We start from the raw sequence: 57,514 nt of genomic DNA, 5'->3' as shown, positions 1-57,514 counted from the left end.
GGTGGCTATTGTGAACTTCGGTATTGATAAACTGGTCGAATTGCTGAAAGCGGTCGGGGAACCGACGCGATTTCGTCTGCTCATGCTGCTTTCTGCGGGTGATCTGACGGTCACGGATCTTACAGAAATTCTGGGGCAATCCCAGCCGCGTATTTCACGACACTTGAAACTGTTGGGTGAGGCGGGTCTGATCGAGCGATATCAGGAAGGTGCCTGGGCCTATTTCCGACTGACGCAGGACGGAGATGCGGCAGCACTCATCCAGACCTTGCTGGCGAGCACCAAGTCCGATGATGCCGTTCTCAACCGTGACGGCGAACGGCTGGCGGCGGTCAAACGGAACCGCGCCGAAAGGGCACAATCCTATTTCAGCCGCAACGCATCCGAGTGGGATGAATTGCGCAGGCTTCACGTCGATGACGACCTTGTCGAATCGGCTCTGTTGAAGCTGGTTGGTGGCGAAGGTGCCGACAGCATGCTGGATCTTGGCACCGGTACCGGTCGTATTCTGCAGCTCTTATCTGACACATATCGGCGTGGCGTCGGCATCGATGCCAGCCGCGACATGCTGTCTGTGGCGCGCGCCAATCTCGACAAGGCGGGGGTCTTGAAAGCCTCCGTTCGTCAGGGCGATATTCTGAATCTGCCACTCGATGGCAACGAGTTCGATCTGGTCGTTATCCATCAGGTGCTTCACTTTCTCGTTCATCCAGAGCTCGCTCTGAACGAGGCTGCACGTATGCTCAAGCCCGGCGGAAGACTGGTCGTTATCGATCTGGCGCCTCACAGCCTCGACTATCTGCGGGAAGAACATGCCCACGAACGCCTCGGCTTTTCGCATTCGATGATGAGCGAATGGCTGTCGCGTGCGAACTTCTCTGTTGAAAAGATTGTCGATGTGGAGCCACGCGAGCCCAGCGCCAAGGCGCTGACTGTGACGATGTGGCTTGCCCGGCATGAAGCCGCCGTCGTGGACCTGAATGCGAAATTACCCAGACTTGTAGGGAGCAACTGATCAATGGCACTTATCGAGCACGGACCGCTGCGCGGACGCGATATCAAGCTCTCCTTTGAATTCTTTCCGCCGAAATCCCCGGATATGGAGGGCCAGCTCTGGTCCTGCATCGAAGAACTTGCCAGCTGGAATCCAGAGTTTGTGTCTGTGACCTATGGTGCAGGCGGGACGACGCGCGAACCGACCTTGGCGACGGTGAAGCGATTGATTTCGGATACACGTCTTCCAACGGCGGCGCATCTTACATGCGTGGGCGCAAGCCGGGACGAGGTGCGTCGGGTCGTAGACGAGTTCAAGGCCGTCGGTGTGCGCCATTTCGTGGCCTTGCGGGGCGACCCTCAAGATGGTGTTGGCGCTGCCTACACGCCGCATCCCGAGGGATTTACCAATGCCGCCGATCTTGCGCTCGGTTTGCGCGAGATGGGAGATTTTGAGGTGTCGGTCTCGGCCTATCCGGAAAAGCATCCGGAAAGTGCCGATATCCAGGCGGATATCGAGATGCTCAAGCGCAAGGTCGACAATGGTGCGACGCGCGCGCTAACCCAGTTCTTCTTCGATAACATGGCCTTCGTGCGTTATCTTGAAAAGGTGAGGGCCGCCGGTATCACGATCCCCATCGTTCCGGGTATCATGCCGATCCTGAACCTTGCGCAGCTGAAGCGCTTTGCCGGTGCCTGTGGCGCGACTGTGCCTTCCGTGCTCGACGCGCGATTTGCCGGACTGGAGGATGATCCTCGCAAAAGGGCGGAAGTGGCCGCTGAAATTGCGTCCGAGCAGATCATCGATCTGGCCCAAAAAGGGGTGGACGAGTTCCACATCTATACGATGAATCGGTCGCCACTGGTTAACGCGACGCTCGAAAAAATCGGTCTTCGCCGAGATGCAGAACGGATGGCTGGAGCAGCCTGAGCCTCTTTTGTTTTTGAAGCCCGTCTATCTGCAAAGCGCCACGATCACGCGGCGCTTTGCCGTTTCTGGATTAGGGGCGCATTGGAATCAATGCGCTATAGGTGGGGTTTTGCGGCCCTGATCTCCCAGGCCTAAAGGACGATTTTTGCGTCCGTTTCTGCTATTTTTTTGTTTTTCTTAGATAAACAGCATCACTGTTACGAACACAAACGCTGCACTGACGATCAGGACATTTAGAGAACGAGTTAGTCCCATGTCTGCCTCCTTAGCGTTGACGTGGTGATACTATGTCCGTTTTGTGTCGATTGAAAAGTAAATTTTATGCTGCATTGCGGCAACACTCGGTGGATAACTTTCTGCGTTAGATAGCAAGCAATTGAAATTCCATGGATATGCTGAGATCCGGCCGCGCTGATTTAAATTAACAATTCTTACCGTCGGGTAACCAATGCGGCAGCGCATGTTCCAATGTGCAACAAATGCGTGCCGGAACTCGATTTGCCAGCAGGCAACAGAAGTGCGAAAAATTGGACATGACTCACACGCAAGGGAGATCCTGCGCTGGAAACCGTCACTGAAACCATTTCCCATTCAACCGGTCATACGGCCGATCTCGTTGCCATTGCCGGCGTTATTGCCGTCGCGACTGTGCTGGGATTGATGTTCCTGTGGCTACGTCAGCCACCGCTGGTCGGTTTTATCGTGGCTGGGGTGGCCCTGGGGCCGACCGGTGCCGGTTTTATCGCCAATTCCGACAATGTGGCGCTTCTGGCCGAGATGGGCGTCGTCATGCTGCTATTCTTCATCGGCATGGAATTGTCGGTGCGCGCCTTCATCCTGACGCTGAGGCAGGCCTTGATCGTCATGGGTGGGCAGTTGCTGGCAGCCCTTCTGCTGGGCTTCGGAATCGCACAGATTACCGGAGCGTCGCATTCCGAAGCGATCATTCTGGGCTTCATCATCGGCATTTCCTCGACGGTGGTGGCAATGAAAATGCTGGAGGAGATGGGGGTCTTGCGCGGAGAGGCGGGGCGGGTGGCCGTCGCCGTGCTGATTGCCCAGGACATTGCCGTTGTGCCGATGCTTATTTTTGCCTCCAGCCTTGGCGGCGAAACTGTGGATTACGCCCTGATTGCCAAGAAGATGGTGGTGGCGCTCGGCTTGCTGGGCGGGTTGCTGTGGTGGTTCGGCGGCCACCGGAAACTGAAAATCCCGTTTGCAGAACGCGTCGAAGACAAGATCGAGATCCTCGCTCTGGGGTCTCTTGCTGTATGCTTCACGGCCGCGTCCGTTTCCGGTGTCGCCGGACTTTCTCCCGCCTACGGTGCCTTTCTGGCCGGATTGCTCGTCGGAAACTCGACCTTGCGCAGCCGCGTCATTCCGGTGATCGAGCCGATCCAGAGCGTATTGCTTGTGGTGTTCTTCTTGTCGATCGGTCTGTTGATCGATCTCAACTTTATCTGGGAGCATTTGTGGACAGTGCTGTTCGTCTCGCTGTTCGTGATCGCGGCCAAGACTTCGCTCAACATTTTCCTATTGCGCAAAACGGGGGCCAGTCCACAGACGGCACTGATTGCCGGTCTTTCGATGGCACAGATCGGCGAGTTCTCGTTCGTGCTGTCGGCCGCCGGTTTTTCGAGCGGTGCGCTGGGCTATGATCTGTTCCGCCTGTCCATTGCGGTTACCGCCGTATCGCTGTTGCTGTCGCCCCTTTGGGGAAGCGTTTTGCACCGGCTCGAAGGCTATGCCAGCGAGGGCCTGCAGAATTATCGACAAGCGCTGGCCAAGGCCTATGCCCATGAGCTGTATGAGGTGCATCGCGGTCGCGAAGCCCTGGTGCTTGCGCGTTACTGGGCGAAGGTGCGCTATCGCGCGATCCGGTTGACGATCTATCACCGCCGCCATGAGCGGGATCGTCGCAAGAGCTGACATGAAAAGGCGGCTTTGAGAGCCGCCTTTTTTGCAGAAATGCCGATGGTCTGTTTCAGAGCGCGTTCAGCAATGCGGGGGTCGGCCAGCCGTCAGCGGCCATGCCGCGCTTGGCCTGTTCCTTTTGTACCGCAAAGCGCGTGCCGGAACCCCAGATGCCGTCGATCTTGCCGACATCGTAGCCCATGGACTGTAGCTTGGTCTGGAGCGCCTTCATCTGATCGTTGCTGAGGCCCGGATCAGGATTGCCCTTCAGATAGGGTTCTGCGCCGGACAGGCGCGTGGCGAAATAGGCTGCCGACGTGGTGTAGATGAAGGACTGGTTCCATTCGAGATAGATGTTGAAGTTCGGATAGGCCATGAAGGCAGGACCGTGGCGACCCTGTGGCAACAGCAGTTCACCTTCAAGATTGCCGAACTGGGTGTTTCCGTCGCGCGGCTTGACGCCCAGGGCAAACCAGTCGGCGGCCTTCATGCCGCTGTCGAAGCCTGTCTTCTCCCACGGCAGGTTCTCGGGCACCGTTACTTCCTGGAACCAGGGCTGGCCCGCCTGATAGCCGAGATGCTGAATGAACTTGGCGGCGGTCATGATGGCGTCGGGAGAGCTGGATTTCAGGCTCACATGGCCATCGCCATCGCCATCCACGCCAAATGCCACGATGTCCTTCGGCAGCATCTGTACCTGACCGATTTCGCCGGCCCATGCGCCGGTATTGGTGGCTGGATCGACATCCCCATGCTCGACCATGGTGATCAGGGCCATCAATTGCGGACGGAACAGTTCGGGGCGGCGGCAGTCATGGGCAAGCGTTACAAGCGCGTTGCGGGTGTTGAAATCGCCCTGGACCGCCCCAAAATCGGTCTCCATGGCCCAGAAGGCGGTGATGACACCGGGCGCGACACCGTATTCGCGCTCTGCACGGTCAAAGACGCTCGCATATTCCTTCATCTTCTGGCGGCCGATATTCAGCCGTGCCTGGCTGACGGTGCGCTGGGAAAATTCGAGGAAGGTCTGCTTGAAGACACCCTGAGCGCGGTCGCGCGACAGGACCTTCTGGTCGATCTTCGCACCGGCAAGCGCCTTGTCGGCTGCGGCCGGAGAGGCACCGTTGGCGACAGCCTCGGCCTTTACGCCGGCCAGGAACGAGCCGAGATCACCGCCACATTGTTGGGCGGCAGCGGGGCCGGCCACGCAGGTGGTGACTGCAAGAGCGAGGGCGAGGCGAGAACGTGCGCGCATCGTTTGATCCTTCCGTGGGTCATATTGTCTATCGTTTTCGGTAGTCTACCGGAGGCTGCGCATATTCCAAAGGAACAAGGCGGAAGCATGGTGAGGCCAAGGCATCAGCCTTTGGTGACGGCTTCAACCCAGTTTTTCCAGTTTCGCTCGTTGCCGGCGAAGACGTTGATATCGGTATCGCCGCGGATGCCGGGGATGACGCCGGTGGAGGTGTATTGCCAGAAGGCCCATCGACGATCGGGATAGATTTCTTCCGGGTGCTGGGCGACGGCGCGAACCCAGAAGTGATAGTTCTTGAAATAACCGTCAAGGTTGTCGCGGTGGAAATCGACAGAGGTGTAGATGATCGGTCGCAGACCGTAATAGGCCTCGATACGGTCCATGAAGCGCTTCATCTCTGCGCGCACGGTAAAGGCGCTCGGGCGGTATTTGCAGGTCTTCGACGTGTGGTTCCACTCCACGTCAAGCACCGGCGGCAACTGCATGGCGTCCTTCGGCACATTCTGGATGAACCAATCTGCCTGTTCGTCTGCCGTCGAGCAGAAATAGTAGAAGTGATAGGGGGCATGGGCAACGCGCGCGGCACGGGCCTGCCGCCAATACTGGTCGAAGCGCGGATCGACCATGTCTTTGCCTTCGGTCGCCTTGATGAAGGCGAAGGCGACGCCCGAGCGACGCACGGTGGTCCAGTCGATATCGCCGTTCCACTTCGAAACGTCGATGCCGTGAACCTGATGACGATAAGGGGTCTTCTTGCCGAAATCCTGCGGATCCTTGTCGCCGAAGCGGGTCTTGATCGACGCGGTTTCCATGAGGTCGTAGCTTGCCGAGGTGCAGCCGCCAAGAAGCAGTGCAAAAGAGAGTACCGCCGGTAAGAGCCAACGCATGGGAGATCCGTTATCCGTGTTTGATCAAGACCCCTGATGCGGCGCACTTACGCAATACTCAGGAGCGCGTATCGCCATCTGAGGCCATCATGGTAAAAATTCAGTTAGGATCAACTCAAATATGTAATCAGGTTCGAATAATCGCATGCCAGGCATAGCCGCGGCCGATGCTTTCGAACTCCAGGGTGGCATTGCGTGCATGCGCCTGGGCTGCCAATTCGTCCCGTAGATCCGGCCGTGGCGTGACATGAAAGCGGTTGAGCCATGCCTTGAGCACAGTGTGGAAACCGCGGGGAAGGCCTTCCTGCTGGCCGAAGTCGACAATGTGGAGCGAGCCGCCGGGAGACAGGGCCGACAGGGCGGCACCGATGGCCTTTTTCCAGTCGGGTATCATCGACAGGGCGTAGGAGATCAAAATTCGCTCGAAGTCGTCTTCGCCAAATTCTGACGGTGCGAAGCCTGTGGCATCTGCGACCTTGAAGATTGGCGACTGCCGCTTGTTGCGAAAGCTTGCCTTTGCCGAGGTGAGCATTTCCGCGGAAATGTCCAGGCCATAGAGCCTTGCTTCGGGATAGGCCTTGTGGGCCATCAGCAGATTGCGCCCCGTGCCGCAGGCGACTTCCAGCAATCGGCCGTCGTCTGGAACATCGAGACGCCTGATCGCGCGGTCGCGCCCGAACAGGTAATATTTGCGGGTCAGATCGTAGATGTGGCGCTGATAGCGGTACATTTGGTCCATGCGCTCGGCATGGCCGGATGTCTCAATTGCCGCGCCGTTGTCCGCCGGCATCAGGATGCTTTCTCGTAGATATGAAAGCCACCATAGATCGCGGATCGATCCTTGGCATTCAGCGCCCTGGACATGCCTTCGAGATAGGTCCACTGCGCGGCTATGGAATTTGGCAGGCGGCCTTCGATGATGCTTTTTTCGGCAGCCGTGCGGAAGATCACGCGGGCAGCGGGTGCCGACGTTCTGCTGATCTCGCTCCAAAGTTGACCGATCTGTCCATCATTCATCCAGTCCTGCGCATCCAGCAGCACGTAGCGATCAACCGAGGCGGATGGTTTTTCGGCCAGCAGTTCGGTGAAGCTTGCATGATGCACGCTGACACGCTCGGCATTGCGGCGGATCGACTGATAGTGTTCGCGCTGCAGATAAGTCGGCAACAGGCCCTCATCGGCATAGGGATAGCGGCGCACGAAGGCTTGCCAGGCAAAATAATTGTCCTTCAACGGAAAATGACAGGCGAGCTTTTCCAGGCGGTGCTTGAGCACCGGCGCAATGGTCCCGTTATCGGCAAGGCTCGCGAGTTCGTCATATTGGCGCGGCGGAATGCCAAGGCCAAACAGCGAACTCTTGCGCTCCGTCATCCAGCGGATCATCGGCTTGTCGAACAGCGGTGCGACACGGTCCTCGAAGAACTGACGCTGTTCGCGCAAGGTGCGGGTCCTGGCGAATTCTTCCAGCCGAACACCATGCAGCCGGGCGATCAGGTGGCCGACCGCGATGAAGCGGCCAAGCAGCCCCGTGCGATAGAAATTGCCGTTGAAGACGCTGATGCGGCGACGTCCGGTCAGGCTTCTTTTGTTCCAATAGGCACGCGTATCCGCATCGAGATTGGGGGCGATATAGCGGTCGAAACTGCGGCTGTTGGAGCGGATACGTTCACGGCCGAAATGAGCGACCAGCGTCTTATAGTCCGGAAGGTGCTGGAAGGCGGCAAGCTTCAACCTGTTGAGCGCGATATGGTTGGGATTGAGGTCGACGACATCGATCTTGGCGGGGCTGCGCGAGAGGTAGGCCAGCATGTTGCAGCCGCCGGAGCCGATGGTGACGACGCGATGGCCGGCTGCCAGTTCCATGGCCTCCATGTCGACATCGGGATCCTCCCAGATCTGTGGATAGACGAGACCGGAAAACAGCAGCCCGAAAAGGCGTTCAGACAGCCCATCCCTGCTAAGCGCCTTATGCTGGAGAAGTGCGGTCTTGAGTTTGCGGTTCCCGCGGAAACCGGCCTCCGGTGCAAGCTCGGTCATCTGATGCAGCCATCCGTTTCGGTTCCAAGCCGTTTAAACGCGACGTGCTACAGTTTCATGACGCGGGTTGTGGGAAACGCCTTGAAAACCGGTCGAATGCTTCAGTTTGAACGCGATGCAGTGGATGCCAAATTAACGGAATACGTGCAGCATGCCGCGGCGCTTGGCGTCGTAATAGTAGCCGCGGGCATAGAGTCTGACGGCATTGTCCGAGCTCTTGTCGGCGACAAGCCAGGCACCGCGCAGATATTTGATGGCGTATTTGAGATTGTTTTCCGCATCGAACAGACCATTGGCGGGGCCCCGATAGCCCATCGATTTGGCCGTCGCATATTTGATCTGCATCAGGCCGTAATGGCCATTGTTGAAGGCTGCCGGATTGTACCGGCTTTCGCGGTGAACGACACGGTGCACCAGCGCTTCCGGAATCTCGTAGACCGCTGCATATTTGCGGATCAGGCTGTTGATGACGGTTGGACCCGTGGTCGCCGGGGCGGCCTGTAAGTCCGGTGCAGTCGCAGGCGGTGTGACGTCGAACTGGCTGTCGAGCGCTGCACCGGCATTGGCAGCCGATGGCGCGGCATAGGCAAGGGCGTCGCCGGGCTTTGGCGTTGGCACGATGGTCTGGACGGACGTGACTTCCTGCGGCAACTCGGTGTCAGTTGACGCATCGGCAAGTGTGGTCAGTGTATCGGGATTGTCCGAGGCGGGCATTGCCGGTGTCTGCAACGCGTCGTTCTGCTTGGCGTCCATGACGGCGACGGCATCGCCCACTGTCGGAGCGTCGGCCGGGTTCTGCAACGCGGCTTCACGCGATGTCGGCACGGGGGCATGTGAATTCGATCCGGGAACGAGGGGGCCCGGTTCTGCCGGTTGCTGCATGGCAAGCGACGTGCCGGCTGACGGGTTGGATTTAAGCTCCTGGCGAGCCGCACTTTCCAGTCCGCTGGTACAGCCCGCAAGGCCTATCAGCGTTGTCGCTGATGCCAAAATTCCGATGCTGCGAAAATTGCGCGCAATCATGCCTGATCCCATGTTCCCCAATCGCATGCACCCTCACAAACGAGTCAGTGCAAGCTCCATAATTCGGGTTTCCACGAACTCGCGGCCAAATTGCGGCACCGAGGTGGCAGTCATGCCCGATCAACAGCTTTGCTATGCGTGTGTGACTGCAATCACGCAGCGATCTTGCGATACCCTGCCGTTACTGCGCCGGCTGCAATCAGCAACGTGCCGCCGGTGCGGTTAACAGCGCGCTGCACGGTGTGCTTGCGGATAAAGACGCGGGCCTTGTCGGCAATCAGCGCATAGACGAGTGCATTGATGGCAGCGAGCGTGACGAAGGTCGCCTCAAGCACGATCATTTGCGGCAGAAACGGCTGCGTGGCATCGATGAATTGCGGAACGAAGGCCACGAAGAAAACGATGCTTTTCGGGTTGAGTGCCGTCACCGCAAAGGCATGCAACACGATGCGCAGCGGGCTTTGTTCGCGTAGATTATCGTTGTCGGCAAGCGGGCCATCGCCAACCGGCGCCCGCCACAGGCGGATGCCGAGATAGACGAGATAAGCACCGCCGATCCAACGCAGGACCGTATAGGCCTCCGCAGAGGTGGCCAAAATTGCGCCGAGACCGAGGATCGAGGCTGTCATGGCGACGAAATCGCCCAAAGACACACCGGTCACCGTCGCCAATGCCGTTTTTCGACCATGGCCGAGCGCATAGGATACCACGAGCAGAATCGTGGGTCCGGGTATCGCCAGAAGCACCGCAGATGCGGCGGCGAATGCCAACCAATGTTCAAACGACATGATTCAATCCTCCTGATTGAGACCAAGCCACCGAAACGGGATGCCGTCAATTGGCTGGTTTAAATTTCTGCCCCATGTGATGCATAACGGTCTTGAACCATGGCGTTTCCAAGTCAAAGGCTTTGCCGCCCTTGATACGCGGAAATTCGATGGTGCGCAGTTGGCCGTTTCGATCCTCATCATGACCGGTTACGCCTGACACGCCGTTGAGGCCGCTTTCGACTGCCAGATCGACCATTCCCTGGATCAGGCGCAGATCATCATAATTGGCTGGTGCGGAACGTGCGTAGTAGCCGGACTTTTGGACAATCGAACGTTCAGCCTTCAAAAGCTTGGCGAAGTGCTGCTGGAACCACTGGCCGACATTGATGGTGTCGATCTTCACATGCCCAAATGCGTCGCGCTTGATTTCGGCACCGGCTGCTTCGCGGTCGGCAACGATTTCATGGAGGCAGGCACCCTCGGAGACGAACAGCGTGACGAAGCCGGTTCTGTCCATGATTTCCAGAAGGCGCGCGCCTTCGGCTTCCATGTCGAAATGGGTTTCAGGCAGATAGAGCCCATCGATATTCTTGAGCTCCGTGTTCATCATGAAGCCTTCGATATATTCGTTGTTCTTGGTGCGCTCGATATAGGCGCGCGCGGTGGCCGCGGTCAGCCAGCCGCAGTGGCGGCCCATCACTTCGTGGATAACGAGTGTGCGTGGGGCGGCACTTTGTTCATTGGACACGTGGTCGAAGAAGCGGGCGCCGACTTCGGCTGCCGTCCAGGCACCCAGCGACTGCTTGATCGGAACAACATCGTTGTCGACCGTTTTGGGCAGGCCGACGACCGTCAGGTCATAGCCATTGGCGCCAAGATAGGCGGCCAGGTCGGCAGCCGTTGTGTTGGTGTCGTCGCCGCCAATGGTGTGGAGGATCGTGACGCCTTCATCGGCAAGCCGTTCAGCGGCCACTCTCAGAGGATTTTCGCCTTCCTTGATCAGGCCATTCTTCACGCAGTCGGCGGCATTTGTCAGCTTGACGCGGCTATTGCCGATCGGCGAACCGCCATAGCGGTGCAGCAGATGGGCTTTTTCTCGCATGTCGCGGGTGATATCGATCTTGTAGTCCATCAGCAGACCGCGATAGCCGGATTTATAGGCCACAATGTCGGTGTCGGGGGCGATATCGGTATAGCGCTCGATCAGTCCGCCAACAGCAGACGAGAGGCACGGGGCGAGGCCGCCAGCGGTGAGCATTGCAACTTTTTGTTTGGGCACACGATCCTCCTGAGGCTTACGCACACTGAATGTCCATCTGTGAACGGACCATGGATGCGACAGGTGACGGGAGCGTGTAAAGTGAATTTACGAAGAAATTCGGGCATTTCGCCGCTATCGACAGGCGATTGCAAAACTCGCGCGAATATAATCGTTTCAAAGGCTGGGTGCTCGCGTATAGGTGGTGGCGCTTATGCGCATTGATCCAGCTGCAAACGGTAACATGGCAAAATGCCGGGCTGACTGCGATATCGGGGACGGACGATCTGTCGCGCAGCAGAGGCTTTGATCCGACGTCGATGGAGATGATCGATTTCGCGCCGCTTTCCCGGATTTCACCCTGTCCATTAGGAATGCATCAACTTTATGCAAGGGAAGGTGAATAAAGTTTAATGTCGAAGGGGCTGCTCTCGCTTGCTTTTTCGGCGATTATTTGGTCAAGCTTCGACATGATATTTGATTTCTTTTGCGAACAAGCATCTTCGATCTGGGAGCGACTGCTGGGTGCGGTCGCCGACGCTGCTGGCAATGTGCTTGGCGGTCTGGTCGAAGCTGTTCGCACCGCATTCGAGGGTGACCCCGAGACGCGCCGCCGTGTTTCCTTCTCTGTCGCGATCATCGCGCTGTCGGCCAAGATGGCCAAAGCCGATGGTGTGGTGACGACCGCCGAGGTCGATGCCTTTCGCAGCATTTTCGATTTCCCACCGGAAGAAGCCAAGAATGTTGCGCGCCTCTATAATCTGGCGCGGCAGGATGTGGCTGGTTACGAGTCCTATGCTGAACGTCTGGCGGCGATGTGCCGAACCTGCGAACTGCATTGCCCTGTTCTGGAAGACATTATCGACGGTCTTTTCCATATCGCCAAGGCAGATGGGCTCGTCCATGAAAGCGAAATGGCCTTTCTGGGCCGTATCGCCGAGATCTTCGGTTTAAGCGAGCAGCGTTTCGAAGAGATCACCCGTCGCCATCTGCATCTGGAGGGCGATCCCTATGGCGTTCTCGGCGTTTCGCCCGAGGATGATTTTGCCACGATCCGTCAGCGCTACCGGGCTCTCGCGTCCGAGCACCATCCTGACCGGCTTCATGCGCGTGGCGTGCCGTCGGAGTTTCATGCGCTGGCGCATCAGCGTATGGCGTCCTTCAATGCGGCCTATGAAGCGATCGAGAAAGAACGCCGCGCCGCATGACGCTGTTTGATGCCGACTATCCCGGCGCAATAATCCTGCCATCTCCCAATCATGGTGAACGTGTCGGTGTGTCGACGCCGGATATGATTATCCTGCATTATACCGGTATGCCGACGGAGGAGGGGGCTCTCTCCTGGCTTGCCGCCGAGGAGAGTCAGGTTTCCTGTCACTATTTCGTTCATGGCGACGGTCGCATCGTGCAGATGGTGCCGGAGAGCCGCCGCGCCTGGCATGCGGGCAAAAGCTGTTGGGATGGCGAAACCGACATCAATTCCCGTTCGATCGGAATCGAGATCGCCAATGGCGGTCATCCCTCTGGCTTGCCTGATTTTCCATCGGCGCAGATCGATGCCGTCGTCGAATTGTGTCAAAAATGTGTCGAGCGCTATGTTATTGCCCCGGAACGTGTGCTAGGACACTCGGATATTGCCCCTGTTCGCAAGGTTGATCCGGGTGAAAATTTCCCCTGGGAAAAACTGCATCGGCAGGGTGTGGGCCACTATGTAGAACCGGTGCAGGTATCCGGCGGTCGGTTCTTCCAGCACGGGGATCAGGGGCAGCCGGTCGAGGCCCTGCAGTCGATGCTGTCTCTCTACGGTTACAATGTTGATATCACCGGCGAATTCTGTGAAAAAACCAAGGGTGTGGTGGAGGCTTTTCAGCGCCATTTCCGACCCTCACTGGTCGATGGAATTGCTGACATGTCGACGATTGAGACGCTTGCTCGACTGCTTCGTTCGCTTCCGCGTTTCGCTTGACAGGCTGCTCAATTGTGGTGCGACAACCTGTCCGGGTAGAGCCGCTGCGGCTGGAAAATGTTGCGTTGCCACAGGAAATCCATATTGCGCCGGTCTAAAGACCCTCGCTGAGCGGCGGGTTGGCGTCCTAAATACCTCATGGCCTCCCGCAGAGATCAACGTTAAGGGCAAGTGACCGATGGCGTTCCCCTGGAACCCCAAACGGATAAGGCGTGCGGAGACATGCCGGGTCTTGCCCTTCGGTTCGGAGACTGAAGGTTTACATGAAAAGACTGGTTATTGCTGCTGCGGCAAGCATCGCTATTGCTATGACTTCTTTTGGCGGCGCGTTTGCCAAAGAGAAGGAAAATCACATCATCAAGCCGTTGTTCCCGCTGTCGGGCAGCGTGGAGAGTGCAAAGGTTGAGAAGGCTCCCTACGGCAAGCTGATCTCGAAATACGCCGCCAAGTACGGTGTGCCTGTGAACCTTGCGCATGCTGTTGTTCGTATCGAAAGCAACTTCAACCCGAAGGCTCGCGGCAGTGCTGGAGAAATCGGCCTGATGCAGATCAAGCCAGCCACGGCTCGCATGATGGGCTACCATGGTGGGGCAAAGGGACTTTATGATCCCGAGACCAATATCCGCTTTGGAATGATGTATCTTGCGGCAGCGCATGAACTTGGCGGTGGTCAAACATGCCAGACCATCCTCAAATACAATGCCGGTCATGGTGCAAAGCGCATGAATCCGGTATCAAAGCGCTATTGCGGGAAGGTGCAGGCGCTTCTGCATTCCTGATCACTGCGGGCCATTTTCAGATATTGGCCAGAACAAGGGCGACCCCATCAGGGTGCGCCCTTTTTTCGTGCTGAGCGACGGCGCTGGACATAGAACTTGCTGGCATGGCGTTTGTTCCCAAGGCTGAGAATTTTTTTATCGGACGTGTGTGTCGTGCTTCCACCGATGATTTCAGGTCTGCTACCTAGGCTTCTGAATGCAAACGGAATCAAGGCTGGTCTTTCATGAGTGAGCGGTTCGAATCGATCGTCATTGGCGCAGGCATGATGGGGGCTGCTGCTGCAAAATATCTGGCGCGCCAGTCACATGGGGTCGCATTGATAGGCCCAGGTGAACCTGCCGATACCGCAGGCCATTCGGGCGTTTTTGCCAGCCACTATGATGAGGCGCGGATCACCCGAACCATCGATGCCAATGAAAACTGGGCCAGGCTCGCCCATCGATCCATTGCCCGTTATGCCGATATCGCCACAGAAAGCGGCATTTCGTTTTACGAGGAAGCGGGTTGCCTGATCGTGGGGCCGGAACCGCACGGGCCCGATTGCTATATCGCCGATGTCAAATCAGCCGCCGAGCGGCTGGCAGTCAAGACGCAGACGCTTGACGACGCACAATTGGGGCCTGAGTTTCCGTACTTCTCCTTTGAGCAAGGTAGTGAGGGTGTATTCGAGCAAGCGAATGCCGGCTACGTCAATCCGCGCCGTCTGGTGAAGGCGCAAGGTGTTCTTGCTCATCAAGCCGGCGCTCGGTTGATCGAGGAAACGGTGGCTTCGGTCCGTGAGCAGGCCACCGGGGTCGAGGTGGCAACCTTTGAGGGGCAGACATATCTGGCAGACAGAGTTTTGGTCGCAGCCGGCGGATTTTCCATTGCAGCCGGCTTGTTGCCGCGACGGCTGGATTTGCAGGTCTTTGCCCGAACCGTCGCCCTATTCGAAATAGCCGAAGCTGAAGCTGGCGACTATGCCGGGATGCCTTCGCTCATCTCCGCGCCGTCCGTTCCAACCGATCACATCTATCTGCTGCCGCCTGTGCGCTACCCGGATGGACGGCTTTATCTGAAGATCGGCGGAGATCCAGACGATCTCGTTTTGCAAGACGAAGCGGCGGTGAGGGCGTGGTTCCACAGCGGCGGACGCGAGAGCACGCGGCTCCACTTGAAGCGAATCGCGGAGGGTCTGGTACCGTCGCTGAAAGGCATTGAGCCGCATATGGCCGCCTGCGTGACCAGCTTCACCCCGAACAACTATCCAGCGATTGGCTATGCGAGTGAACGGATTGCCGTGCTGGCAGGCGGGTGCGGGCAGGCTGCGAAAAGCTCGGATGAAATCGGCCGTCTCGGCGCTGAGATGCTGCTGAGAGGGCATATCGAGGGCAACGACTATAGCGCCGATTTCACTCCGCAATTTCTCTGAGAGAAAGCGGCAGGTCCTTGTCTGGCATATTTTGTTGGCAATCGCAGGCTCAGTCGGTTATGGGAGCGCTGCCAGTCGGCCGGGCAGCCGCGCTTTACCAATGCCGAAAGGCGGTAGGGTGAGGAAAGTCCGGGCTCCACGGAAATACGGTGCCGGATAACGTCCGGCGAGGGTGACCTCAGGGAAAGTGCCACAGAAAGGAAACCGCCCCGCCTGCTTTTTCGCCCCATAGGGACGGCAAAGCTGGCGGGGTAAGGGTGAAAGGGTGGGGTAAGAGCCCACCGCGGACCTGGCGACAGGGACGGCATGGCAAACCCCACCGGGAGCAAGACCGAATAGGGATGACGCGGGCGGCGCAAGCCGCTACAGCCGGTTTCCGGGCAAGTCATCCGGGTGGGTTGCGAGAGGCAGCGTGCAAACGCTGTCCCAGATGAATGGCTGCCACGTTCCGGGCAACCGGAGCCTTACAGAACCCGGCTTACAGGCCGACTGGCAATTTCTCATTCGAACACGGGTACTTAGCAAGCGTCCTAGCAATAGGACGCTTGCAACTCATTGAATTAATTAAATAAAATTATGGATACCTAATATTCTGGGCCTCGGGAAAATAACTCTTCATTAATCTTAATGGCTTATAAAGTTTTGATGCCCCGAACCGCCTTCGATAGGCTCAATCCCATTGACGCCCAAATTGTCCCATGGTATCCCATAAGCACAATACAGACGGGCCTTTCGAGGCTCAATTTCATCAAAGCGGGAGCGGTTGTTCCGGTTCGCATGGCGAGCTGGTGTGTGGATCTTTGCCGCTTTTTTTGGTGTCGAGTTTGACGGGGTCTCTGTTTGGCCCTTCGCCGGTGGGAGCGGCGTCAGTTTCTGATGAACCGCTTCTTGTCCAATGCGACGAACAAGATCGATGCGAAGGGGCGGGTATCCGTTCCGGCGGCCTTTCGTTCTGTGCTCGCGCAGCGCGACATCCAGGAGCTTTACTGTCTTCAGGATTTCGTGTTTCCGGCCATCAGCGTCGGCGGGGCAGATCTGTTCGACCGGTACGAGCGGCAGCTGGCGGCGCTCGATCCGTTTTCGGCGGAGGCAAACGAGTTGTCTCTGCTGGTGCACGGTGGTGGATTGCATATGCGGCTCGATGGCGAGGGCCGCTTGATGGTAACGGATTTTATCCGCGAGTTTACCGGCATCACGACGGAAGTCGTTTTTGTTGGTCGTGCGGATCATTTTCAGCTTTGGCGGCCGGAGACCTTCCTGGAGGCTCAGGCGGCGGCGAGAGAGGGGCGCAGGCTGCGAGGGCTGCAGTCCCGGTAAGCGAGGGAACGGAATGGTGACGAATCTTGGCGGAGATTCATCTGATGCCGATGGCGGACTGGTTCGTCACATTCCGGTCCTTCTTGCTGAAGTGTTGGATGCGCTTTCTATCGATGGCGGCTCAGTCGTTCTCGATGGCACATTCGGTGCTGGCGGCTACACATCCGCGATCATGGATGCTGGCGCTGACGTCATTGCCGTCGACCGCGATCCCAATGCGATCGAGGCTGGCCGTGCGATGGTGGATGCCAGCAATGGCAAGCTTGCTTTGTTTCATTCTCGGTTCTCCAGGCTCGACGAGTTTGCGCCTGAGAGCGGCCTTGACGGGGTCGTTCTCGACATCGGCGTATCTTCCATGCAGATCGATGAGGCAGAGCGCGGGTTTTCCTTCCAGCGCAACGGGCCTCTCGACATGCGCATGTCGTCTAGCGGCGTGACGGCTGCAGATGTGGTCAATCGCGCCAAGGTTGGCGACCTGATCCGCATTTTCGGCTTTCTCGGCGAGGAAAAGAAGTCCGGTCGTATTGCCCGCGCCATCGAAAAGCGCCGCGCCGAACAACCTTTCACGACCACGCGCGATCTCGCAAATCTGATCGAGACCGTGAACCCCCGTAAAATGACTGACAAGATTCATCCGGCAACGCGCGTGTTCCAGGCGTTGCGGGTTTTCGTCAATGATGAACTCGGTGAACTGGCGCGCGCACTCTTTGCGGCTGAACGGGCTTTGAAGCCCGGCGGTCGGCTGGTGGTCGTGACCTTCCATTCACTGGAGGACCGCATCGTCAAAAAGTTCTTCTCCGAGCGCTCGGGCAAGGCGGGCGGTTCGCGGCACATGCCCATGGTCAACGTCGTTCCTGCGACGTTCAATCCAGTCGGAAAGGCCATGGTTTCCGCGAGCGAGGAAGAGGCAAATGCCAATCCGCGCGCGCGTTCGGCCAAGCTGCGCGCAGGTGTGCGCACCGAGGCACCGGCTGGAAAGGCCGACCTGTCAATCTTCGATCTGCCGGCGCTGGCGGACCTCGAGCGGATCGGAGGTTGATCGGCCATGCTTAAAACCATTGATATCATCATGATCGGGACCATGGTCGCTGCGGCTACAATTACCTATCAGATCAAGCACCATGCCGAGGACAAGCTCGAAGAGGTCCACAAGCTTGAGGCGGAAATCAAACTCGAGCACGACACGATAGACCTTCTGAAGGCGGACTGGGCGCTGCTGACGCAGCCGAACCGGCTGGAGCAATTGGTCAAGGTCTATGGCGATGAGCTGAAGCTCGAACCGACCGCACCCGATCAACTTGCGCGTCCCGATGAATTGCCCATGCGCCGCGATCAGCTTCCGCCCAAGGAGGAAATTGCAGAAGGTGAACATGCACCCACGGACGATATTTTAACCGGATCGGTGAAGCCATAATGTCATTTCTTTCCCGGCTCATGTTGCTCAAAAGCAAGGCGCATTTTTCCACAGACAGTCCTCGCGGCGGTGTGCCTGCCGATGGAATTTTCATCGGCGCCGGCAAGCGCAAGTCGGGGCTGGCGCGCAAGCGGGTCGGTTTGATGATTGCCGCCTTTGCGGTTGCCTATGGCGTCGTCGGCGTGCGGCTGATGCAGTATGGCTATGAGCAGCCGGAAGTGGTCTCCTCCATTCCGCCCGCTGACAGGTTGATGGCATCGCGCCCGGATATTCTCGACCGCAACGGTGAAGTGCTGGCGACCGATATTCGCACGGTGTCGCTGTTTGCCGAGCCGCACAAGATCGTCGATCCCGATGAGGCTGTCGAGAAACTCGCAACCGTCCTCAACGATCTCGACGTCAAGGATATTTATCGCAAGCTCTCCAACTCGAAGTCGCATTTTCAGTGGCTGCGCCGGCAGTTGACGCCCAAGCAGCAGAGCCAGATCCTGGCGCTTGGCATTCCAGGCATCGGCTTTCGCCCCGAAAAGCGCCGTTTCTATCCGGGAGGGGCTACGGCTTCGCATATCGTCGGTTACGTCAATATCGACAATCGCGGCATGTCGGGCATGGAAAAATATATCGACCAGCAGGGGCTTGCCGATCTGCGGGCGCTTGGGATGACGACAGATACACCGCTTGAGCCGGTAAAGCTGTCAATCGATCTGCGGGTGCAGAACATCGTTCACGATGTGGTCTCCGAAGCGCAGACAAAATATGAAGCCAAGGGGGCCGGCGCTGTCGTTCTCGATGTGCGCACCGGCGAGGTTCTCGCCATGGCTTCTTATCCCGATTTCGATCCCAACAATCCGGCCAGCGGTTCTGAAGAAGGCTGGCTGAACCGCATGTCGAACGGTACGTTCGAAATGGGGTCGACCTTCAAGTCTTTCACCACGGCGATGGCGCTGGATTCGGGCAAGGTAAAAATCACCGACTCATTCGATGCCAGCAAGCCGATCCGTATCGGCGGATTTACGATCAAGGATTTCCACGGCCAGCGCCGTGTGCTGACGGTGCCGGAAATCTTCAAATATTCATCCAATATCGGCACCGGCAAAATGGCCGATATCATCGGTATCGATGCCCATAAGGAATTCCTGACGCGTCTCGGCCTTTTGACCCGTATGGACACAGAATTGCCGGAAGTGAAAACGCCCAGCCAGCCGCGGGAATGGAAGAAGATCAATTCGATCACGATTTCCTTCGGCCACGGTGTGGCAACGACACCTCTGCAGACGGCGGTTGCCGGTGCCGCCCTCGTCAATGGCGGATATCTGATCGAGCCGACATTCCTGCCGCGGAACTCAGAGCAGGCGGCCCTGGTGGCCAAGAAGGTGATCCAGGACAAGACCAGTGACGAGATGCGCTATCTCTTCGGTTATAACGGGTTCGAGGGGTCCGGTCGCAATGCGCGTGTGCCAGGCTTCGATGTCGGCGGCAAGACCGGAACAGCCGACAAGGTGGTCAATGGTCGTTATGACTCGAAGCTCAACTTCAACGCATTCCTCGCAGCGTTTCCGATCAACGATCCGCAATATATCGTGCTGACCTTTTGTGACGAACCGCACAAGGGCAAGGACGGTCAGTCACCCATTGCCGGTTACACAGCTGCGCCCATGGTTCGCGACATAATTCGCAGAAGCGCCGCAATTCTCGGTGTAGAACCAAATTTCGGGGAAGCCGGTTCGGACTTGCTCGTATCATATTGAGGGATATTACTTCGCCGGGTGAGTCGTTGTTGATCCGGTGATGAGGGATAATACAGATCATGATTTTGCGAGAGTTGCCCTTTGGTGACGTGTTGCAGCAAGCTAAACTGCAGGGAAGTACAGGCGATCTCGAGATTTCCGGTCTTTCTGCGGACAGCCGGGCGGTCAGGCCGGGCATGCTGTTTGTGGCCTTGGCAGGTGTGAAGGCCGATGGCGCAAGCTTCGCCGCCGACGCTGTCTCAAAAGGTGCGGTTGCTGTCGTATCGTCTCATGATCTGGACGCCTCGGTGCCTGTGATTGTGGTCGACAATCCGAGGCGTTTTCTGGCCTTGGCAGCCGCACAGTTTTATGGCGCTCAGCCGGAGACAATGGTTGCCGTGACCGGAACAGCCGGCAAGACATCCGTCGCATCATTCACCCGGCAGATCTGGGCGCATGCAGGGATGGCAGCGGCACAGATCGGCACGACCGGCGTCGTGTCACCGAGCCGAAATGAATATGGTTCGCTGACGACACCCGATCCTGTCGCTCTTCATGAGTTGCTTGCCGAACTTGCCGGTGAGGGGGTGACCCATGCGGCGATGGAGGCCTCCAGCCACGGGCTCGATCAGAGCCGCCTGGACGGTGTGAAGCTCTCAGCCGGCGCCTTTACCAATCTCGGTCGCGACCACATGGATTATCACCCGACGGTCGAGGACTATATGGCCGCCAAGATGCGTTTGTTCGATGCGCTGCTGCCCAAGGGATCGCCAGCGGTGATCTTTGCCGATGACCGCTGGTCCGGTGAAGCGATCCGGGTGGCAACGGCTGCCGGCCACGATGTCCGCACGGTTGGTCGCAAGGGCAGCTTCATTGCACTGAAACGCGTCGAGCATTTTCGCCACAAGCAAGTGGCCGAAGTGCATGTCGATGGTCAGATCTTTGAAATCCAGTTGCCGCTCGCCGGTGACTTCCAGATCGCCAATGCGCTGGTGGCTGCAGGGCTTGCCATATCGACCGGCGTTTCTGCGGCACAGACCTTCAAGGCACTGGAAAAGCTTCAGGGGGCTGCAGGCCGGCTGGAACTCATCGGCCAGACCAAAACGGGCGCGCTGGCCTATGTCGATTACGCGCACAAGCCGGACGCGCTTGAGAATGTGCTGACGTCGGTTCGCCCCTTCACCAGCGGTCGCATCATCGTGGTGTTCGGTTGCGGCGGTAATCGCGACAAGGGTAAACGACCGATCATGGGCGAAATCGCCTGCCGGTTGGCTGATGTCGTGATTGTCACCGACGACAATCCACGCACCGAAGTGCCGGATGAAATCCGCGCCGAGATCATGGCGGCTGCACCGGGTGCCACAGAGATTGGCGACCGCGCGAAAGCGATCAAGTCCGCAGTGTCGATGCTCTCGTCCGGCGACACACTGATCGTGGCCGGCAAGGGACATGAGGAAGGGCAGATCGTCGGCGACGTGACACTGCCATTCTCTGACCATACGGAACTTCGCAACGCATTGAAGGAACTGCAGCATTGACCTTGCTCTGGACATCGCAGGACATGGCCGAGGCCATGGGTGGACGTCCGGTGGGCCATCTGCCCGAGGGCATTACCGGCATTTCCATCGATAGCCGGTCCATCTCGCCGGGAGAGGCTTTTTTCGCCATCAAGGGCGACAGGGTCGATGGTCATGATTTCGCAAGCATTGCCATTGCCAATGGCGCGTCTCTTCTCGTCGTGAGCGAAGCCAAGCTGCCGGCACTTGGGCGGCTGGTCGTACCGATGATCGTGGTGGACGATGTGTTGGAGGCGCTGGTTCTGCTGGGCAAGGCTGCCCGCGCCAGAACACGCGCGAAGATCATCGGTGTTACCGGTTCAGTCGGCAAGACAACGACGAAGGAAATGCTGCGCAAGGTGCTGGAGCCGTCCGGCAAGGTGCATGCAGCCGTTGCCTCGTTCAACAATCACTGGGGCGTGCCGCTCACATTGGCACGCATGCCAGCCGATACCGATTACGGTATCTTTGAAATCGGCATGAACCACCCGGGTGAAATTCGTCCGCTGGTGAAACAGGTCAGGCCTCATGTTGCGGTCATCACCACGATCGCGCCCGCTCATCTCGGAAACTTCAAGGATATCGAGGAAATCGCCGTTGCAAAGGCTGAGATCTTTGAGGGGTTGGAGCCAGGTGGCCATGTTCTGCTCAACCGCGACAATAGCCAGTATGCGCGTCTGGAAAAGGCGGCACGGGCCGCGGGCGTGGAGAATATTCACAGTTTCGGCGAATATGCCAAAGCCGATTTCCGGCTGGCGGAATTCGACGGCGGGGCTGAGGTCTCAACCCTTTGGGCCGTCTTTGGCGGCAAGACGCATGAAATATTGCTCGGCGCGCCGGGCAAACATCTGGCCGAAAACGCCATGGCGGTCCTGGGCGTCGTCGCGCTGATTAGCGCGAATGTCGAATCTGCCATTGCAGCGCTTGGCGACCTGTCTCCCGTCAAAGGGCGTGGCGCGCGACACAAACTTGCCATCGACCGCAAGAGTTTCACGCTGATCGATGAAAGCTACAACGCCAATCCGGCATCGATGAGAGCGGCGATCTCCGTTCTGGCATCTGCCAATCCGGACGGCGAGGGCCGCCGTATCGCCATTCTGGGCGACATGCTGGAAATGGGAGAATTTGCTGAAAGCGTTCACGCCGAGCTTGCAAGTCCATTGCTGGCCGCTGGAATCGAGCATGTCTGGCTTGCCGGTCCGGCCATGGTCGCGCTTCGGGATGCTTTGCCCGAAAGCGTGAAAGTCGAATACCGTGAAAACACGGATGAACTGGCGGCTTTCGTTGTCTCATCGGTCCAAGCCGGCGATGTTTTGATGATAAAGTCGTCTTTGGGTATCGGGTTTGGGCGTATCGTGACCGCTCTGCTTGACAAGTTTGCTGCATTCTCCGACACGTCGCGCCAATCTTAATCAGGGCTTTCGGAAAGGGCACTCATGCTGATCTGGCTCGTTGAACTGTCGGACCATGTACAGTTCTTCAACCTCTTTCGTTACATCACGTTCCGGACAGGGGCTGCACTTTTCACCTCCGCGCTGATCGTTTTTCTATTCGGTCCGGCGATGATCAATTCCCTGCGTGTCCGTCAGGGCAAGGGCCAGCCGATCCGGGCTGATGGTCCTCAAACGCATTTCAAGAAGGCGGGTACGCCGACAATGGGTGGATTGATGATTCTGGCCGGTCTGGTCGGGTCGTCGCTGCTCTGGGCCGATCTGTCGAATATTTACGTCGTGTCGACGCTGCTGGTTACGCTCGGCTTCGGTGCCATAGGATTTTACGACGACTATCTGAAGGTGACCAAACAATCCGACAAGGGCTTTTCAGGGCGAGCGCGTCTTGGGATCGAGTTCCTGATTGCGGGCATTGCTGTCTACTTCATGATGCAGTCGGCCTTTGCCACCGCACCGCCCGGATCAACGGCTGCATCGTCGGTCGCGTTTCCCTTCTTCAAAGACTTCATGATCAATCTGGGCATCTTCTTCGTGCTGTTTGGCGGTTTCGTCATCGTGGCTGCCGGCAATGCGGTCAATCTGACTGATGGCCTTGACGGCCTGGCCATCGTGCCGGTGATGATTGCTGCTGCATCCTTCGGTGTCATTTCCTATCTCGCGGGTAACGCCGTCTTTGCCAATTATCTCCAGATCAACTTTGTCGTCGGAACCGGTGAGCTTGCGGTCGTCATGGGTGCTGTGATCGGGGCCGGTCTCGGATTCTTGTGGTTCAACGCCCCGCCGGCTGCGATTTTCATGGGCGATACAGGGTCTCTGGCACTGGGCGGTCTGATCGGCACGGTCGCCGTGGCGACCAAGCACGAGATCGTCATGGCGATCATCGGTGGGCTGTTCGTGCTTGAGACCCTGTCCGTGATCATTCAGGTGGCCTGGTTCAAGACTACGGGCAAGCGCGTGTTTCTCATGGCGCCGATCCACCACCATTTCGAAAAACTCGGCTGGACTGAAAGCCAGGTTGTGATCCGCTTCTGGATCATCGCGGTGGGGCTTGCCATGCTCGGTCTTTCCACCCTCAAGCTGCGGTAGTCGATCATGATCCCGGTCAAAACCTTCGCTGGCAAGGATGTCGCTCTGTTCGGTCTCGGCGGTTCGGGACTGGCAACGGCGAAGGCACTGGTTGCAGGCGGTGCCAAGGTGATGGCCTGGGACGACAATCCCGAAAGCGTTGCAAAGGCAGCCGCAGACGGCGTGCCAACCGCTGACTTGCGGGACATTGACTGGAGCGTCCTGTCGGCCTTCGTTCTGTCTCCGGGCGTCCCGCTCACGCATCCCAAGCCGCATTGGTCGGTGACGCTGGCGCGGACCGCGTGCGTCGAGATCATCGGCGATGTGGAATTGTTCGTGCGGGAACGGCGTGCTTTGGCCCCGGATTGCCCTTTCATCGCAATCACCGGCACCAACGGAAAGTCGACCACGACCGCGTTGATTGCCCATATTCTGCAAAGCGCGGGTCGCGATACCCAGCTTGGCGGCAATATCGGTCGGGCAGTGCTCACACTCGATCCACCCAAGGCAGAGCGCTATTTCGTGGTCGAGTGCTCGTCCTATCAGATCGATCTGGCACCGACGTTGAATGCGAGCGCCGGTATCCTGCTCAACCTGACGCCGGATCATCTCGATCGCCACGGCACCATGCAGCACTATGCCGAGATCAAGGAAAGGCTGGTGGCGGGAAGCGATACATCCATCATCGCCGTTGACGACAGCTATTGCGCGCTGATTGCCGATCACATCGAAAACGGTGGCGGCAAAGTGGAGCGCATCTCCAAACGTCAGCCGGTGGCTGAAGGCTTTTACAACGACGGTCACCGGATCATGCGCGCCCATATGGGCAAGACGGACGTTCTGGCAGACCTGAATGGTATTCCGACGCTTAAAGGCACCCACAACGCACAGAACGCTGCAGCCGCGATTGCTGCCTGCCTCGCGGTGGGTGTGTCTGCGGATGAGGTGAGGGCCGGGCTCAAGAGCTTTTCCGGCCTCAAGCACCGGATGCAGCCGGTCGGGCGTCGCGGCAATGTCGTGTTTGTCAACGATTCCAAGGCCACCAATGCGGAGGCCGCCGAGCCGTCACTTTCAAGCTATGAGCGGATCTACTGGATTGCGGGCGGGTTGCCCAAGGAAGGCGGTATCGCAAATCTGGCACCGCTTTTCCCGCGTATTGCCAAGGCCTATCTGATCGGCGAGGCGGCGTCGTCCTTTTCGGCGACACTGGGCGATGCGGTACCTTATGAAATTTCGGGCACTTTAGACAAAGCCGTTGCCCATGCTGCCGCCGATGCGGCCGAAGACAGTCAAGATGCTGCGATTTTACTAGCCCCGGCTTGCGCAAGCTTCGATCAGTACAAGAACTTCGAGCTGCGTGGCGATTCGTTCGTAACGCATGTTGCCGGGTTGCCCGGTATCAAGATGCTCGTCGAGGTTCCTCAAGGAGGGCAATGACATGGTAAGCCGCGCTGAGCGTGGTCCCGTCGCAGACTGGTTCTGGACGATCGATCGCCTTTTTCTCGTGCTCTTTCTGCTGTTGATGGGCGTCGGGCTGATGCTGTCTTTCGCGGCGTCTCCTGCTGTCGCCGAACGTTTGGGGCTGGACAGTTTTCACTTCGTCAAGCGTCAGGCGGTCTTCATGATCCCTGCCATAGGCGTGATGATCGGGCTGTCCTTCCTGACGCCAAGACAAGTGCGCCGTGCCGCCGTCCTGATGCTGGCGGCATCTCTGTTGCTGATGCTGATTGCGCTGTTCTTCGGCATCGAGGTCAAGGGTGCTCGTCGTTGGGTGACCATTGCCGGCCTGTCCATCCAGCCATCCGAATTCATGAAACCAGCCTTTGTGGTTGTCTGTGCCTGGCTGTTTGCCGAACATGCGCGCCAGCCCGAGATACCCGGCAATCTGTTTGCCATCATCCTGTTCGGTGTGGTTGCAGCCCTGTTGATGGCGCAGCCTGACCTTGGACAAACCATTCTGACCTCGGTTGTGTGGGGGGCGATGTTCTTCATGGCGGGCATGCCCTGGCTCTGGATCACGCTTCTGGGCGGACTGGGAGCCTCGGGTATTGCGGTTGCCTATGTCACGCTCCCGCATGTGGCGGGACGAATAGACAGGTTCTGGACGGGCGAGGGCGATACATTTCAGGTCGATACCGCGCGCGAAGCCATCATTCGCGGCGACTGGCTTGGTCAGGGCCCGGGGGAGGGCATCGTCAAGCGCATCATTCCCGATAGCCATACCGACTTTATCTTTTCTGTCGCGGCCGAAGAGTTCGGCATTATCTTCTGCATGGTTCTGGTGTCGATCTTTGCCCTTCTGGTGCTGCGCGGTCTCAGCCATGCTTTCAAGGAACGCGACGACTTCAATCGCTTTGCCGTCGCCGGTCTCGTTCTTCAGATCGGCAGCCAGTCGCTGATCAATATCGGCGTCAACCTGCAGCTTCTTCCAGCCAAGGGCATGACCCTGCCGCTGATTTCCTATGGTGGTTCGTCGATGATCGCGATCTGCGTGACGGCGGGCTTCATTCTTGCACTGACACGGCGGCGTCCGGAAAAGCGGGCGCAGGAGCGCAGCCTGTTTCGAATCGCGCATGGCGTGCCGGCGGAGTAATTTCTATGTCCAAGGGTATTGTGTTTCTGGCTGCCGGAGGAACCGGCGGCCATTTGTTTCCGGCTGAGGCGCTGGCCCATGCGTTGATTGACCGCGGCTATCAGGTGCATCTGGTCACCGACCGACGGGCGGAGCGCTATGCTGGCCATTTCCCGGCCGAAACCATCCATTCCATACCGTCGGCCACCATCGGCTCGAAGAATCCGGTCTCGGTTCTGAAAGCTGTGTGGACGCTTTGGCGCGGCATGCGGGCGGCGCGCAGACTGATGCGCGACGTCAAGCCAAAGATCGTTGTCGGTTTTGGCGGCTATCCGACCATTCCTCCAATGATGGCTGCCAAGGGCCTTGGACTGCCGACGGTGCTGCATGAACAAAATGCTGTCATGGGGCGCGCCAACAAAGCGCTGGCCAAGGGCGTACGGGCAATTGCCGGCGGTTTTCTGAGTGGCAGCGGCACCTATGGCGAAAAGACTGTGGTCACCGGCAATCCGGTTCGTCCCGCAGTCATCGCTGCGTCGTCCATCCCTTATGCGCCCTCTGAAGCCCAAAGACCGTTCCGTCTCGTTGTCTTCGGTGGCAGCCAGGGGGCGAGCTTTTTCTCCGGTGCCATTCCCCAGGCGATCCGCTTGCTGGATGCGCCGCTTCGCCAACGCCTCACTGTCAGCCAACAGGCGCGTGCCGAGGATCTCGACGAGGTCAAAGCCCAATATGCCGACCTCGGCGTGACGGCGGATATCGCGCCCTTCTTCAACGATATGGCGGGACGAATTGCGGCGGCACATCTGGTGATTTCACGCTCGGGCGCCTCGACCGTGTCTGAACTTTCGGTCATTGGCCGTCCATCACTGCTGGTGCCATATCCTTATGCGCTCGACCATGACCAGGCGGCCAACGCAGCGGCGCTTGCAGCCAGCGGTGGCGCGACAGTGACTGCCCAGTCCGACCTCTCGCCGGAACGACTTTCAGAGGTTATCTCTCAGGCGATGCTGGACCCGCAGCGGCTTTCAGGAATGGCAGACAGCGCGCGCCGGGTTGGTAAACCTGATGCGACACGCTTGCTTGCTGACCTCGTTGAGGCTATTGCCGCAGGCACAAGCGTCAATGATTTCAAAGGAACGACGTCATGAAAATGCCGACCAGCATCGGCCTTGTGCATTTCATCGGCATTGGTGGTATCGGCATGAGCGGTATCGCCGAGGTGTTGCATAATCTCGGGCACAAGGTTCAGGGCTCGGACCAGTCCGATAGTGCCAATGTGCAACGTCTGCGCGAAAAGGGCATTCCTGTATTCGTTGGCCACGAGGCGGAAAACCTTGGCGAGGCCGAAGTCGTTGTGGTCTCCACCGCGATCAAGAAGAGCAATCCTGAACTCGTCGCTGCGCGTGAAAAGCTGCTGCCTATCGTGCGCCGCGCTGAAATGCTGGCTGAGCTTATGCGCTTCCGCAATGCGATCGCCATCGGCGGCACGCATGGCAAGACCACGACGACGTCCATGGTTGCCGCGCTGCTGGATGCCGGCGATCTCGATCCGACCGTAATCAATGGCGGAATCATCAACGCCTATGGCACCAATGCGCGCATGGGTGAGGGCGAGTGGATGGTTGTCGAAGCCGACGAATCGGACGGCACCTTCCTGAAGCTGCCAGCCGAAGTGGCTGTCGTGACCAATATCGATCCGGAGCATCTGGATCACTACGGCAATTTCGATGCGGTGCGTGCGGCCTTCCGCCAGTTCGTCGAGAATGTGCCGTTTTACGGTTTTGGCGTGATGTGCCTCGATCATCCGGAAGTGCAGGCGCTCGTCGGCAAGATCGAGGACCGCAAGGTCATCACTTACGGCGAAAATCCGCAGGCAGATGTGCGTTTTTCGAACGTGCGCCTTGAGGGCACAAAGTCTATCTTCGATGTTGAGATTCGCCGTCGTCGGACCGGCCGGGTCTTCAATTTCAAGGATCTGATGTTGCCCATGCCCGGTCGTCACAATATTTCCAATGCCTGCGCCGCGATAGCGGTTGCCAACCGGCTCGGCATCAGCGAGGCGGCGATCAAGAAGGGGCTGTCGAGCTTTGGCGGGGTCAAGCGTCGCTTTACCCTGACCGGCACATGGAACGGTGTGCAGGTGTTCGATGACTACGGTCACCATCCAGTCGAGATCAAGTCGGCAATCCGGGCGGCACGCGAATCGAGCAGCGGGCGGATCATCGCGGTCCATCAGCCGCATCGCTATAGCCGACTTGCAAGCCTGTTTGACGATTTTGCCAATTGCTTCAACGATGCAGACAGCATTTTTATCGCACCGGTTTATGCCGCTGGCGAAGATCCTGTCGACGGTGTTGATGCTGAAGCGCTGGTGTCGCGGATCAAGGCCAGCGGTCATCGCGATGCTCGTTATCTGGCGTCTCCCGACAAGCTTGCGCCGATGATTGCCGAACTCGCAAAGCCCGGAGATTTTGTGATTTTGCTCGGTGCTGGCAATATTACCCAATGGGCGGCATCGCTGCCCGGCGAACTCAATGCCTTTTCAGGAAATGCGTGAATGAAGCAGGTTGATGGAGAAAAATTGCTGGCGTCGCTGGGGCCCGAGGTTGAAAACCTCAAGGGTCGGCTGACACCGAATGCGCCGATGGATCGTGTTACCTGGTTTCAGGCCGGCGGGCTCGCCGAGTTGATGTTCCAGCCGCATGATGTCGAGGATCTGGTGACCTTCCTGAAACTGCTGCCCGAAGATGTGCCGGTGACACCCGTCGGTGTCGGCTCGAACCTTCTGGTGCGTGACGGTGGTATCAAGGGGGTGGTCATTCGCCTCTCTGCCAAGGGCTTCGGTCAGGTTGAACTGGCCGGCGAGAATCGCATTCGCGCCGGTGCGATCTGCCCCGACAAGCATATCTCGGCGATGGCGATGGATAACGGCATCGGCGGATTTCATTTTTATTACGGTATTCCCGGCAGCATCGGCGGTGCCGTGCGCATGAATGCAGGTGCCAACGGTTCGGAGACCGCATCGCGTCTGGTCGAGGTCGAGGCGGTGGATCGCAAGGGAAATCTGCTCACACTGTCGAATGCGGATATGGGCTACAGCTATCGCCATTCATCGGCTCCAGCAGGTGTCATCTTCACGCATGCCACCTTCGAGGGGTACCCGGAGGAGAAGGCCAAGATTCGTCAGGACATGGATGCCGTTCGCACTCATCGCGAGACAGTCCAGCCGGTCAAGGAGAAGACCGGTGGCTCGACGTTCAAGAATCCAGCGGGTCATTCGGCCTGGGAATTGATCGACGAGGCCGGCTGCCGTGGTTTGATGATCGGTGGTGCGCAGATGTCTTCCCTTCACTGCAATTTCATGATCAATACCGGTCAAGCGAGCGGTTACGATCTGGAATATCTGGGCGAGACCGTTCGTCAGAAGGTCTTTGAAAAGTCCGGCATCAAGCTGGAATGGGAGATCAAACGGCTCGGCGTCTTCATGCCGGATCGCGAAATCGAACCTTTTCTGGGCCAGCCCAGCGAATAACGCAGTTCGGGCAGGCTGATATGGCTCTGCCCGAAACGCGACCGCGGCTGCATGAGGCAGCTTGCGAGGGGATGATTCCGAACCGGACCACTGATTCCGGGCTTTGGCAGAATCGTCCGGCGAACACCCCTCTGCCTGCCGGTGGAAAAGCGTCTGTTTACCAGATTGCTGATGGTCATCTGAGCAGCGCGAGAATGGGGTCTCTTAGCCTTCTTCAATGAAAACAGTTGTTTAAAGCGCTTTTTTCGGGCGCGGAGCAAAATATTTTTCGCGTCAAAATGGCGTCGGTTAACGAAAGTAAACACTTCATTAACCTTAATGTTGTTCTACTAACGCTACGCAAAACAGGACCGCATCGGTCGCGGGTTTCGCGGAAGTGAAGTGGCGCAAGGCACGAGAATCGCCAGGAGCGTTTATGGGTAGCAAGCATGTCGCCGTCCTTATGGGTGGCTTTTCCTCAGAGCGGCCGGTCAGTCTGGCTTCGGGCGAGTCGTGTGCAGCGGCTCTCGAGGCCGAGGGCTATCGCGTCACCCGTGTGGATGTCGGCCGTGATGTTGCTGCCGTGCTTGCCGATCTGCGCCCCGACGTCGCATTCAATGCGCTGCATGGACCTTATGGCGAAGACGGTACCGTTCAGGGCGTGCTCGAATATCTTCAGATACCCTACACCCATTCCGGCGTTCTGGCTTCGGCGCTTGCCATGGACAAGGGGCAGGCCAAGGTCGTTGCTGCCGCTGCCGGCGTTCCCGTTGCCGAGGCGAAGATCCTGATGCGTCACGATATCGGTCGCGCGCATCCCATTGAGCCTCCCTATGTGGTGAAACCCGTCAGCGAAGGCTCCAGCTTTGGCGTTGTGATTGTCCAGGAAGGTCAGTCGCATCCGCCGCAGGTCCTGACCTCGTCCGAGTGGCGCTATGGCGACCGTGTCATGGTTGAGCGCTATGTCGCCGGCCGTGAATTGACCTGCGCTGTGATGGACGGCAATGCGCTGGGTGTCACCGAGATCGTTCCTAAAGGTCACGCCTTTTATGACTATGATTCCAAATATGTCGTGGGGGGCTCGGAGCACGTTCTGCCGGCTAAAATTTCATTAAATATTTACCAAAAAATACAAGAGTTCGCAGTCAAGGCGCATCAGGCCGTAGGATGTCGCGGTGTTTCGCGGTCGGACTTTCGTTTTGACGATCGCCTGTCCGAGGATGGTGAGTTGATCTGGCTTGAAGTCAATACGCAGCCAGGCATGACCCCAACCTCTCTGGTGCCTGAGATGGCGGCTCATGCGGGCTACACTTTTGGTGAGTTTTTGCGTTGGATGGTGGAGGACGCGTCGTGTTTTCGCTGAACGGCAATAGACGGTCTGGTATGTCGGTTTCTGATTCGTCCAATGGCGAGCAGCTGGTGCTGCCGCGTCCTGTGCGTCGGCTGGTGCGTGTTGCTGTCGGTCTGGGCACTGGCCGCATTGTGTTGCCGGAAAGCCTTGGTCGTATCTCGCTTGCCGGCTATTGCATTGCCGTCGTTTCGTTCGGTGTGGTCGTTGGCGGTCATGGTCAGGGCTTCATTCAGGCTGTGACATCCATGGCCGGTTTTGCCATCGAAGATGTGAAGGTTGCCGGCAACCGCCAGACCTCTGAAATCGATATTCTCCAGACCCTCGGCCTTGATGGCACGACATCTCTGCTGGCGCTGGATATCGACACCGCTCGTCGTTCGCTTGCCAATCTGCCCTGGGTCGAAAAAGCTGAAGTGCGCAAGATCTATCCGGCAACCGTCGAGGTGATGCTCGAAGAGCGCAAGGCCTACGGTATCTGGCAGCACGGCAATGAGCTTTCTCTGATCGAGAAGAACGGTAGCGTGATTGGCCCGTTGCGCGACAACAAGTTCTCCGGCCTTCCGTTGTTCGTTGGTCGCGATGCCGAAACGGCAGCTGCAAGCGTCGAAGACGAGTTTTCGCGCTGGCCTGACATTGCTTTTCGCATCAAGGCTTTCGTCCGGATCGCCGGTCGTCGCTGGGATGTGCATCTCGACAACGGCATCATCGTGAAGCTGCCGGAAACCAATCTTGCTGGCGCTCTGGATCGTCTGGAGAAATTCAATGCGCAGAACCAGATTCTGGAGCGCGACATTGCGGCCATCGACCTGCGCCTCGACGATCGCGTTGCCGTGCGTTTGACACCTGAAGCGCTGGAACGCCGTCAGACGGCTATTGCCGAGCGCGACAAGCTGATCAAAAAAGCGGGAGAGCGCATATGAGCCTCTTCGGTCACCAGAATTTCGGCCTGCCGCGTCTCAAGCCCCTGTCATCCAAGCGGATGCAGATCGTGTCGGTGCTCGACATCGGCTCGACCAAGGTCGTTTGCATGATCGGTCGCTTGACGCCCTGCAAGGAAAGCGATGTTTTGCCGGGCCGTACCCACAGCGTCGAAATCATCGGTATCGGCCACCAGCGTTCGCGTGGCGTCAAATGTGGCGTCATCGCTGATCTGGACGCGGTCGAAAGCGTCATCCGCAATGCGGTCGATGCAGCCGAACGTATGGCTGGCCTCACCATCGACAGCCTGATTGTCAACGTGTCGGCTGGCCGCCTGGGCAGCGATGTCTACACCGCGACAATCGATCTCGGCGGTCAGGAAGTCGAAGCCGGCGATCTGCGCAAGGTGCTGGTTGCGGCTGGCCAGCAGTCCCAGAACAACGACCGTGCAGTTCTCCACTCGCTGCCAACCGGTTTCATGCTGGACGGCGAACGCGGTGTTCGCGATCCGCTCGGCATGTACGGCGATGCGCTTGGCGTGGACATGCATGTCGTGACAGCCGAGCGTGCTGCCCTGAAGAATCTGGAGCTTTGCATCAACCGCGCGCATCTGAGCGTGGAAGGTGTCGTGGCGACGCCATATGCCAGCGGTCTTGCAGCGCTCGTCGATGACGAGGTTGAACTGGGTTGCGCTGCCATCGATATGGGCGGCGGTACGACGACGATTTCGGTTTTCGCCGAAGGCAAGCTCATTCACACCGACGCAATCGGTCTTGGCGGTCATCATGTCACCACCGATCTGGCGCGCGGTTTGTCGACCCGGATCGAGGATGCCGAGCGTTTGAAGGTCGTTCACGGTTCTGCGCTTTCGACGGCAGCCGACGAGCGTGACGTGATTGCCGTTCCACCGATCGGCGAAGATGACCGCGACCTGCCGAGCCAGGTGTCGCGCGCACTGATTTCCCGGATTATCCGGGCTCGCATCGAGGAGACGCTGGAACTGATCCGCGATCGGATCCAGAAATCGGGTTTCAGCCCGGTTGTCGGAAAGCGGATCGTTTTGACCGGGGGAGCAAGCCAGCTCACCGGTCTGCCGGAAGCCGCACGTCAGATCCTGGCACGCAATGTGCGGATCGGTCGCCCCATGGGCGTATCCGGCCTGCCGGCTGCAGCCAAGGGACCGGCATTCTCCACGGCGGTCGGGTTAATGATTTACCCGCAGGTCGCGGATCTGGAGACACATGCAGGACAAAATGGCCTGTTTTCTCCATTCGCGAACGGAAATGGCCGAATTGCCCGCGTAGGGCAGTGGCTGAGGGAAAGTTTTTGAATTCTGTCCGGTCGCCGTTGGCAGCGGCGCCGGGCAAAAAAGAGCAGTGATCAGGCCAGCGTGGCGATGCGGCCTAATAGAGAAGGAATTGGACCATGACGATTAAGCTGCAAAAGCCAGACATCACTGAACTGAAGCCACGTATCACCGTATTCGGTGTTGGCGGCGGCGGCGGAAATGCTGTCAACAACATGATCACGGCCGGTCTGGAAGGCGTCGACTTCGTTGTCGCCAACACAGACGCTCAGGCGCTGACCATGACCAAGGCTGATCGGGTTATCCAGCTCGGCGTGAGTGTAACGGAAGGCCTCGGCGCGGGTTCGCAGCCTGAAGTCGGTCGTGCGGCTGCTGAAGAGTGCATCGACGAAATCATCGATCACCTGTCGGGTACGCATATGTGCTTCGTCACCGCCGGCATGGGTGGTGGTACCGGCACGGGTGCTGCTCCGGTTGTTGCCCAGGCCGCCCGCAACAAGGGTATCCTGACGGTTGGCGTCGTCACAAAGCCATTCCAGTTTGAAGGTGCACGCCGCATGCGGCTGGCAGAATCGGGTATCGAGGAGCTTCAGAAGTCGGTCGACACTCTGATCGTCATCCCGAACCAGAACCTCTTCCGCATCGCCAACGACAAGACGACATTCGCTGACGCCTTTGCCATGGCCGACCAGGTGCTCTATTCGGGTGTTGCCTGCATCACCGACCTGATGGTCAAGGAAGGCCTGATCAACCTCGACTTCGCCGACGTTCGCTCGGTGATGCGCGAGATGGGCCGTGCGATGATGGGTACCGGCGAGGCTTCCGGCGAAGGTCGTGCGATGCAGGCTGCAGAAGCCGCTATTGCAAACCCGCTGCTCGACGAGACCTCGATGAAGGGGGCTCAGGGCCTGCTGATCTCCATCACCGGTGGACGCGATCTGACACTCTTCGAAGTGGACGAAGCTGCAACCCGTATTCGCGAAGAAGTCGATCCGGATGCCAATATCATCCTCGGTGCAACCTTCGACGAAGCGCTGGAAGGCATCATCCGCGTGTCGGTTGTTGCGACCGGTATCGACCGCGAAATCAACGCACGTGGCGGCAACACCTATGAAGTGACGCCACGCGCTGCTGCCCGTCCTTCCATTGCGTCGTCGGCACCTGCCGCGCAGCCGGCTCCGGCTCCGGCTCCTGCACCAAAGGCCGTCGATTCGGTTGCAGATACGATCCGTTCGGCTGAAGCCGAAATGGAGCGTGAACTGGACATCGAGATCAACCGTCAGCCATCGGCTCCTGCTGCTGAAACCTTCCGCCCGCAGAGCAAGCTGTTCAATGCGCCTCCGGCTCATGAAGCCCCTGTCGCCGTACCGCAGGCACAGCCGGCTCCAGCGATGGTCCGTCCGGCCGCACCTCAGCCGGCACCGCAGCCGGCCCCTGTTCGTCAGGAGCCGCAGGCCGTTGCACCGCGCCCGATGGCCGAGCCCGTTCGCATGCCAAAGGTTGAGGACTTTCCACCTGTCGTCCAGGCCGAAATCGATCGCCGTGGCCAGGCACAGGGCGTTCAGACCGACGAACGTGGTCCGATGGGCCTGTTGAAGCGGATCACCAACTCGCTTGGACGCCATCAGGATGAGGAATCGGTTGAATCCGACATGACAGGGACGCCTCCCGCTGCTTCACAGCAGCGTCGCCCTCTGTCTCCGGAAGCAAGCCTCTATGCGCCACGCCGTGGTCAGCTCGACGATCATGGCCGTGCAACACCTGCGTCGCATACGTCTCATGATGACGATCAGCTCGAGATCCCGGCATTCCTTCGCCGTCAGTCGAGCTGATAACAATCGTAAATTCGAATAAGCAGGGCCCGAGCTTCGTGCTCGGGCCTTCTTATTTCGGTATCGCGTAAGCCCATAATTTCGCAGGACTTTCCAACTCCGTTCTTTCGTTACATTCAGAAAGAAACAGTGATTTGGAATGTGTTGCGGGCATACGTATGTATTGTCCGAAACGGAAGGGTGCTTGCCGACTTCGTGCAGGATTTCCGGGATAGTATGAGCGGTGTGTCAGCTTCGAGGAGCGACCTTAGGACCGCGACAGGAAGGTACGCATTTTATGTCAATCGGTTTGCTGGGGTTTCAGTCTACAATCGCGTCTGCCATTTCGCTGAAGGGCATAGGCGTTCATTCCGGAACCGAGGTGACATTGAATTTTCTGCCGGCTGAGGCGGATAGCGGCATCGTCTTTCACCGTCTGCACGAGAATGGCAGCGTGACAGAGCTGAAAGCAGTGTCATCCCAGGTGGGCAATACTGATCTTTGCACCGTGCTTGGCGTTCAGGCCGACCGCTCGATTGCGACAATCGAACATGTGATGGCAGCGATCTATGCACTTGGAATCGACAACCTCGTGATTGAGGTAGACGGTGCCGAAATGCCGATCATGGACGGCAGCTCCGAACCCTTCATCGATGCGATCAATCAGGTCGGCATTCGCAACCTGAGGGCCAAGCGTCGTTATATCCGTGTTATCAAGCCGGTCCGTATCGAAGCTGGCGCGTCCTGGGCGGAGTTTCGCCCCCATCATGGTACGCGGTTCGAAGTCGAGATCGATTTCGACAGCCCGTTGATCGGTCGTCAGGGCTGGCAGGGCGAACTGACGGCTGAGAGCTTTACAACCGAATTGTCGCGCGCACGAACCTTCGGTTTCATGCGCGATGTTGAGAAGCTCTGGGCTGCAGGTTTTGCGCTGGGTTCATCGCTTGAAAACTCCGTGGTCATTTCCGATGACGACACAGTCATCAACATGGAAGGCCTGCGTTACGCCGATGAGTTCGGCCGGCACAAGACACTGGATGCCGTTGGCGATCTGGCGCTGGCCGGTGCGCAATTCATCGGTTGCTACCGTTCTTATCGTGGTGGCCACAAGCTGAATTCGAATGCGCTGAAGGCTTTGCTCAACGATCCAACCGCTTACGAAATTGTCGAGGCGCCGAGGCGTGAGACAAATGCACGGGCACGTGAGTTCGTTGCGGTCAATGAGCCGGGCTTCGCGCCCTGGGCTGCTGAGGTTTAAGGGAAAGGCCTTGCCTTTCTCTGTCATTTGGGAGGCCCGGGTTTAAGAATAAAACCGGGCGTGGTGGTCAAGCTGCCATAAAAATGCGTTAAATCACCATCATTGCGTTGCTCTCATGCCGCATTTGTGGCTAGAAACGCCAGTTGTCGGTGGCCATTTACTCGGGCTATCTGCAGCAGGATACTTTTTGAAGAGTGATGTAGGGTCGAGAATGCTCAATAAAGCAGCGCGGATCGCCACTGTATGTTTTCTGATGACGGCTCCCGGAGCGCTTCTGGCAGGTTGCCAGTCCGACCCCGACATCGATATCACAAAGCTGGCGGCGGAAACCGATCCGCCGGATGTGCTGTACAACCAGGGCCTCGCCAACATCAAAGCCGGAAATATGGCCGAGGCTGGCCGCAAGTTCGATGCGGTGGATGCGCAGCATCCGTTCTCCGAGTGGTCGCAGAAGGCGCTGGTGATGAGCACCTTCGTGAAGTATCGCACCGGTCGTTATACCGATGCTGTTACCACCGGCGGTCGTTACCTCAATCTTTATCCGCGTTCCGATGATTCGGCCTATGTGCAGTATCTGATCGGGCTGTCCTACTGGAAGCAGATCGTTGACGTGACCCAGGACCAGGCGTCGTCGGTCAAGACGATCGATGCCATGCAGAAGGTCGTCAATGACTATCCGGATTCGGAGTATGTCGAGGACGCGCAGGCGAAGATCCGTTTTGCACGCGACCAGCTTGCCGGGCGCGAAATGCAGGTCGGCCGCTATTATCTTGAGCGCAAGGAATATCTGGCCGCCATTTCGCGCTTCCGCAAGGTCGTGGAAGACTACAGCAATACCAACCAGATCGAAGAAGCGCTCGCGCGTCTCGTCGAGGCCTATTATGCAATGGGCGTGGTTCAGGAGGCCCAGACGGCTGCGGCTGTGCTCGGTCACAACTATCCTGACAGCCAGTGGTATGCCGATTCCTACAAGCTCCTGAAGGGTAAGGGTCTTGAACCGCGTGAAAATCCGGGTTCCTGGATTGCGAGGGCGGGCAAGAAGTTTATCCTCGGGACCTGAGTACTGATTCCTACGACCGAGATAGAACGCTATGCTGGTTCAGTTATCGATCCGTGACATCGTCTTGATCGAGCGGCTGGATCTAGCCTTCGAGGCCGGACTTTCCGTGCTGACCGGCGAGACCGGCGCTGGCAAATCCATCCTTCTCGACAGCCTGTCGCTCGCCCTTGGCGGGCGGGGCGACGGCTCTCTCGTACGTCATGGTGCCGACAAGGGGCAGGTGACCGCCGTTTTCGACGTCGGCACCATGCATGCGGCGCGAAAGCTGCTGAGCGAGAACGGTGTCGACGATGATGGCGACCTGATCTTCCGGCGCCAGCAAAATGCCGATGGTCGAACCAAGGCCTATATCAACGACCAACCCGTCAGCGTGCAGCTCATGCGCCAGGTCGGCCAGTTGATGGTGGAAATTCACGGTCAGCATGATGATCGCGCACTGGTGGATACCGACGCACATCGTGCTCTTCTGGATGCATTCGCAGGCCTTGCAGAAGAGGCGGTCTCTGTCGGTGAGAAATACCACAAGTGGCGCGAGGCCGAGCGAGCCTTCAAGACCCACAAGGCAAAGGTGGAAGCTGCGGCCCGCGAGGCCGATTATCTGCGCGCCTCCGTCGAGGAGCTGGAGGGATTGGCACCGGCGGATGGCGAGGAAGACGAACTGGCAGAACGCCGCTCGGTGATGCAAAAGGCCGAGCGTATCGCCGGTGATATTTCCGAAGCCTCCGATTTCCTCAACGGTCATTCTTCCCCTGTTCCATTGATTGCCTCGCTCGTCCGGCGTCTGGAACGCAAGAGCCATGAAGCGCCGGGCCTGTTGGAAGAGACGGTTGAGCTTCTGGATGCGGCGCTGGACAACCTGTCCAATGCCCAGATGGAAGTGGAAGGGGCCCTGAGGCGGGCTGAGTATGATCCAAAGGAGCTTGAGCGGGTCGAGGAGCGTCTCTTTGCGCTTCGGGCCGCGGGGCGTAAATACTCGGTGCCGGTGACGGCTCTTCCAGCCTTGGCCGAGAAGATGGTCGCCGATCTCGCCGATCTCGATGCCGGCGAGGAAAAACTCGGACGGCTGGAAGCGGCCGTTGGCGAACAAAAGGCATTGTTCGATCATGCAGCCAAGGCACTTTCGGCAAAGCGTCAAAATGCCGGTTCGGCATTGAGCCGGGCCGTTATGGACGAGCTTCCGGCGCTGAAGCTTGAGCGCGCAACCTTCATGGTTGAGGTGTTGAGCGATCCGGAGACACCCAAGGCCGAGGGTATCGACACTGTTGAATTCCATGTTCAGACGAACCCCGGTACGCGTCCGGGACCGATCATGAAGGTCGCGTCCGGTGGTGAGTTGTCGCGCTTCCTTCTGGCGCTCAAGGTTGCCCTGGCCGATCGGGGATCTGCGCCGACCCTGGTCTTCGATGAAATTGACACGGGTGTCGGTGGCGCCGTTGCAGACGCAATCGGTCAAAGGCTGAAACGGCTTTCAAGCAAGGTTCAGGTTCTGTCCGTTACCCATGCGCCGCAAGTGGCGGCACGGGCGGCGACTCACCTGTTGATATCCAAAGGTCCGACAGAGGGGGCAGGCGATAGTATCTCCACACGTGTTGCCACGATGTCCGAAGATCACCGCCGGGAAGAAATTGCCCGCATGCTGGCGGGGGCCTCGATTACGGATGAGGCGAGGGCGGCTGCAGCAAAATTGCTGGCTGGTGATCACTGAACGAAAGACGCCCTGGGACGTTATACTCTTCGGCAATTGACGGAGTGCTTCTCGCTTGGACCTTTTTCAAACCTATTGGCCGCATATTCTGGCGGCGTTATCCCTCGTCATGGGAAGTCTCGCGGCGATTCATGCGACGATGAACAAGCGGGAGGTGCGCTCGGCCATCGGTTGGGTCGGCGTCATCCTGCTGTCCCCCATACTTGGCGCGCTGATCTATGCCGTGGTCGGTGTCAACCGTATCAGGCGCAAGTCGATCCTGTCTCGGCGGACAAAGCGCGGTGACGCTGTCTGGGGCGACCTGTCTCATTTTCGGGTGGAGCAGGCAGACTATGAGCGTCAGTTCGGCAGTCGTCAGGGCTCGTTGAAGCGGCTGAGCGACAAGGTGACCGGTCATCCGCTGGTCTCTGGCAATACGATTGACATGCTGTCGACTGGCGACGAGGCCTATGCAGCGCTTGCGGATGCCTTCGACAAGGCAAAACGCAGTATCATGCTGGAAACCTACATCTTCGACAGGGACCATGTCGGTCTCAAGCTGGCAGACTGTCTGATTGCTGCGCGCAAGCGCGGGGTCGAGGTGCGGGTGCTGATCGATGCGGTCGGAGCGCGCTATAGTGTGCCGAGTATCGTTTCCTATTTGCAGGACGGTGGCGTCACGGTGGAAGTGTTCAATGGTCAGGTAATCGCGGGACTTAGGCTTCCTTATGCGAACCTGCGCACCCACCGCAAGATTGCGGTGGTGGATGGCGCGCTCGCCTTCATGGGGGGCATGAACATTCGGGCAGCATTCAGTGGTCCCGATGCGGCCCGCGACACGCATTTCAAAATCACCGGGCCGATCGTTGCAGATCTCTTCGCCGTCGCCGCCGATGACTGGCAATTCGAGACCGGCGAGGATTTGTCCGGCGACGCCTGGGCACTCCCCCGGGATCATGCGCATGTCGGTGCTCCGCTTTTTGCCCGCGCGGTCGTATCCGGGCCGGATGCCAATATCGAGCGCAATCACAAGGTGATGATGGGGGCCTTTTCAGTCGCGGAAAAATCGATCCGTATCATGTCTCCCTATTTCCTGCCCGATAGCGTGCTTCTGGCGGCACTGTCCACGGCTGCGCGACGCGGCGTGACTGTCGAAATCGTGGTGCCGGGCAAGAATAATCTGGCCATTGTCGCGCGCGCGATGACCGCGCAATTCGATGTCATCCTGAAGGACGGTGCCCGCATCTTCAAGGGTGCTGGTGTGTTCGACCATTCCAAGCTGATGGTGGTGGATGGGCGCTGGTCCTTCGTCGGTTCATCCAATATCGATTCCCGGTCGTTGCGGCTGAATTTCGAAGTCGATCTGGAAGTGCATGACGACGAATTTGGGCGGCGCATGGACGAGCGGATCATCCGTGTGCGGGATGGTGCCGAGGAAGTGACGTTGCAGGGCCTGCGGTCGCGTGCCTTCCCAATGCGGTTGCTCGACCGTATCCTTTGGCTTGCATCGCCCTATATCTGATCATGGACGTCCAACAGACGGCACGGCATCGAAGAGGTTCGGCTGAGACATGAAGAAGAATGGCAATCTTGCGCAGGCAGTCTTTCACTCGCTTCGCACCCAGCGGCGACCGCCCATCGTGGTCCCTTCCGTGCGCAAGACAGAGGATTGTCTCGTGGTCGCTTCCTACAACGTGCATAAATGTGTGGGAACGGATGGTCGCTTCGATGCGGGCCGCGTCATCGATGTGATCAGCCAGATCGGCGCGGATGTGATTGCCCTGCAGGAGGCGGATATGCGCCATGGAGAGCGTGCCGGGCTGCTGGACCTGAACCGGTTGCGGCATGAGACGGGATTGGTGCCGGTTGCCGTTCCTGTTCGACCGACGCCAAAATCGCATGGCTGGTGTGGCAATGTGCTGCTGTTTCGACAAGGCATGGCGCGGGATGTTCACCAGGTATCGCTACCGGGTCTTGAACCGCGCGGCGCGCTGATGGCCGATATTGAACTTGAGCGGGGTGCCACCATCCGCATCATCGCTGCGCATCTGGGCCTGCTGCGACGCTCACGGCGTAAACAGGCCGGCATTCTTCTCGACATGCTGGACACGGGGAATGCCCAACCGACGCTGCTGATGGGCGATTTCAACGAGTGGCGGCTTGGTAACGGTTCTGCGCTCAAACAGTTGGAGCGGGTGCTTGGACCATTGCCACCGGCATTGCCAAGCTTTCCGGCCCGTCTGCCGGTGCTTTCCCTTGATCGCATCATCGGCAATCGGGAAGGTCTGGTGGATCATATCGCCGTCCACGATACGCCTCTGGCACGGCTGGCATCGGATCATCTGCCGCTAGTGGCGCGGATCGATATAGAGGCTGGCCAAGAGGCTTGAGGATGGTCACGCTTCAGTCTTTTCATTCCTTCAATTTCGGCTAAGACGTGGGGATCAGCAAGCGGAGACGGCCATGGCGGAACAGTTGATTCCCGTTGAAGAACTGAACGAGGAACAGGCGCGCGCCGAGCTTGAGCGCTTGTCGGCAGCGATTGCCCATCACGATGCGCTTTATCATGGTGAGGACAAGCCGGAAGTCTCCGACGCCGATTATGATGCGCTCAAGCGGCGCAATGATGCCATCGAAGAGCGGTTTCCGGGCCTTGTTCGCACGGACAGTCCCTCGCAGCGCGTGGGTGCGGCGCCGGCTGGTATCTTTTCCCAAGTTACCCACGCTCGCCCGATGCTGTCGCTGGATAACACGTTTTCGGACGAGGACGTGCGGGACTTCGTAAACTCGGTCTACCGTTTTCTCGGGCAATTGCCTGATGGCTCGATTGCCTTTACCGCCGAGCCCAAGATCGACGGTTTGTCGATGTCCTTGCGTTACGAGAATCGCAAACTGGTCACCGGCGCCACGCGTGGCGACGGGACGACCGGCGAGAACGTCACGGCCAATATCCGCACCATTGGCGAAATCCCCGACACGCTGCCTGACGACGCACCCGATGTGGTGGAGGTCCGCGGTGAGGTCTATATGGCCAAGTCCGACTTCATGGCGCTCAATGCGCAGATGGAGGCCGACGGCAAGCAGACCTATGTGAACCCGCGCAACACGGCTGCCGGGTCGCTGCGCCAGCTCGACGCGAAGGTGACTGCCAGCCGCAAACTCAAGTTCTTCGCCTATGCCTGGGGCGAGATGTCGGAGATGCCGGCCGACACCCAGCTGGGCATGGTCAAGACCTTCGAACGCTGGGGCTTTCCGATCAATCCGCTGATGAGCCGGCTTTCGTCGGTTGAGGCTATTCTCGATCATTATCACCAGATCGGTCTTAAACGCCCCGATCTCGACTATGATATCGACGGCGTGGTCTACAAGGTCGACCGGCTGGACCTGCAACAGCGTCTCGGATTCCGTTCGCGTTCGCCGCGCTGGGCAACCGCACACAAATTTCCCGCCGAGCAGGCCTTCACGACAATCGAGACGATCGACATTCAGGTGGGCCGCACCGGCGCCTTGACGCCGGTGGCGCGGCTGACGCCGATCACGGTTGGCGGCGTGGTGGTGACCAATGCCACGCTGCACAATGCCGACTACATTCTGGGCATCGGCAATAATGGCGAGCGTATTCGCGAAGAAGGCCACGATATCCGGATCGGCGACACGGTGATCGTGCAACGGGCAGGGGATGTGATCCCGCAGGTGCTCGACGTGGTGCTCGAGAAGCGTAAGTCCGACGCGGAGCCTTACGTGTTTCCGAGCAAATGTCCGGTCTGCGGCAGCCATGCGGTGCGCGAGAAGAATGAGAAGACCGGCAAGCTCGATTCGGTCACCCGGTGTACCGGCGGTTTCATCTGCAAGGCGCAAGCCAAGGAACATCTGAAGCATTTCGTCTCGCGCAATGCCTTCGATATCGAAGGGCTTGGTACCAAACAGATCGACTTCTTCTTCGACAGCGAAGATCCTGCGATCACGGTGCGCACGGCACCTGACATCTTCACGCTCAGAGAGCGGCAGGAAGCGACCTCGCTAACCAAGCTTGAGAATATCGAGGGGTTTGGACGTGTGAGCGTGCGCAAGCTCTTCGACGCGATCGATGCGCGGCGCTCGATTGCGCTCAATCGTTTCATCTATGCGCTTGGTATTCGCCATGTGGGCGAGACCACCGCCAAGTTGCTGGCACGCTCTTATGGGTCATATGCAGCGTTTGAAGAGGGCATGAAGCAGGCCGGGTCTTTGCATGGTGAGGCGTGGAACGAGCTGAACGCGATTGACGGGATCGGCGAAGTGGTCGCCACTGCAATCGTCGAGTTCTTCAAGGAAGAGCGAAACCGGGACGTGATTCACCGTCTTCTTGAGAAGGTGACGCCTGAAGATGCAGAAGCGCCACAAGCGAGTGACAGTCCGGTTGCCGGCAAGACGGTGGTCTTTACCGGCAGCCTCGAAAAGTTCACCCGGGACGAAGCCAAAGCACGGGCAGAGAGCCTCGGCGCCAAGGTCTCCGGCTCCGTTTCGAAGAAGACGGACATTCTGGTTGCCGGGCCTGGCGCCGGTTCGAAGCTCAGCAAGGCGCAAGAACTTGGTATCCAGACCATGGATGAGGATGAATGGCTGGCGCTGATCGCTCCTTGAGGAGCGACGCGCTGGCATCATTCAATAACGGATCTGCAACAACTTGTAAGAATTGGAAACACTTTGTGACTAAGTGACTGGGAAAGCTTTGCTTTTTTGACTTGCTGCAAAAGGTGACTTCGCGGATAGTGAAATGGCTGAAGGATTACCGTCATGATCAGATTGATTGAAGACCCCGCCGAATTGCGCGGCGAGGACATCACCGGAAAATACATTCTGCGCAAGCTGAATTATCACTGGTTTGCCTATGGCAAGGCCGCAGTCGTGACCAGCGTTGATGGCACGCTGCTCAATCTCGAACGCGAAGAATTGAGCTATTCCGAGCAGTGGGGCCGCCGGGTCTATACCGGCAATGGCAAGCGTTACCCCGGTGGGGTTTGCCCAATCTCTGCTGTCGCGTGCCTATGCGATACGCCGGATGAAGTGAATTCCGTCATTCAGATGAATGTGGAAGCCGAACGCGAATTCCACAAGCTGATTGCCAAGACCGAAGCCAAGGTTCGTTCGCTCGCCTATTCGTCGCAAGGCGCTATCTATCTGGCCGCTGCCGAGTAACCGGCAGTAGGTCGGCTTGCAGGTCAGGGATCTGTATAGCCCACGACCCTGATGGTCGTTTTCCCCTTTGCGGGGTTTTCATCGAAAAACAATGCCCCTGAGGCCTGCGACTGCGCGGGCACATAGTCGAATGTGACATCGCTTGTCTGTGTCGATTCGCTGCCCGTCAGCGTGCCCTCCACGACAACGGCGGAAGCCGTGGTGTTGGACTTGTTGTCAATTGTAAAGGCCAGGCTCCAGCCGCTTGCAGCCTTTGTCGTTCCCGTGACCTCCAGCATGAAGTTCGGCTCCTCAGGCGTATAGGTCAGCGCTTCATACCCTATCCAGCCGATAAGTGCTGCGACCAGAGCAGCCGACAGGATGCCTGTGATCCATTCGATCCAGTGGCCTTTGTGGGCTTCGGAGTGAATTTTGCCCTTTGTCGTGGTCATCGACTGTCCTTCACAAGATGAGCCGTGCTGCTGCGGCACCCAGCGCACCGGGCAAATTGAGGACGATGACCGTCATGACAATCGTCAGCGGCGCAGATCCACCCAGTCGTTCGAAGGTCCACAAGGCGTAGAGACTGATCACGGTGGAGACGACGTAACCGGGTAGGGTAAACCTGATAAAGGCATGCCATTGCGGGGTATCCGGTTCCAGTTCATGGCCACCCTGAAAAGACAGCGCATAAACGAAGGCATGCATGATCGCGAGCGAGATCAGGATCATCGCCAGTGCATGCCAATAGGTCATTTTGTAAGAGACGAGTATGACTTCTTCTGTCGGTGCAACGTTGAAAGAGATGAATAGCGAACCGACCGCCATCATGAACAGTTCGATGCCATAACCGGTCTGTCGCTCGGGTTGGTCTTCTTCTTCAGCGTCTTCGTCGTCGTTGTCCGATGTGCCACCGAGTTGGCTGCGGCCCAGCATCGCACCGATGGACGCGGATACGGCCTGGATTGCGATCTTGCCGAGAATCTCGTCTGCGGGCATGCCGGTCTTGATCAGGCCGAACAGCGCCAGAAAGACGATGCTGGTGAAGATGCCGATACCGTAGGCGACTGTCGCATCACGCAGGGCCTGACGCCAGGTGCGCGTCTTTTCAAAACCGAGTCGATGGGCGAGCACGACGAGCAGGGGGATGTTGAGCAAAAGCAGCAGCAAGAGTTTGCCGCGTCCAACATAAAAGCCGATATACCACATTTCAGAGGTCAGCAGCATCGGTATGGCGAACAGGAGCGCGCCGCCGATGGCACGGGCGATGCCGATCAGGAACTCCCGGTCGTCGTCACTTAGCCCTTGTGTTGGTTCGTCTTGAGCCTGCGCCACGTCCAGCCCTCTGCCTGACGGCAGTAATGCGGGCGGGCACAAAAGGTTCCGCCGGCTCTGGGATGACCAGAAACCGGCGGAATTTTATCTGCAGTGATCTGTGCTTGAAGGACGCTTAGCGGGCCTTGTTGGGTGGCTTGCCCTTTTTGGCAAATGGCTTGTCACCGTCCTTCTTGAAGGTGCGTGGCTTATCGCCATCCTTCTTGCGCGCGAAGGGTTTGTCGCCAGGCTTTCCTGCGCGGGCCGGCTTTGCGTCACCTTCGTTGAAGCTGCGCTTGGCAGGCTTTGGCGCAGCATCACCCCAGACATCGTTGTCAGTGGCACGCAGGTCGTCGCCCTTGTGCCTGGCAGCTGCGGGCTTGCGATCCTCGAAGCGCTCGCCGTCCTTCTTGAATTCGCGTGGCTTGCGGTCGTCGCCGCGCTTCTTGAAGTCGCCGCGATCACCCTTCTTGTCGCTCCAGTCGTCGCGACGCTTTGGCCCCTTCGGGCTTGCAGAAAAGTCCGGCGTGCCTTCCAGTTCGGTGACCGTAATGCCGCGCTCCAGCGTCTTGTTGGGACCGAGTGCGGAGACGAAGCGGTCAAGGCTGTCTTCGGCAATCTCGACAAAGCTTTCTTCGGCCTGCAGCTTGATGGCGCCGATATCGCTCTTGGAGATCTTGCCGTGACGGCACAACATGGGGATCAACCAACGTGGTTCGGCGCTCTGGCGACGACCAACGGAGATCGAGAACCAGCGGCTCGGACCAAACTGATCGCGCGGACGGCTTTCGCCAAAGTCGCGCGGTTCGCGTTCACCGCGTTCTCGCGGCTTGCGGTCGGCTGCTTGAACGTTGAGCTGTGCGATATCTTCAGGCGCCGAGCGATTGCCACGATAAAGGCGGGCAAAGGCAACAGCCAGCTGCTCGGCACTGAACTGCTCCGTCAGGGCTGCAACGGCATTGCGCTCGTCGTCGAGGATGGCGTCTGAAAGGGACGTGTCGCCCATCATTCGTTCCTGGTCGCGGGCGATCACTTCATCGGCAGACGGAGGGTTGGCCCAGTTGGCATCAACCTTGGCACCCGCCAGCAGGCGTTCAGCCTTGCGACGCTGATTGACCGGAACGATCAGAGCGGAGATGCCCTTGTTGCCGGCGCGGCCTGTACGGCCCGAGCGGTGCAAAAGGCTTTCCGAATTGGTTGGAAGGTCGGCGTGGATCACCAGTTCGAGACCCGGCAGGTCGATGCCTCGGGCTGCAACATCCGTTGCGATGCAGACGCGGGCACGGCCATCGCGCATCGCCTGCAGCGCGTGCGTGCGCTCGTTCTGGGAGAGTTCGCCCGAGAGTGCCACGACCGAGAAGCCACGGTTGGACAGGCGCGATGTCAGATGGTTCACATTGGCGCGGGTCGAGCAGAACACGATGGCATTCTTGGCTTCATAGTAGCGCAGTGCATTGATGATCGAATTTTCCTTGTCGGAAGGAACGCTGATCAATGCGCGATATTCGATGTCGATATGCTGCTTCTGTTCGGCAGCCGTCTTGATGCGAACAGCATCGCGCTGGAAATTGCGGGCCAGATCGGCAATCGCCTTCGGCACCGTGGCCGAAAACATCAGCGTGCGACGTGCATCCGGGGACGCCTCGAGAATGAATTCGAGATCTTCGCGGAAGCCCAGGTCGAGCATTTCGTCAGCTTCGTCGAGAACGACGGCGCGGATATTGGAGAGATCCAGTGCGCGGCGCGTGATGTGGTCGCGCAGACGGCCGGGCGTGCCGACGATGATGTGGGTACCGCGTTCCAGCGCACGGCGCTCGGAGCGGGGGTCCATGCCACCGACGCAGGAGGCAATCTCGGCCCCTGTTTCACCATAAAGCCAGTCGAGCTCGCGCTTGACCTGCAATGCCAGTTCGCGTGTCGGCGCGATGGCGAGCGCAAGCGGCGCTTCAGCGCGACCGAAACGACCGTTTTCGCCGAGCAGGGTCGGCGCAAGCGCGAGGCCGAAGGCCACGGTCTTGCCGGATCCGGTCTGGGCCGAGACAAGTGCATCGCGGGTAATGAGCTCGGGATCGAGCATGGCCTCCTGCACGGGAGTAAGGGCGTCATAACCACGCTTGGCCAAAGCCGCGGCAATCGGCGGCGCGAGGCCGTCTCTTTCGATCATATGATGTGTCTTTCGAAAACTCTGTTCTATGCCGAATCTCTGGGAGATGCGGACGCGCGAAACAATGCTACGATTTCGCGCCGGATTTGCGGCGTTCCTAGCTGTGAACGCCGCAAATGTACAGGGCTTGCGGCAAAAAAGACGTTTGCGTTTCGCCCAAGGTTAATCCCGGATGCGTGCCATGGCGAGCGCATCGACATAGGCGCCGTCTCGGAAGGCGAATTTTCGGTGACGTCCTTCCTCCTCAAAGCCGAAACGTTTGTAGAGGGCAATCGCTGCCTGATTGTCCGGGTAGACGGTCAGTTGCACGCGTTTCAAATCCAGCCAGTTATCGGCGACGGACAAGACTTCCCCCAACAGTGCGCGTCCGATGCCGAGCCCGACATAATCGTCGTGGACGCCCATACCGAGTTCGGCGACGTGACGGCGGCGGCCGGTCATGGGAATGAGGGCGATGTCAGCTACCACGGTGTCTTCTAGCAGTGCCACGAGTGTGACAGCGCCCGCGGGCGTCTGTTCGATGCGTTTCAGCATGTCGGCAGTCTTCTCATGGGGAAGGCGAAGCGTGCCGTGGCGGTAGCCTGGCAGTCTGTGAATGGCTGTAATGCCTGCTGCATCGTCCGGCGTGGTGGCGCGAATGACAAGATTGGCTGGTTGCGGTCGTGCTGAAGGTGGTTGTTCGGGTGGCATGAAACTCTCCTGAAGAATGCCGGAGAGCAGGGCACTTCACCGACCCTGCTCCATCGTTGGCAGGGTGGTGACTGGATCGCTTGCTTCTTTAGGTCAGCATGAGCGCCCGGCCGTCCCTGCGGACGTCGGTGAGCGTGGTCACATGAAGAAGCGTTACACTGGCGATCATGCTGCCAATGTTCTAGGGAAGGGCATCAAAGTCAAGCCGCTTCGAATCGAAATGCTTGGCCGCAGATCACGCAGGAACAGCCGATGAAAGCCATTGCCATCGATTTCGAGACCGCCAACGAACAGCGCGGAAGTGCCTGCTCGGTCGGGCTCGCATGGATCGAGGATGGTGCCGTGACCCGGGTGGAAGAGCGACTTATCCGTCCAAAGGATATGCGATTTTCATCCTTCAATATTGCCATTCACGGGATCAGGCCCGAGCATGTTGAAGATGCAGGCGAGTTTCCGGAGGTCATGGACGAATTTGCCGATGATTTTGCGGGCGCGACGCTTATTGCCCATAATGCCTCATTCGACTTCTCGGTCTGGCGCAACGCGCTGGATGCTTATCGCCAGCCCTATCCGACGCTGTCTTACATGTGCAGCGTGAAGATGGCGCGCCGCTTGATGCCGGAACTGCCGTCGCACAAGCTCAATATCATTGCCGATTATCTTGGCCTGCGTTTCGTCCACCACAATGCGGCTGAAGATGCAGCGATGTGTGCCGAGGCGGTGCTTGCAATGGCGCGGCAGGTGAAGGCTGCACGCATCGATGATGTGGCGCGGGCGATCAACATGCGCGTCGGCCGGCTCTATCCGGGTGGATATGAAGCATGTTCCTGCAAGGCAAGCTGATACTCTGCACTTGTAACCAAGGGCAGGCTTCTTACTTCTTTTTCGAAACAGTTATCGGAGGAACGCCATGCGTTTGGGGAAAATTGCGGCATGTGCTGCAGGCTTTGCAGCACTTTGGGCGACATCCGCCCATTCAGAGGTCGTCGGTAAGGTCGGGGTCGACTGGGTCGGCAACGATATCATCATCGAGGCTCTGGCTGACCCGAAGATCAAGGGCGTGACCTGCCATGTGACCTATTTCGACCGGTCGATCATCGATCGCCTGAGCAAGGGCAACTGGTTCGAGGATCCCTCCAACAGTTCGATCGCCTGCCGACAGACAGGGCCGATCACCATTGGCGATATCGAACTGGATGAACAGGGCGAAGAGGTTTTCCGGGAGGGGCGGTCGCTCATCTGGAAGAAGCTTCTCGTCAACCGCATTTATGACAAGCCGAACAACACGCTGATCTATCTTGTTCATTCCAAGCAGGTGACGGACGGATCTGCCAAGATGGCCATCTCGACTGTTCCGCTGTTCGGTCAGCCGGTCACCTGGGAAAAAGGCGAGCCCAAATAGGTTTGGAGTTTCGTCTCTGTGGTCTCGGTCCTATAAACGAGCAGAGCGCCCTGGAAAGATCCAAGGCGCTCGCTTGAGTGGCTGACTGTGTCGGTCAGCGGCCGCTTTAGCGGACATAAACAATCTTGCCGCCGTTGGCAGCAGTGTCCACGTCAATCACGTTCATCAGCTCGATGCTCTGCTCCTTGAGAGCGGACGCGATCGCAGGGTCAGCCGTGACTTCAGCCTGTGCCTCGGCTACCTGATCCTTGTCAGTGGCCTGAAGCTGCAGACGGTCGAACTGACCGCGTGTGCTGTCGTTGTCGAGGGTCTCGATGCGGACGATGTTCACGCCTTCGGTCATCGTTGTTGCTGCGGTCTGGGCTGCGGCGATACCGCCAAGCGAAGACGCTGCAAGCATACCGGCGAGGGCGATTTTAATTGTCTTGTTCATGATCAATCTCCTTTTGTCATGGTGTCGTTTCGACGTGTTATCGAAGACACTGGGATAATGATCACGGCTTCCATAAGTTCCTGGATTATCAACTTTATATACGAAAATTATTTTATTCACATATTGATGAGGGATCTTGAAAAGCCACAATTGGAGAACACCGGAAATAGCAAAGCCGGCCCTCCGCAAATGCAGAAGGCCGGTTTCCCGGGAAGGGGCTTAGTGTGTTGTCAGGCGGCCTGAGCGAGCTCGTCTGCGATGACGGTGTCGAGGTTCAGGAAGCAGACCATGGTCTTCTCCAGGGCCACGATGCCGCGGCAGAAGGCGCGCTGGGTTTCCGGGATGATTTCCGGTGCCGGCTGCAGGTCTTCACCCTTGATCGTCATCATGTCGGATACCTGTTCGACCAGAAGGCCGACCAGCTTGCCGGCAATGTCCGTGACGATGATGGCAGCACGCTCCGATGGTTCGGTCATTTTCATGCCGAGACGGCAGGCCATGTCGATGACAGGGATCACGGCGCCGCGCAGGTTGATGAGACCCAGGACATAAGGCGGGGTATGGGGCATCGGCGTCACCGGTGCCCAACCGCGGATTTCACGGATGGCCATGATGTCGATGCAGAATTCCTGGTCGCCCAGGTGGAACGATACGATTTCGAGATAAGCGCCCGACTGCTTTATTGCGTTTGACATGATCAGAACTCTTCCCAGTTGTCTGCTGCGGCTGTCGGAGCTGTCTGGACAGCAGCCGAACCGCGATTGAATGCACCTGCGACCTTGTTGACCAATTGGTGCGCAGGCGATGGTTTGGGCTCGGAAGCAGCATGGGCTGCTTGCGGGCCTCTGCTCGGTGCAGCGGAAGCTCCACCTGTGCGAAACCGGCCGACCAGGCGGGTTAGATTTTCCGCATCGTTTGCCAGTGTGTGGCTTGCAGCATTGGTCTCTTCCACCATGGCCGCGTTCTGCTGTGTTACCTGATCCATCTGGCTAACGGCCGTATTGATCTCTGCTAGTCCTGTCGATTGTTCACGAGATGCAGTTACGATCGACTTAACATGATCGTTGATTTGCAAAACATTGTCGCCAATGGTGCGCAAAGCCTCTCCGGCGGCAGCGACAAGGTCGACGCCGGTCTTGACTTCCTCATTGGATTTTCCAACCAGCGTCTTGATGTCGCGAGCGGCATCGCCCGCACGTCCGGCAAGGGCGCGGACTTCCTGGGCGACGACTGCGAAGCCCTTTCCGGCTTCGCCAGCACGCGCGGCTTCCACGCCTGCGTTGAGGGCCAGAAGATTGGTCTGAAAGGCGATTTCGTCGATCACGTTGATGATCTTGCCGATTTCGCCTGTCGCATTTTCGATCCGCTCCATGGCGGAGACGGCGTCCGATACAACTGTGCCCGACTTTTCCGCATAGGCCTTTGCGTTATCGACCATGTGGCTTGCTTCTTCAGCGCGTTCGGCGGAGCCGCGTACGGTGTTGGTGATCTGGTCTAGCGATGCAGAGGTCTGCTCCAACGATGCTGCCTGCTGTTCGGTACGTTTTGCCAGGTCATCGGCTGCGCTGCGCATCTGGTGGCTGTTGGCGCCGATCGAGCTTGTGCTGCCATTGATCTGGTGAATGACGTCGCGCAATTGCGTTGTCAGCTGGTTGAAGTCGTTGCGCAGGCGTTCGAGATCCGGCTGGAAGGGCTCGTTAATCTCAGCGGTCAGGTCGCCATCGGCGAGGCGGCGCAGACCCAGCGCCAGAGCATCGACCGCGACCTTGATGGCGCGCGCATCGGCTTCCGTGGCTGCTGCACGGTTGGTGCGTTCCTGCTCGTTTTCCACACGCGCCCGTTCGGCCGTGCTTTCGAGCTGATTTTTTTCGATTGCCGCAACGCGGAAAAGCTCGGCAGAGCGGGCCATGTCGCCGATCTCGTCATTCCGACCGGTCTGTGGCACTGCGCTTTCATAGTCGCCGTTGATGATCTTCTGCATGGAATTGCGCACGGCACTGATGCCATTAATAATCGAATTTCCGTGCACAAGCTGAAGGAGGATCACTGTCGCGAAAGCAACAAGGCCGAGTGCCATCTGGATATAGATGGACATGCGCGACAGGCTCGTGGCTTCTGAGGTCCGTTGGTCCATGAAAATGCCACCGGCCTTGGCGACATCATCGAGGGCCTTGGCAACACGGTCACCGGCGCCATCAATGGCATCGTCGATGCGCACATATTCTTCGTCAGGAGCATTGTTGCTGATCAGGTCTTTGAGTTCGACGCCGATGGCCTGACGCAGTTCCACGAGATCTGCATCATAGGTTTGCACCATGCCAGGATTGCTGGTTTCTGCCGCTAGCGCCTTCAGATCGGCAGCGCCGCTGGCCAACATGTCGCCGGTGTTATTTATGATGTCGATTCGCTCAGCGGAAATAGCGCCCTCGGATCGATCGATGATGGAATCCATGGCAGCCAGGACGAGACTGGAATTCGCCAGGCGCATTTCATTGACGTGCTCAATCTGATCGCCGACCTGTATTGCCCGCAGGAGGGCGGCGTCAGCCTGCTTTCCGAGATACCAGCCTGCGCCAACCACCGACGCGAAGCCACATGCCGCGGCTATGCCCAGGGTCATCAAACGTTGTTTTACGGAGAGATTTCGTCCCGCGATGAAATTCAGCATTCGTCCTCCAGTGGCACGGCAAGGCATTCGGGCTGCAGATGTTGGTTCTCATGCAGAGCCGAAAGACTGGCTTTCGGAGGACGTCATATCCACAATAGCTAATTTAACTATCTTCGCGGGCTTATATTTCATGTCATTGGTTAATCTATCGCTAAAATTCGAAATGGTGATGCTATGGAATTGCTTGGCCGGGCCGCGTTTTGCCCAGCGAGTGGGGGGGTGGCGCGATGATGAACCGCGAGAGCCCCTGGTGAGGACGCATCGGATAGTCATCAGGAGCGCTTCCATTTTTGTGCTCGTACAGTAAAATGACGGCATGAGTGACATAACGTTGCGGATTTCACCGATCGTCTTCTGGCTGGCACTGGCGGGACTGCTGTCGGCCCTTGCCGCCGTCGTCTTTGCCGGCTGGTTGAAATATGGCGCTGCCATTGTACTCACCTATGCCGAGAACGGTTTATCCCTCTGTTTTTAGGGGAAGCGGTCGGCGCAACCGGGACATATCCGCGCATTTGCCGCATTTCCGTTTGTGTTGATTTGCGCGTCAGTATGCCAGCTGCCATAAGCCATCCGGTATGACAGTCATTGCGCGACTGCTCTCTGTGGGCAGGCTGGGTAAAAGAAAATGAGTTCCATGAAGAAAATACGTATCGCTCTTTGGGTTGCCGTTGTTGCTATGGCCGGGGTTTTCGGTTGGCTGACATTTTCGATCACGCAATCCAAACAGCAGATGACGGAAGCGCCATACGGTGTGCCATTCCAGCTGGTGGATCAGAACGGGCAGGAAATTACCGAGCAGGCATTTCGTGGCAAACCGACCGCCCTGTTTTTCGGTTTTACCCATTGCCCGGAAGTCTGCCCGACGACGCTTTTCGAACTGGATGGCTGGCTGAAGAAGGTCGACCCGGAAGGCAAGGGGCTGCAGGCCTATTTCGTCACCGTCGATCCTGAACGCGACTCACCTGAATTGCTGGGCAAATATATTTCCAATGTCACCGACCGGGTGACAGGCATCAGCGGCTCGCCTGACAAGATTGCAGAGGTCATCAAGGGCTTTCGCGTGTATGCCAAGAAGGTGCCTCTGGATGAGAATGATCCGACCGGCGATTATACGATGGATCACACGGCATCGGTCTTCCTTCTGGATGGCGGCGGGCGTTTTACCGGCACGATCTCCTATGGCGAAAATCCGGATGTCGCTGTCAAAAAGCTTGAAAATCTGATGAAGAAGGGCTGAGGCGCAAAGCCTCCAGCTCTTGCTCTCAAAGGCGACCCGTAGTAGCGGAACGGTGTTCTTGCAGCGCTGTGCCGTACATATTGTGTGCTGATCCTGGCTGCAGCACTTCTGTCTGTTGCGTGATTTGTGCCCTGGACCACTTCGGGTTCAGTGAATCAGGTGTCAGGTACCATTCAACCGTTCAAGCGAGATACAGACCGTGAGTGAAATCCGCCTTTATGTGACGACCACCGAAATTCAGGCCGGCCAGGTGCTGGACCTGATGAGCGTTGCATTCGAAGACGACGGATATGCAATCGCCACGACCGAGGTCGACGAGACCAAGGACATCTGGGAAGCCTCCGTCTACATGATGGGGGACGAGGAAGCCGACATCCATGAACGCTTTGCCGCTGTTCTGGCCGAGGCTTTTCCATCGTTGGAGATCGAAAGAGAGGTCTTGCCGCTCATCGACTGGATCGCAAAGTCGCTGGAGGGATTGAAGCCCGTTCGTGCGGGGCGGTTCCTTGTCCATGGCGCGCATGACCGCGACAAGATCCGGGCGAACGATCTTTCCATCGAAATTGAAGCGGGACAGGCTTTCGGCACCGGACATCACGGGACGACCTCCGGCTGCCTGGAAATGATCGATTCGGTCATCCGCTCACAATCGGTCACCAATGCACTGGATCTTGGAACGGGCAGTGGTGTGCTTGCGATTGCTGTGCGCAAGCTGAAGGCCATTCCAGTTCTTGCCACGGACATCGATCCCATTGCCGTTCATGTGGCGCGCGAAAATGCGCGCAACAACGGCCTGGTCAGCGGTATACACTTCGAGACTGCGCCCGGCTTTCACTCCACGGCCTTTTCGCGACATGGACCATTCGACCTGATCGTCGCGAATATTCTGGCGAAGCCTTTGATGAAAATGGCACCGATGCTCGTACGGCACCTGACTGTCGATGGTTCCGTCATCCTGTCAGGCATTCTGGCAGCGCAGCGCTGGAAAGTCCTGGCGGCCTATAACGCAGCCGGAATGAAACACGTGAAGACGATCTGGCGCAATGGTTGGGTGACGATCCACCTGAAGTGATCAGCTTACACCGTTATTGTGTGCGTCGCAGCATTGCGTGGGTTGAATATCAGGAATTCCTCACTGATTTCCCTGAAAAAGCAAAAGGCGGCATCATTGATGCCGCCTTGCTTGTACCCGCGAGCCTTGGGAGGAGAACGCTCAAGCAGGTCAACGTATTCTATAGAGAACCGGCGGAGGGAGGAGATACGCCGGGTCGTCCAATCTTAGAATACGTAGCTGTTGGCGCCCTTGCGGCGCAGTTCTGCACGGCTGGTACCCATGGATTCCAGCGTTTTGTCGTCGAGGTTCAGGAGCGCACCGTTGACGTAACGGCTAACCTGACGCTCGCGAGCTTCGACCATGCGAGTGTAGGCATTGCGAAAGAATGAGTTGGCCATTTTAAAATCCTTTTCGTTCCGGGAGCCTCTGTGGCCCCGTTCGATGATTGGAATATACGCACTGCAACATGGTTTAGGCAGGGGGTTTGTCTCACAGCTGTTATGCGTTTGCTGCAATGGTCGTGGCGATTTCGCATCGAACTCTGCATTTCTGCACAGCATCTAGGCATTGGCTGCCGCAATTTTTATCGCATTGCATCATTTCTCCCTGCGGCCGTGGCGAAGCGAATTGCGGAGAGGCTCATGCTGGGGCTGGCGCTGCCTTATGCGCTTGCTATAACGAATCGCGAAATTGCAGAAAGGCCCCTCCATGTTCCAGTCCTTCGATGTCACCTCCAATCCACAATTCGGCAAGGCACGCGTGGAGGCGTTGCGCGCGCGCTTCGACGGGCTTGGCGTGGACGGCTTTCTGGTGCCACGCGCAGACGAATATCAGGGGGAATATGTACCGGCCTCTGCGGAACGGCTTGCCTGGTTGACGGGCTTTACCGGTTCGGCGGGCATTGTGCTGGTCACGCGAACGCAAGCTGTCGTGTTCGTCGATGGCCGCTACACCACGCAACTTGTCGAGCAGGTCGACGGCGAAGTCTTTACCGGCGGTGATCTGGTTGGTGAGCCGCCGCACAAATGGATCCCCGCGAACCTGCCTTCGGGCTTTCGCCTTGGTATCGATCCCTGGCTTCATACCGGAGCCGAAGTGCGACGGTTGCAAAAGGCGCTGGCGGAAAAGGACGGCAGTCTGGTGCTGCTGGAGGCCAATCCGCTTGATGCCATCTGGGACAATCGCCCGGCAGAGCCGCGCGGCGCGGTCACCATACAAGGCGACAGCTATGCTGGCGTGTTGGCGAAAGACAAGATCGCGACGATTGCGGCCGAGCTGCAGAAAAAGCATCTGGGTGCCGTTCTGATCACGGACCCATCGTCCGTGGCCTGGATCTTCAACATTCGTGGTGCCGATGTGCCCCATACTCCGCATCCACTGGCACGGGCGCTGGTCCATGCCGATGGATCGGCCGAGATTTTTCTTAGCAAACACAAGACCGGTATCGAGGCCGAAGCCTATCTCGGGCAGTTGGCGACGCAGTCCGAGCCCGAAGAGATTAACCCCCGGCTTGAGGCGCTGAGCAAATCTGGCGCACATATTCTGGTCGATCCGGAGCTGACACCCTACGCATTGTCAGATGTGATTACGCAATCGGGTGGACAGGTAGTTGAGGGTGAGGATCCGGCCAAGCTGCCGCGAGCCATCAAGAACACGGTCGAGCTCAACGGCTCCGCTGCTGCGCATCTTCAGGACGGTGTCGCCATGGTCGAGTTTCTCTGCTGGTTGGATCAGCAGCATCCGGGCACAGTCTCGGAAATCGATGCCACCAAGGCATTGGAATCCGCGCGGGCCAAGGTGGGAGAGCGGATGCAGAACCCGCTCAAGGATATCTCCTTCGACACAATATCGGGTGCGGGCGAGCATGGTGCCGTCATTCATTACAGGGTAACGACCGTTTCTGATCGCAAGCTCAATTCCGGCGAGTTGTTCCTGCTCGATTCCGGGGCGCAATATATCAATGGCACCACGGATATCACCCGTACCGTTGCCATCGGTGCTGTGCCGGAGGAGCAGAAGCGCTTCTTTACACTGGTGCTCAAGGGCATGATCGCGATCAGTATGGCGCGCTTCCCCAAGGGGACTCGCGGCTGCGATCTCGACCCGCTGGCGCGCATGGCCTTGTGGAAGGCCGGTGCCGATTATGCCCATGGAACGGGGCACGGCGTT

At 58.2% G+C, this 57,514-nt stretch carries 51 protein-coding genes and 1 other RNA gene (1 of these 52 cut by a window edge); 37 read left to right on the top strand and 15 right to left on the bottom strand.

Features of this window, described 5'->3' with window-relative positions; all coding sequences use genetic code 11:
• Positions 1–10: 10 nt before the first annotated feature.
• The 3 genes from ACQQ2Q_RS11460 (at position 11) to ACQQ2Q_RS11450 (ending at position 3,853) form a co-directional block, all read left to right on the top strand.
• Entirely contained in the window at positions 11–1,015 is a 1,005-nt protein-coding gene (locus ACQQ2Q_RS11460) for an ArsR/SmtB family transcription factor (RefSeq protein ID WP_428187193.1), read from the top strand.
• Between the two features lie 3 nt (positions 1,016–1,018).
• On the top strand, positions 1,019–1,924 hold the full coding sequence (gene metF / locus ACQQ2Q_RS11455; RefSeq protein ID WP_428187192.1) for a methylenetetrahydrofolate reductase [NAD(P)H]: 906 nt from the start codon (positions 1,019–1,021) through the stop codon (positions 1,922–1,924).
• Between the two features lie 648 nt (positions 1,925–2,572).
• The gene (locus ACQQ2Q_RS11450) at positions 2,573–3,853 is read left to right on the top strand and encodes a cation:proton antiporter (protein WP_428187191.1); all 1,281 of its coding nucleotides are present in this window, start codon (positions 2,573–2,575) and stop codon (positions 3,851–3,853) included.
• 55 nt (positions 3,854–3,908) lie between these two features.
• Here ACQQ2Q_RS11450 and ACQQ2Q_RS11445 read toward each other — a convergent pair whose 3' ends face one another.
• The 7 genes from ACQQ2Q_RS11445 to ACQQ2Q_RS11415 form a co-directional block, all read right to left on the bottom strand.
• Positions 3,909–5,093, bottom strand: a complete 1,185-nt coding sequence (locus tag ACQQ2Q_RS11445; RefSeq protein ID WP_428187190.1) for a lytic murein transglycosylase — start codon at positions 5,091–5,093, stop codon at positions 3,909–3,911.
• 104 nt (positions 5,094–5,197) lie between these two features.
• A complete protein-coding gene (locus ACQQ2Q_RS11440; protein WP_428187189.1) occupies positions 5,198–5,980 on the bottom strand; it encodes a glycoside hydrolase family 25 protein in 783 nt (260 codons plus the stop codon).
• Positions 5,981–6,107: 127 nt separating this feature from the next.
• Entirely contained in the window at positions 6,108–6,770 is a 663-nt protein-coding gene (locus ACQQ2Q_RS11435) for a class I SAM-dependent methyltransferase (protein ID WP_428187188.1), read from the bottom strand.
• Complete coding sequence (locus tag ACQQ2Q_RS11430) at positions 6,770–8,017, bottom strand: DUF3419 family protein (RefSeq protein WP_428187187.1); 1,248 nt, start codon at positions 8,015–8,017, stop codon at positions 6,770–6,772. Before ACQQ2Q_RS11430 ends, ACQQ2Q_RS11435 begins: the two co-directional genes overlap by 1 nt.
• 132 nt (positions 8,018–8,149) lie before the next feature.
• Complete coding sequence (locus ACQQ2Q_RS11425; RefSeq protein ID WP_428187186.1) at positions 8,150–9,040, bottom strand: transglycosylase SLT domain-containing protein; 891 nt, start codon at positions 9,038–9,040, stop codon at positions 8,150–8,152.
• Positions 9,041–9,192: 152 nt separating this feature from the next.
• Positions 9,193–9,828, bottom strand: a complete 636-nt coding sequence (locus ACQQ2Q_RS11420) for a LysE family translocator (RefSeq protein WP_428187185.1) — start codon at positions 9,826–9,828, stop codon at positions 9,193–9,195.
• A 46-nt stretch (positions 9,829–9,874) separates the two neighbouring features.
• The gene (locus ACQQ2Q_RS11415; protein WP_428187184.1) at positions 9,875–11,089 is read right to left on the bottom strand and encodes a pyrophosphate--fructose-6-phosphate 1-phosphotransferase; all 1,215 of its coding nucleotides are present in this window, start codon (positions 11,087–11,089) and stop codon (positions 9,875–9,877) included.
• A gap of 449 nt (positions 11,090–11,538) precedes the next feature.
• On the opposite strand from ACQQ2Q_RS11415, the gene ACQQ2Q_RS11410 reads away from it, so the two are divergent.
• The 28 genes from ACQQ2Q_RS11410 (at position 11,539) to ACQQ2Q_RS11275 (ending at position 44,404) form a co-directional block, all read left to right on the top strand.
• Complete coding sequence (locus ACQQ2Q_RS11410; RefSeq protein WP_428187183.1) at positions 11,539–12,276, top strand: TerB family tellurite resistance protein; 738 nt, start codon at positions 11,539–11,541, stop codon at positions 12,274–12,276.
• On the top strand, positions 12,273–13,034 hold the full coding sequence (locus ACQQ2Q_RS11405; protein WP_428187182.1) for an N-acetylmuramoyl-L-alanine amidase: 762 nt from the start codon (positions 12,273–12,275) through the stop codon (positions 13,032–13,034). Before ACQQ2Q_RS11410 ends, ACQQ2Q_RS11405 begins: the two co-directional genes overlap by 4 nt.
• Before the next feature lie 263 nt (positions 13,035–13,297).
• Entirely contained in the window at positions 13,298–13,813 is a 516-nt protein-coding gene (locus ACQQ2Q_RS11400; protein ID WP_428187181.1) for a lytic transglycosylase domain-containing protein, read from the top strand.
• Between the two features lie 224 nt (positions 13,814–14,037).
• The gene (locus tag ACQQ2Q_RS11395) at positions 14,038–15,225 is read left to right on the top strand and encodes an NAD(P)/FAD-dependent oxidoreductase (protein WP_428187180.1); all 1,188 of its coding nucleotides are present in this window, start codon (positions 14,038–14,040) and stop codon (positions 15,223–15,225) included.
• A gap of 71 nt (positions 15,226–15,296) precedes the next feature.
• Positions 15,297–15,722, top strand: an RNA gene (gene rnpB / locus ACQQ2Q_RS11390) — RNase P RNA component class A.
• Between the two features lie 379 nt (positions 15,723–16,101).
• On the top strand, positions 16,102–16,542 hold the full coding sequence (gene mraZ, locus ACQQ2Q_RS11385; RefSeq protein ID WP_428187179.1) for a division/cell wall cluster transcriptional repressor MraZ: 441 nt from the start codon (positions 16,102–16,104) through the stop codon (positions 16,540–16,542).
• Between the two features lie 13 nt (positions 16,543–16,555).
• The gene (gene rsmH / locus ACQQ2Q_RS11380; RefSeq protein ID WP_428187178.1) at positions 16,556–17,581 is read left to right on the top strand and encodes a 16S rRNA (cytosine(1402)-N(4))-methyltransferase RsmH; all 1,026 of its coding nucleotides are present in this window, start codon (positions 16,556–16,558) and stop codon (positions 17,579–17,581) included.
• 6 nt (positions 17,582–17,587) lie between these two features.
• Positions 17,588–17,956 carry a cell division protein FtsL gene (gene ftsL / locus ACQQ2Q_RS11375; RefSeq protein WP_428187177.1) on the top strand — a complete coding sequence of 123 codons (369 nt, stop codon included), beginning with the start codon at positions 17,588–17,590 and terminating at the stop codon, positions 17,954–17,956.
• Complete coding sequence (locus tag ACQQ2Q_RS11370; protein WP_428187176.1) at positions 17,956–19,704, top strand: peptidoglycan D,D-transpeptidase FtsI family protein; 1,749 nt, start codon at positions 17,956–17,958, stop codon at positions 19,702–19,704. Before ftsL ends, ACQQ2Q_RS11370 begins: the two co-directional genes overlap by 1 nt.
• Before the next feature lie 59 nt (positions 19,705–19,763).
• Positions 19,764–21,221 carry a UDP-N-acetylmuramoyl-L-alanyl-D-glutamate--2,6-diaminopimelate ligase gene (locus ACQQ2Q_RS11365; RefSeq protein ID WP_428187175.1) on the top strand — a complete coding sequence of 486 codons (1,458 nt, stop codon included), beginning with the start codon at positions 19,764–19,766 and terminating at the stop codon, positions 21,219–21,221.
• Positions 21,218–22,651, top strand: coding sequence for a UDP-N-acetylmuramoylalanyl-D-glutamyl-2,6-diaminopimelate--D-alanyl-D-alanine ligase (locus ACQQ2Q_RS11360; protein WP_428187174.1), 1,434 nt, complete (start codon positions 21,218–21,220; stop codon positions 22,649–22,651). Before ACQQ2Q_RS11365 ends, ACQQ2Q_RS11360 begins: the two co-directional genes overlap by 4 nt.
• A gap of 24 nt (positions 22,652–22,675) precedes the next feature.
• Entirely contained in the window at positions 22,676–23,776 is a 1,101-nt protein-coding gene (gene mraY / locus ACQQ2Q_RS11355; protein ID WP_428187173.1) for a phospho-N-acetylmuramoyl-pentapeptide-transferase, read from the top strand.
• 6 nt (positions 23,777–23,782) lie between these two features.
• Entirely contained in the window at positions 23,783–25,192 is a 1,410-nt protein-coding gene (gene murD, locus ACQQ2Q_RS11350) for a UDP-N-acetylmuramoyl-L-alanine--D-glutamate ligase (RefSeq protein WP_428187172.1), read from the top strand.
• Between the two features lies 1 nt (position 25,193).
• Complete coding sequence (gene ftsW / locus ACQQ2Q_RS11345; RefSeq protein WP_428187171.1) at positions 25,194–26,348, top strand: putative lipid II flippase FtsW; 1,155 nt, start codon at positions 25,194–25,196, stop codon at positions 26,346–26,348.
• Between the two features lie 5 nt (positions 26,349–26,353).
• Positions 26,354–27,475, top strand: coding sequence for an undecaprenyldiphospho-muramoylpentapeptide beta-N-acetylglucosaminyltransferase (murG, locus tag ACQQ2Q_RS11340; RefSeq protein ID WP_428187170.1), 1,122 nt, complete (start codon positions 26,354–26,356; stop codon positions 27,473–27,475).
• Positions 27,472–28,884: a UDP-N-acetylmuramate--L-alanine ligase gene (gene murC / locus ACQQ2Q_RS11335; protein WP_428187169.1), complete on the top strand. Its 1,413-nt coding sequence runs from the start codon at positions 27,472–27,474 to the stop codon at positions 28,882–28,884. The genes murG and murC overlap by 4 nt, the downstream gene beginning before the upstream one ends.
• Positions 28,885–29,859 carry a UDP-N-acetylmuramate dehydrogenase gene (gene murB / locus ACQQ2Q_RS11330; RefSeq protein ID WP_428187168.1) on the top strand — a complete coding sequence of 325 codons (975 nt, stop codon included), beginning with the start codon at positions 28,885–28,887 and terminating at the stop codon, positions 29,857–29,859.
• A 415-nt stretch (positions 29,860–30,274) separates the two neighbouring features.
• The gene (locus tag ACQQ2Q_RS11325; protein ID WP_428187167.1) at positions 30,275–31,201 is read left to right on the top strand and encodes a D-alanine--D-alanine ligase; all 927 of its coding nucleotides are present in this window, start codon (positions 30,275–30,277) and stop codon (positions 31,199–31,201) included.
• 20 nt (positions 31,202–31,221) lie between these two features.
• Positions 31,222–32,109, top strand: a complete 888-nt coding sequence (locus ACQQ2Q_RS11320; protein WP_428187166.1) for a cell division protein FtsQ/DivIB — start codon at positions 31,222–31,224, stop codon at positions 32,107–32,109.
• A complete protein-coding gene (gene ftsA / locus ACQQ2Q_RS11315; RefSeq protein ID WP_428187165.1) occupies positions 32,106–33,437 on the top strand; it encodes a cell division protein FtsA in 1,332 nt (443 codons plus the stop codon). Before ACQQ2Q_RS11320 ends, ftsA begins: the two co-directional genes overlap by 4 nt.
• Before the next feature lie 95 nt (positions 33,438–33,532).
• Positions 33,533–35,245, top strand: a complete 1,713-nt coding sequence (gene ftsZ, locus ACQQ2Q_RS11310; RefSeq protein ID WP_428187164.1) for a cell division protein FtsZ — start codon at positions 33,533–33,535, stop codon at positions 35,243–35,245.
• A gap of 277 nt (positions 35,246–35,522) precedes the next feature.
• Entirely contained in the window at positions 35,523–36,482 is a 960-nt protein-coding gene (gene lpxC, locus ACQQ2Q_RS11305) for a UDP-3-O-acyl-N-acetylglucosamine deacetylase (RefSeq protein ID WP_428187163.1), read from the top strand.
• 211 nt (positions 36,483–36,693) lie between these two features.
• Complete coding sequence (locus ACQQ2Q_RS11300; protein WP_428187162.1) at positions 36,694–37,542, top strand: outer membrane protein assembly factor BamD; 849 nt, start codon at positions 36,694–36,696, stop codon at positions 37,540–37,542.
• A gap of 31 nt (positions 37,543–37,573) precedes the next feature.
• The gene (gene recN / locus ACQQ2Q_RS11295) at positions 37,574–39,247 is read left to right on the top strand and encodes a DNA repair protein RecN (protein ID WP_428187161.1); all 1,674 of its coding nucleotides are present in this window, start codon (positions 37,574–37,576) and stop codon (positions 39,245–39,247) included.
• 109 nt (positions 39,248–39,356) lie between these two features.
• Entirely contained in the window at positions 39,357–40,748 is a 1,392-nt protein-coding gene (locus tag ACQQ2Q_RS11290; protein ID WP_428187501.1) for a phospholipase D-like domain-containing protein, read from the top strand.
• 49 nt (positions 40,749–40,797) lie between these two features.
• The gene (locus ACQQ2Q_RS11285) at positions 40,798–41,616 is read left to right on the top strand and encodes an endonuclease/exonuclease/phosphatase family protein (RefSeq protein ID WP_428187160.1); all 819 of its coding nucleotides are present in this window, start codon (positions 40,798–40,800) and stop codon (positions 41,614–41,616) included.
• Positions 41,617–41,689: 73 nt separating this feature from the next.
• Positions 41,690–43,849, top strand: coding sequence for an NAD-dependent DNA ligase LigA (gene ligA / locus ACQQ2Q_RS11280; protein ID WP_428187159.1), 2,160 nt, complete (start codon positions 41,690–41,692; stop codon positions 43,847–43,849).
• A gap of 153 nt (positions 43,850–44,002) precedes the next feature.
• The gene (locus ACQQ2Q_RS11275) at positions 44,003–44,404 is read left to right on the top strand and encodes a hypothetical protein (protein ID WP_428187158.1); all 402 of its coding nucleotides are present in this window, start codon (positions 44,003–44,005) and stop codon (positions 44,402–44,404) included.
• A 23-nt stretch (positions 44,405–44,427) separates the two neighbouring features.
• Here the strand turns inward: ACQQ2Q_RS11275 and ACQQ2Q_RS11270 are convergent, their stop codons facing one another.
• From ACQQ2Q_RS11270 to ACQQ2Q_RS11255, 4 genes are all read right to left on the bottom strand, one after another.
• Positions 44,428–44,835, bottom strand: coding sequence for a TIGR02588 family protein (locus ACQQ2Q_RS11270; protein ID WP_428187157.1), 408 nt, complete (start codon positions 44,833–44,835; stop codon positions 44,428–44,430).
• A gap of 10 nt (positions 44,836–44,845) precedes the next feature.
• Positions 44,846–45,718 (bottom strand): TIGR02587 family membrane protein, encoded by an 873-nt coding sequence (locus ACQQ2Q_RS11265; protein WP_428187156.1) that lies wholly within the window; start codon positions 45,716–45,718, stop codon positions 44,846–44,848.
• 115 nt (positions 45,719–45,833) lie between these two features.
• Positions 45,834–47,861, bottom strand: coding sequence for a DEAD/DEAH box helicase (locus tag ACQQ2Q_RS11260; protein ID WP_428187155.1), 2,028 nt, complete (start codon positions 47,859–47,861; stop codon positions 45,834–45,836).
• Between the two features lie 162 nt (positions 47,862–48,023).
• Positions 48,024–48,551: a GNAT family N-acetyltransferase gene (locus ACQQ2Q_RS11255; RefSeq protein ID WP_428187154.1), complete on the bottom strand. Its 528-nt coding sequence runs from the start codon at positions 48,549–48,551 to the stop codon at positions 48,024–48,026.
• A gap of 252 nt (positions 48,552–48,803) precedes the next feature.
• Here ACQQ2Q_RS11255 and ACQQ2Q_RS11250 point away from each other — a divergent pair, with 252 nt between their 5' ends.
• Both ACQQ2Q_RS11250 and ACQQ2Q_RS11245 read left to right on the top strand, forming a co-directional pair.
• On the top strand, positions 48,804–49,394 hold the full coding sequence (locus tag ACQQ2Q_RS11250) for a 3'-5' exonuclease (protein WP_428187153.1): 591 nt from the start codon (positions 48,804–48,806) through the stop codon (positions 49,392–49,394).
• Between the two features lie 67 nt (positions 49,395–49,461).
• The gene (locus ACQQ2Q_RS11245; protein WP_428187152.1) at positions 49,462–49,953 is read left to right on the top strand and encodes a CreA family protein; all 492 of its coding nucleotides are present in this window, start codon (positions 49,462–49,464) and stop codon (positions 49,951–49,953) included.
• 106 nt (positions 49,954–50,059) lie between these two features.
• Here ACQQ2Q_RS11245 and ACQQ2Q_RS11240 read toward each other — a convergent pair whose 3' ends face one another.
• The 3 genes from ACQQ2Q_RS11240 to ACQQ2Q_RS11230 form a co-directional block, all read right to left on the bottom strand.
• Entirely contained in the window at positions 50,060–50,386 is a 327-nt protein-coding gene (locus tag ACQQ2Q_RS11240; protein ID WP_428187151.1) for a hypothetical protein, read from the bottom strand.
• Between the two features lie 230 nt (positions 50,387–50,616).
• Complete coding sequence (locus ACQQ2Q_RS11235; RefSeq protein WP_428187150.1) at positions 50,617–51,081, bottom strand: chemotaxis protein CheW; 465 nt, start codon at positions 51,079–51,081, stop codon at positions 50,617–50,619.
• 2 nt (positions 51,082–51,083) lie between these two features.
• Entirely contained in the window at positions 51,084–53,054 is a 1,971-nt protein-coding gene (locus ACQQ2Q_RS11230; RefSeq protein ID WP_428187149.1) for a methyl-accepting chemotaxis protein, read from the bottom strand.
• A gap of 316 nt (positions 53,055–53,370) precedes the next feature.
• On the opposite strand from ACQQ2Q_RS11230, the gene ACQQ2Q_RS11225 reads away from it, so the two are divergent.
• From ACQQ2Q_RS11225 to ACQQ2Q_RS11215, 3 genes are all read left to right on the top strand, one after another.
• Positions 53,371–53,529, top strand: a complete 159-nt coding sequence (locus tag ACQQ2Q_RS11225; RefSeq protein ID WP_428187148.1) for a hypothetical protein — start codon at positions 53,371–53,373, stop codon at positions 53,527–53,529.
• Positions 53,530–53,688: 159 nt separating this feature from the next.
• Positions 53,689–54,291 carry an SCO family protein gene (locus ACQQ2Q_RS11220; protein WP_428187147.1) on the top strand — a complete coding sequence of 201 codons (603 nt, stop codon included), beginning with the start codon at positions 53,689–53,691 and terminating at the stop codon, positions 54,289–54,291.
• Positions 54,292–54,490: 199 nt separating this feature from the next.
• Positions 54,491–55,363: a 50S ribosomal protein L11 methyltransferase gene (locus ACQQ2Q_RS11215; RefSeq protein WP_428187146.1), complete on the top strand. Its 873-nt coding sequence runs from the start codon at positions 54,491–54,493 to the stop codon at positions 55,361–55,363.
• Between the two features lie 206 nt (positions 55,364–55,569).
• Here ACQQ2Q_RS11215 and ACQQ2Q_RS11210 read toward each other — a convergent pair whose 3' ends face one another.
• A complete protein-coding gene (locus ACQQ2Q_RS11210) occupies positions 55,570–55,743 on the bottom strand; it encodes a hypothetical protein (RefSeq protein WP_428187145.1) in 174 nt (57 codons plus the stop codon).
• Positions 55,744–56,053: 310 nt separating this feature from the next.
• Here ACQQ2Q_RS11210 and ACQQ2Q_RS11205 point away from each other — a divergent pair, with 310 nt between their 5' ends.
• Positions 56,054–57,514, top strand: partial view of an aminopeptidase P family protein gene (locus tag ACQQ2Q_RS11205; protein ID WP_428187144.1) — the 5' portion only. 375 nt of this gene lie beyond the right edge of the window; 1,461 of the gene's 1,836 nt are visible here — the first part of the coding sequence; it begins with the start codon at positions 56,054–56,056; its stop codon lies beyond the right edge, outside the window.

It is taken from the genome of Agrobacterium sp. ES01 (assembly GCF_050320885.1).
GTDB lineage: Bacteria > Pseudomonadota > Alphaproteobacteria > Rhizobiales > Rhizobiaceae > Allorhizobium.
The sequence above is the reverse complement of the archived record's forward strand: the minus strand, read 5'-3'. Positions and strand labels throughout refer to the sequence as shown.

Bases quoted from the DNA above. Each gene is read 5' to 3' on its own strand.
- ACQQ2Q_RS11250 (WP_428187153.1), top strand. From the start codon at position 48,804: ATGAAAGCCATTGCCATCGATTTCGAGACCGCCAACGAACAGCGCGGA.
- recN (WP_428187161.1), top strand. From the start codon at position 37,574: ATGCTGGTTCAGTTATCGATCCGTGACATCGTCTTGATCGAGCGGCTG.
- ftsZ (WP_428187164.1), top strand. From the start codon at position 33,533: ATGACGATTAAGCTGCAAAAGCCAGACATCACTGAACTGAAGCCACGT.
- ACQQ2Q_RS11430 (WP_428187187.1), bottom strand. From the start codon at position 8,017: ATGACCGAGCTTGCACCGGAGGCCGGTTTCCGCGGGAACCGCAAACTC.
- ACQQ2Q_RS11325 (WP_428187167.1), top strand. From the start codon at position 30,275: ATGGGTAGCAAGCATGTCGCCGTCCTTATGGGTGGCTTTTCCTCAGAG.
- ACQQ2Q_RS11240 (WP_428187151.1), bottom strand. From the start codon at position 50,386: ATGAACAAGACAATTAAAATCGCCCTCGCCGGTATGCTTGCAGCGTCT.
- metF (WP_428187192.1), top strand. From the start codon at position 1,019: ATGGCACTTATCGAGCACGGACCGCTGCGCGGACGCGATATCAAGCTC.
- ACQQ2Q_RS11435 (WP_428187188.1), bottom strand. From the start codon at position 6,770: ATGCCGGCGGACAACGGCGCGGCAATTGAGACATCCGGCCATGCCGAG.
- ACQQ2Q_RS11410 (WP_428187183.1), top strand. From the start codon at position 11,539: ATGATATTTGATTTCTTTTGCGAACAAGCATCTTCGATCTGGGAGCGA.
- ACQQ2Q_RS11220 (WP_428187147.1), top strand. From the start codon at position 53,689: ATGAAGAAAATACGTATCGCTCTTTGGGTTGCCGTTGTTGCTATGGCC.
- ACQQ2Q_RS11255 (WP_428187154.1), bottom strand. From the start codon at position 48,551: ATGCCACCCGAACAACCACCTTCAGCACGACCGCAACCAGCCAATCTT.
- ACQQ2Q_RS11320 (WP_428187166.1), top strand. From the start codon at position 31,222: ATGTCGGTTTCTGATTCGTCCAATGGCGAGCAGCTGGTGCTGCCGCGT.
- ACQQ2Q_RS11225 (WP_428187148.1), top strand. From the start codon at position 53,371: ATGAGTGACATAACGTTGCGGATTTCACCGATCGTCTTCTGGCTGGCA.
- murB (WP_428187168.1), top strand. From the start codon at position 28,885: ATGAAGCAGGTTGATGGAGAAAAATTGCTGGCGTCGCTGGGGCCCGAG.
- ACQQ2Q_RS11405 (WP_428187182.1), top strand. From the start codon at position 12,273: ATGACGCTGTTTGATGCCGACTATCCCGGCGCAATAATCCTGCCATCT.
- rsmH (WP_428187178.1), top strand. From the start codon at position 16,556: ATGGTGACGAATCTTGGCGGAGATTCATCTGATGCCGATGGCGGACTG.
- murD (WP_428187172.1), top strand. From the start codon at position 23,783: ATGATCCCGGTCAAAACCTTCGCTGGCAAGGATGTCGCTCTGTTCGGT.
- ligA (WP_428187159.1), top strand. From the start codon at position 41,690: ATGGCGGAACAGTTGATTCCCGTTGAAGAACTGAACGAGGAACAGGCG.
- ACQQ2Q_RS11445 (WP_428187190.1), bottom strand. From the start codon at position 5,093: ATGCGCGCACGTTCTCGCCTCGCCCTCGCTCTTGCAGTCACCACCTGC.
- ACQQ2Q_RS11425 (WP_428187186.1), bottom strand. From the start codon at position 9,040: ATGATTGCGCGCAATTTTCGCAGCATCGGAATTTTGGCATCAGCGACA.
- ACQQ2Q_RS11420 (WP_428187185.1), bottom strand. From the start codon at position 9,828: ATGTCGTTTGAACATTGGTTGGCATTCGCCGCCGCATCTGCGGTGCTT.
- ACQQ2Q_RS11395 (WP_428187180.1), top strand. From the start codon at position 14,038: ATGAGTGAGCGGTTCGAATCGATCGTCATTGGCGCAGGCATGATGGGG.
- ACQQ2Q_RS11365 (WP_428187175.1), top strand. From the start codon at position 19,764: ATGATTTTGCGAGAGTTGCCCTTTGGTGACGTGTTGCAGCAAGCTAAA.
- ACQQ2Q_RS11270 (WP_428187157.1), bottom strand. From the start codon at position 44,835: ATGACCACGACAAAGGGCAAAATTCACTCCGAAGCCCACAAAGGCCAC.
- ACQQ2Q_RS11235 (WP_428187150.1), bottom strand. From the start codon at position 51,081: ATGTCAAACGCAATAAAGCAGTCGGGCGCTTATCTCGAAATCGTATCG.
- ACQQ2Q_RS11285 (WP_428187160.1), top strand. From the start codon at position 40,798: ATGAAGAAGAATGGCAATCTTGCGCAGGCAGTCTTTCACTCGCTTCGC.
- lpxC (WP_428187163.1), top strand. From the start codon at position 35,523: ATGTCAATCGGTTTGCTGGGGTTTCAGTCTACAATCGCGTCTGCCATT.
- ACQQ2Q_RS11210 (WP_428187145.1), bottom strand. From the start codon at position 55,743: ATGGCCAACTCATTCTTTCGCAATGCCTACACTCGCATGGTCGAAGCT.
- ACQQ2Q_RS11440 (WP_428187189.1), bottom strand. From the start codon at position 5,980: ATGCGTTGGCTCTTACCGGCGGTACTCTCTTTTGCACTGCTTCTTGGC.
- mraY (WP_428187173.1), top strand. From the start codon at position 22,676: ATGCTGATCTGGCTCGTTGAACTGTCGGACCATGTACAGTTCTTCAAC.
- ftsL (WP_428187177.1), top strand. From the start codon at position 17,588: ATGCTTAAAACCATTGATATCATCATGATCGGGACCATGGTCGCTGCG.
- ACQQ2Q_RS11370 (WP_428187176.1), top strand. From the start codon at position 17,956: ATGTCATTTCTTTCCCGGCTCATGTTGCTCAAAAGCAAGGCGCATTTT.
- murC (WP_428187169.1), top strand. From the start codon at position 27,472: ATGAAAATGCCGACCAGCATCGGCCTTGTGCATTTCATCGGCATTGGT.
- ftsW (WP_428187171.1), top strand. From the start codon at position 25,194: ATGGTAAGCCGCGCTGAGCGTGGTCCCGTCGCAGACTGGTTCTGGACG.
- ftsA (WP_428187165.1), top strand. From the start codon at position 32,106: ATGAGCCTCTTCGGTCACCAGAATTTCGGCCTGCCGCGTCTCAAGCCC.
- ACQQ2Q_RS11400 (WP_428187181.1), top strand. From the start codon at position 13,298: ATGAAAAGACTGGTTATTGCTGCTGCGGCAAGCATCGCTATTGCTATG.
- ACQQ2Q_RS11230 (WP_428187149.1), bottom strand. From the start codon at position 53,054: ATGCTGAATTTCATCGCGGGACGAAATCTCTCCGTAAAACAACGTTTG.
- ACQQ2Q_RS11245 (WP_428187152.1), top strand. From the start codon at position 49,462: ATGCGTTTGGGGAAAATTGCGGCATGTGCTGCAGGCTTTGCAGCACTT.
- murG (WP_428187170.1), top strand. From the start codon at position 26,354: ATGTCCAAGGGTATTGTGTTTCTGGCTGCCGGAGGAACCGGCGGCCAT.
- ACQQ2Q_RS11260 (WP_428187155.1), bottom strand. From the start codon at position 47,861: ATGATCGAAAGAGACGGCCTCGCGCCGCCGATTGCCGCGGCTTTGGCC.
- ACQQ2Q_RS11290 (WP_428187501.1), top strand. From the start codon at position 39,357: ATGGGAAGTCTCGCGGCGATTCATGCGACGATGAACAAGCGGGAGGTG.
- ACQQ2Q_RS11300 (WP_428187162.1), top strand. From the start codon at position 36,694: ATGCTCAATAAAGCAGCGCGGATCGCCACTGTATGTTTTCTGATGACG.
- ACQQ2Q_RS11275 (WP_428187158.1), top strand. From the start codon at position 44,003: ATGATCAGATTGATTGAAGACCCCGCCGAATTGCGCGGCGAGGACATC.
- mraZ (WP_428187179.1), top strand. From the start codon at position 16,102: ATGAACCGCTTCTTGTCCAATGCGACGAACAAGATCGATGCGAAGGGG.